Annotated in this window: 36 protein-coding genes (1 of these 36 cut by a window edge); 6 read left to right on the top strand and 30 right to left on the bottom strand. The window is 60.0% G+C overall.

Going from position 1 to position 40,620, the window contains the following annotated elements; all coding sequences use genetic code 11:
• From PMI26_RS28530 to hflK (PMI26_RS28545), 4 genes are all read right to left on the bottom strand, one after another.
• A partial coding sequence (locus PMI26_RS28530; RefSeq protein WP_007969935.1) for an HAD-IC family P-type ATPase occupies positions 1-1,085 on the bottom strand: 1,085 nt, incomplete at its 3' end.
• On the bottom strand, positions 1,082-2,140 hold the full coding sequence (gene hflK, locus PMI26_RS28535) for a protease modulator HflK (RefSeq protein WP_007969933.1): 1,059 nt from the start codon (positions 2,138-2,140) through the stop codon (positions 1,082-1,084). The genes PMI26_RS28530 and hflK (PMI26_RS28535), both read right to left, overlap by 4 nt.
• Positions 2,137-3,180 carry a protease modulator HflC gene (gene hflC, locus PMI26_RS28540; RefSeq protein ID WP_007969931.1) on the bottom strand — a complete coding sequence of 348 codons (1,044 nt, stop codon included), beginning with the start codon at positions 3,178-3,180 and terminating at the stop codon, positions 2,137-2,139. Before hflC ends, hflK (PMI26_RS28535) begins: the two co-directional genes overlap by 4 nt.
• Positions 3,177-5,135 (bottom strand): protease modulator HflK, encoded by a 1,959-nt coding sequence (hflK, locus tag PMI26_RS28545; RefSeq protein ID WP_007969930.1) that lies wholly within the window; start codon positions 5,133-5,135, stop codon positions 3,177-3,179. Before hflK (PMI26_RS28545) ends, hflC begins: the two co-directional genes overlap by 4 nt.
• Before the next feature lie 209 nt (positions 5,136-5,344).
• Between hflK (PMI26_RS28545) and lpdA the strand changes: the two genes are divergently transcribed.
• Complete coding sequence (lpdA, locus tag PMI26_RS28550; protein WP_007969929.1) at positions 5,345-6,745, top strand: dihydrolipoyl dehydrogenase; 1,401 nt, start codon at positions 5,345-5,347, stop codon at positions 6,743-6,745.
• A 123-nt stretch (positions 6,746-6,868) separates the two neighbouring features.
• On the opposite strand, the gene PMI26_RS28555 is transcribed toward lpdA, so the two are convergent.
• A complete protein-coding gene (locus PMI26_RS28555) occupies positions 6,869-7,342 on the bottom strand; it encodes an Lrp/AsnC family transcriptional regulator (protein WP_007969928.1) in 474 nt (157 codons plus the stop codon).
• 146 nt (positions 7,343-7,488) lie between these two features.
• On the opposite strand from PMI26_RS28555, the gene PMI26_RS28560 reads away from it, so the two are divergent.
• The gene (locus PMI26_RS28560; RefSeq protein ID WP_086776954.1) at positions 7,489-8,118 is read left to right on the top strand and encodes a LysE family translocator; all 630 of its coding nucleotides are present in this window, start codon (positions 7,489-7,491) and stop codon (positions 8,116-8,118) included.
• A 3-nt stretch (positions 8,119-8,121) separates the two neighbouring features.
• On the opposite strand, the gene PMI26_RS28565 is transcribed toward PMI26_RS28560, so the two are convergent.
• The 5 genes from PMI26_RS28565 to PMI26_RS28585 form a co-directional block, all read right to left on the bottom strand.
• Positions 8,122-10,239: a hypothetical protein gene (locus PMI26_RS28565; protein WP_007969926.1), complete on the bottom strand. Its 2,118-nt coding sequence runs from the start codon at positions 10,237-10,239 to the stop codon at positions 8,122-8,124.
• Entirely contained in the window at positions 10,226-11,422 is a 1,197-nt protein-coding gene (locus PMI26_RS28570) for a DUF3142 domain-containing protein (protein ID WP_007969924.1), read from the bottom strand. The genes PMI26_RS28565 and PMI26_RS28570 overlap by 14 nt, the downstream gene beginning before the upstream one ends.
• A gap of 236 nt (positions 11,423-11,658) precedes the next feature.
• On the bottom strand, positions 11,659-13,689 hold the full coding sequence (locus tag PMI26_RS28575) for a pyridoxamine 5'-phosphate oxidase family protein (RefSeq protein ID WP_007969922.1): 2,031 nt from the start codon (positions 13,687-13,689) through the stop codon (positions 11,659-11,661).
• 63 nt (positions 13,690-13,752) lie between these two features.
• Positions 13,753-14,379 (bottom strand): glutathione S-transferase family protein, encoded by a 627-nt coding sequence (locus PMI26_RS28580; protein WP_007969921.1) that lies wholly within the window; start codon positions 14,377-14,379, stop codon positions 13,753-13,755.
• Positions 14,380-14,505: 126 nt separating this feature from the next.
• Positions 14,506-15,408 (bottom strand): LysR family transcriptional regulator, encoded by a 903-nt coding sequence (locus tag PMI26_RS28585; RefSeq protein WP_007969919.1) that lies wholly within the window; start codon positions 15,406-15,408, stop codon positions 14,506-14,508.
• A gap of 575 nt (positions 15,409-15,983) precedes the next feature.
• Here PMI26_RS28585 and PMI26_RS28590 point away from each other — a divergent pair.
• From PMI26_RS28590 to PMI26_RS28605, 4 genes are read left to right on the top strand one after another with little or no spacing between them, the layout of a single operon-like run.
• Complete coding sequence (locus tag PMI26_RS28590; protein ID WP_007969918.1) at positions 15,984-17,141, top strand: AI-2E family transporter; 1,158 nt, start codon at positions 15,984-15,986, stop codon at positions 17,139-17,141.
• A 14-nt stretch (positions 17,142-17,155) separates the two neighbouring features.
• Positions 17,156-18,667: an efflux transporter outer membrane subunit gene (locus PMI26_RS28595; protein WP_007969917.1), complete on the top strand. Its 1,512-nt coding sequence runs from the start codon at positions 17,156-17,158 to the stop codon at positions 18,665-18,667.
• Positions 18,660-19,778, top strand: coding sequence for an HlyD family secretion protein (locus PMI26_RS28600; RefSeq protein ID WP_007969916.1), 1,119 nt, complete (start codon positions 18,660-18,662; stop codon positions 19,776-19,778). Before PMI26_RS28595 ends, PMI26_RS28600 begins: the two co-directional genes overlap by 8 nt.
• Positions 19,768-20,793, top strand: a complete 1,026-nt coding sequence (locus tag PMI26_RS28605; protein WP_007969915.1) for a DUF2955 domain-containing protein — start codon at positions 19,768-19,770, stop codon at positions 20,791-20,793. The genes PMI26_RS28600 and PMI26_RS28605 overlap by 11 nt, the downstream gene beginning before the upstream one ends.
• 45 nt (positions 20,794-20,838) lie before the next feature.
• Here PMI26_RS28605 and glmS read toward each other — a convergent pair whose 3' ends face one another.
• The 20 genes from glmS to rnpA all read right to left on the bottom strand — a co-directional run.
• Positions 20,839-22,671 carry a glutamine--fructose-6-phosphate transaminase (isomerizing) gene (glmS, locus tag PMI26_RS28610; RefSeq protein WP_007969914.1) on the bottom strand — a complete coding sequence of 611 codons (1,833 nt, stop codon included), beginning with the start codon at positions 22,669-22,671 and terminating at the stop codon, positions 20,839-20,841.
• Between the two features lies 1 nt (position 22,672).
• A complete protein-coding gene (locus PMI26_RS28615; RefSeq protein ID WP_007969913.1) occupies positions 22,673-23,449 on the bottom strand; it encodes a DeoR family transcriptional regulator in 777 nt (258 codons plus the stop codon).
• Between the two features lie 202 nt (positions 23,450-23,651).
• The gene (gene glmU / locus PMI26_RS28620; protein ID WP_033047297.1) at positions 23,652-25,019 is read right to left on the bottom strand and encodes a bifunctional UDP-N-acetylglucosamine diphosphorylase/glucosamine-1-phosphate N-acetyltransferase GlmU; all 1,368 of its coding nucleotides are present in this window, start codon (positions 25,017-25,019) and stop codon (positions 23,652-23,654) included.
• A 113-nt stretch (positions 25,020-25,132) separates the two neighbouring features.
• Positions 25,133-25,558, bottom strand: coding sequence for a F0F1 ATP synthase subunit epsilon (locus tag PMI26_RS28625; RefSeq protein WP_007969909.1), 426 nt, complete (start codon positions 25,556-25,558; stop codon positions 25,133-25,135).
• 45 nt (positions 25,559-25,603) lie between these two features.
• Positions 25,604-26,980 (bottom strand): F0F1 ATP synthase subunit beta, encoded by a 1,377-nt coding sequence (gene atpD / locus PMI26_RS28630; RefSeq protein ID WP_007969907.1) that lies wholly within the window; start codon positions 26,978-26,980, stop codon positions 25,604-25,606.
• Between the two features lie 27 nt (positions 26,981-27,007).
• Positions 27,008-27,868, bottom strand: coding sequence for a F0F1 ATP synthase subunit gamma (atpG, locus tag PMI26_RS28635; protein ID WP_007934344.1), 861 nt, complete (start codon positions 27,866-27,868; stop codon positions 27,008-27,010).
• A gap of 50 nt (positions 27,869-27,918) precedes the next feature.
• Positions 27,919-29,463 carry a F0F1 ATP synthase subunit alpha gene (gene atpA / locus PMI26_RS28640; protein ID WP_007969905.1) on the bottom strand — a complete coding sequence of 515 codons (1,545 nt, stop codon included), beginning with the start codon at positions 29,461-29,463 and terminating at the stop codon, positions 27,919-27,921.
• A gap of 21 nt (positions 29,464-29,484) precedes the next feature.
• Positions 29,485-30,021, bottom strand: coding sequence for a F0F1 ATP synthase subunit delta (locus PMI26_RS28645; RefSeq protein ID WP_007969904.1), 537 nt, complete (start codon positions 30,019-30,021; stop codon positions 29,485-29,487).
• A 12-nt stretch (positions 30,022-30,033) separates the two neighbouring features.
• Positions 30,034-30,504, bottom strand: coding sequence for a F0F1 ATP synthase subunit B (locus PMI26_RS28650; protein ID WP_007969903.1), 471 nt, complete (start codon positions 30,502-30,504; stop codon positions 30,034-30,036).
• Between the two features lie 58 nt (positions 30,505-30,562).
• Entirely contained in the window at positions 30,563-30,820 is a 258-nt protein-coding gene (gene atpE, locus PMI26_RS28655) for a F0F1 ATP synthase subunit C (RefSeq protein WP_003097235.1), read from the bottom strand.
• 134 nt (positions 30,821-30,954) lie between these two features.
• On the bottom strand, positions 30,955-31,824 hold the full coding sequence (gene atpB, locus PMI26_RS28660; protein ID WP_007969902.1) for a F0F1 ATP synthase subunit A: 870 nt from the start codon (positions 31,822-31,824) through the stop codon (positions 30,955-30,957).
• Between the two features lie 16 nt (positions 31,825-31,840).
• Positions 31,841-32,248, bottom strand: a complete 408-nt coding sequence (locus PMI26_RS28665) for a F0F1 ATP synthase subunit I (RefSeq protein ID WP_007969901.1) — start codon at positions 32,246-32,248, stop codon at positions 31,841-31,843.
• Positions 32,249-32,396: 148 nt separating this feature from the next.
• Positions 32,397-33,269, bottom strand: a complete 873-nt coding sequence (locus PMI26_RS28670) for a ParB/RepB/Spo0J family partition protein (RefSeq protein WP_007969899.1) — start codon at positions 33,267-33,269, stop codon at positions 32,397-32,399.
• 9 nt (positions 33,270-33,278) lie between these two features.
• Entirely contained in the window at positions 33,279-34,076 is a 798-nt protein-coding gene (locus PMI26_RS28675) for a ParA family protein (protein WP_007969897.1), read from the bottom strand.
• An 18-nt stretch (positions 34,077-34,094) separates the two neighbouring features.
• Positions 34,095-34,739, bottom strand: a complete 645-nt coding sequence (rsmG, locus tag PMI26_RS28680; RefSeq protein ID WP_007969895.1) for a 16S rRNA (guanine(527)-N(7))-methyltransferase RsmG — start codon at positions 34,737-34,739, stop codon at positions 34,095-34,097.
• Positions 34,736-36,634, bottom strand: coding sequence for a tRNA uridine-5-carboxymethylaminomethyl(34) synthesis enzyme MnmG (gene mnmG / locus PMI26_RS28685; RefSeq protein ID WP_007969893.1), 1,899 nt, complete (start codon positions 36,632-36,634; stop codon positions 34,736-34,738). Before mnmG ends, rsmG begins: the two co-directional genes overlap by 4 nt.
• A gap of 550 nt (positions 36,635-37,184) precedes the next feature.
• Positions 37,185-38,555, bottom strand: coding sequence for a tRNA uridine-5-carboxymethylaminomethyl(34) synthesis GTPase MnmE (gene mnmE, locus PMI26_RS28690; protein ID WP_007969891.1), 1,371 nt, complete (start codon positions 38,553-38,555; stop codon positions 37,185-37,187).
• A 79-nt stretch (positions 38,556-38,634) separates the two neighbouring features.
• Complete coding sequence (yidC, locus tag PMI26_RS28695; protein WP_007969890.1) at positions 38,635-40,314, bottom strand: membrane protein insertase YidC; 1,680 nt, start codon at positions 40,312-40,314, stop codon at positions 38,635-38,637.
• A 2-nt stretch (positions 40,315-40,316) separates the two neighbouring features.
• The gene (gene yidD / locus PMI26_RS30210; RefSeq protein ID WP_010207715.1) at positions 40,317-40,562 is read right to left on the bottom strand and encodes a membrane protein insertion efficiency factor YidD; all 246 of its coding nucleotides are present in this window, start codon (positions 40,560-40,562) and stop codon (positions 40,317-40,319) included.
• Positions 40,555-40,620, bottom strand: the 3' end of a protein-coding gene (gene rnpA, locus PMI26_RS28700) for a ribonuclease P protein component (protein WP_015097448.1). Its footprint extends 336 nt past the window's final position; 66 of the gene's 402 nt are visible here — the last part of the coding sequence; its start codon lies beyond the right edge, outside the window — the gene reads right to left on this strand; it ends in the stop codon at positions 40,555-40,557. The genes yidD and rnpA overlap by 8 nt, the downstream gene beginning before the upstream one ends.

The following is a 40,620-nucleotide window of genomic DNA, read 5'->3' as shown; positions in this document are numbered from 1 at the left end:
GAGCCGAGGCTCGCCGCCAGCGTCAGGACGTGGCTGCGATCCTCCAGCGGGCTGTCGATGGATTGCAGGCGCAAGGTGCCGAAGGTCAGCGTCCCGGTCTTGTCGACTACCAGCGAGGTCAGGTCCGCCAACTCTTCGAGGAACGCAGAACTGCGGATCAGAATCCCGTGGCGTGCCGCCACCGCCACACCCGCAATCGCCGTGGCCGGCGCCGACAACACCAGCGCACAAGGACAAGCCGCCACCAACACCGCGAGCATTGCCTGGGCGTTGTTGGTGATGAACCAGGTCACGGCCGCCAGCAGCAATACCAGCACCATGTAGCTGCCGGCATAGCGCTCGAGCAAGCGGGTAATGGGCGGCTTCGAACGCTCGGCGTTTTGCATCAGGGCAATCACTTTGCCGAGGGTCGACTCATGGCCGGTGCGGGTCACTTCGATTCGCAACAGACCATCGAGGTTGATCGCGCCACCGAACACCGACATGCCGACACCGGCCTCCATCGGTACCGATTCGCCGGTAATGGAGGCGGTGTCCAGACTGGCCTGGCCAGACAACACCCGGCCATCCGCCGGTACCCGGTCCCCGGCGCGCACCTCGACCCGATCACCGGCCTTGAGCGTGCCGTTGTCGACTTCGATGATGGAGCCGTCCGCCTGAATCTTTCGCGCGTGGCTGCGGGTCAGTTTACCGAGGGCGTGAATAGCCTCCTGGGAACCGATCACGCTGCGCTCCTCCAGCACGTGGCCGAAGATCATGATGATCGGCAACAGGGCCGCCGTCAGCAGATCCCCGGTGGCCCAGGCACCCAGCATGGCCAGGGCGATCAATTGATCAGTGATGCCGTGCAGGCTTGGATAACGCAGGCTGTACCAGGCCGAACGCATGACCGGTACAGCAACCAGCAACGAAGCAAACCCCAACAGCAACTGACTGACACCGGTCTGCTCCGGCGCCAGCCAACGCCAGATCAGGCCCAGCGCAAGCAGGCCCAATGCGAGCATGGCCAGGGTCAACTGGCGCGCGGCGCGGCGTTGTTCAGCCGAAGACAACAGGCTCGGTGCGGCGGCGGTTTGAACGGTCATTGTGCAGCTCCCTGAATGATCAGGCGGGAATCGTCTTGGGGATCGACCGTGGTGACTGAACCGGCCTGGCCGAGAATTTTCGGCATGCGCTCGCGATAAATGCGCAGCAACATCTGCGGGTCGATACCTTGCTGCTCCGCCTTGGCCAGGCTCAACACGGTGGCCGTATCGGCAGACGCTTTGGCCAGCCGTTCACTCGCCTGGGCATGGGCCACTTGCAGCGTACGGTCGGCTTGCTCGTTGGCGGTTTGCGTCAGCTTCTCGGCTTCGGTGCGTGCATTGGCGACCGCCTTATCGGCTTGCTGGCTGGCGGTCAGTACCGCGTTGAAAGCGTTCACTGCAGGGCTTGGCAAACTCGACTGCACATCGACCCGTGCCACTTCGATGCCCAAGCCTTGCCCTGTTGCAGTGAGTTCGGCCAGCCGTTGATTGATGCCCTGCACCAGATCACCGCGCAAGCGCTCCCGTCGTTCCGCCGCCTGGCTATCGGCACCGATCAGTTCCGGACGAGCGACCAGAATGGTGTCCAGATCCCGTGCGGCCGTGAGCGCCAGTGCGCTGCGGGTCACCAGCCGATCCAGAGCCGGCAACACATGTTCGCCCTGAAGCACAAACGCATAGGGCTCGGTGACCTTGTAGAAAACCCGCACATCGAGTTGCACCACGCCGGCGTCACCCGTTAACAGATAGCCGGAGCCTGCGAGGGCATCGCTGATGGGCGTGGCAAAACTGGCCACACGATCAGCCTGCGTCGCGGCATCACTGCGCAACAGACTTTCCACTCGACGCTCGATCACCCGATCCGCCGCCGGCAACAAAATCACCTGCTCGAAGGGTTGCGGCCAAGCCAGAAGCAGCCCGGCATTCTGAATGCGATCCAGCGCGCCGAAATGCAAAACCACGGCGCGGTTTTGTGGATCGATCTGCCGCACATTGGAAAACGCCCACGCCAATGCCGCCAACACCGTCACCGCGTACAGGGCAATAAACGCCAGGCGCCCGGCTTGAATCCAGGGGCTGCTCAACTCATTTGTTCCACGTGGAACCAAACTCATGGCTGTGATCCGGACTTGATGTCGAGGCTCGGCGGACCGTCAACCAGCACCCGGAACGGTGCGGCGTCGGTGCGCAGAATCAGCTTGGTGCCCGGGGTCACCACAGTGCCCAAGGTGTCGAGCGAGCGCAGCAGGTTGTAAAGCTGCGGTGAAGCCGCATAGGCGCGACCATAAATCTGCGCCGCTTCGACCCGCGATTGCGCTTCGATATCTGCCGCTTTCACTGTGGCATCAGCCTGCACAATTCGCGCATCACGTTCGGCGGCAGAACGAATTTGTGCGGCTTCACGCTTACCGATGGCCGTGCGTTCAGTGGCGATGGTTTCACGCTCAGCGCGCATCCGGTCGACAGTCGCGGTGAGCGTTACCGAAGGCAGCGTCAGTCTTTCGATACCGACCTGCAACACGCGCACGCCATACGTGGTGAGCAACTGCTGATCGATTTGCTTGCGCAGTTGCGCTTCGAAATCGGCGATGCGTACCTGGCTGGCATCGGTATTGACCAGGCTCGCCAGATCGAAACTGCTGGCGGTGGTCTCCAGTGCGGAGCCGACAAAGGTACGAATCTGTCGTGCAGCCTCATCAGGCTGGTTCTGCACCGCCCGCATGAAACGTTGCACATTGTCCGGATCGCCTTGCACCTGCCACGCCACATAGGCCTGGACGATAATGCGCAAACCGTCCCGGGTGCCGACATCCTGCAAACCGCTGGACGTGGTGCGCAGCCGCAGATCCACCGGGATCGCCGCCTCGAACGGTGCCGGCCAGCGCCAGCCCAGCCCCGGCTCCAGCAAAACCCGTGAAGGGTTGCCGAAGCGCGTGATCATTGTGGCCTCCCCCGAACGCACCTGCACCAGGCTCGCCGCGGCGACGGCAAACGCCACCAGCAATGCCGCCCAGCCCATGCGGCGCCACGGGAATGGACCGGCCTCTTGCGGATCGCCGTGGTGATGATGGTGATGGCCGTGATGGTGATGCCCGCCATGGCCGTGATCGTGGCCGCTGTGGTCATCGTGATCGTGCGTCTGGGACTGGCTCAATTGGCAGCTCCTGGATGAACGGTTTTACGCGACGGCGCGGGGTCAACCGGCGGCGTGAAAGTACGGAGGTCGATGGTCGGCGCATTGCTGCTGCCGCCCAGACGATGGTCCAGCACCAGCAATCTGGCGTTGGCCAACCCCTGGGACAACTGACTGAAATATTGCTCCAGCACAAAGGCCTGGCCAGCGCTGGCATAGGCTTTCTGCTCGGCGTTGAATTTCAGGTCCGCAGCCTGAGCGCCCGCATTGATTTCACGGGCGCTGGCCGTCGCCTGATCGCCGGCGATGCTGGCCTGCAACTGCGCCTGGTTAGTGGCTTCGGCGGCGGCACCACGTTCACGGGCAATCAAGGCTTGCGCCCCAATCTGCGCCGCTTGCACGCCGTGATAGGCGTTGGCGGCACCGGCCGGCGGGTGAATCGCCTCGACCACCGTGGCGAGAATTTCCACGCCGCTGTCGAGTTTTTTCAGGTCCGCCTGTACGGCGCGGCCGATTTCTTCCGCCAGCCCTACCCTGTCCTCCCCCAGTAAACCGTCGAGGGTGCGCGAGGCAAAATCGTGAACCAGGATTCGGCTGGCGGTGCTGCGAATCAACATCGGCACATCGGCACTGTTATAGGTCGCGGCCAATGCCGCCTCATCGCTCAGACCGATGCGATAAACGAAGCGCACATCCATGTTGACGATCTGAAAGCTCTGCCTGTCGGCTCGACTGCTGGCGATCACCTGGGATTTGTCGTTCACATGGCTGGCGTCCCACAGGCGATTGGCAATTGCCGGGGCCGGGCCTTCGGCAGGGTCTGCCTGGGTAGGGGGCGTGGTTTCGCCAACACTGGTGGCCAACTCGTGAACCACGCCATTCTCGACGCTCAACACCCGGCCCAATGGCCAAGGCAGGCCTAGATGCAAACCGGGGCCAAACACCTCCACCGGCTTGCCGAATCGTTCATAGATGCCGCGCCCTTGCAGCGCAATTTCGTGAATGCCCGTCAGCGACCAGCCAACCAGCGAAATCACCGCCAACACGGGAACGAGAGCTCGACGCATGTACGTGAAGGCCCAGATCTGCCGCAGATCTATACCGAAGCGGTTGTGTAATTCGTGCTGCAACGCCAGCAATGGCTGTGGTGGCCAACGCAGCATATCGGCGACAAAGCTGCGCGCCAGTAACTCCGGCTCAAGGCGTTCACGGCGCGGACTGAACAATGACAACACCGCACGCAGCAACAATTCTGCCGCCACCAGCCCCGGCAACAGTCCGGACAACACCGCCAGGCGTACGGGCCATATCGAGGATTCATCGGCAAACAACAGACAAAACGCAGCGAGTAGCAGGCTGATGATCGGCACACGGGTCAATTGCGCCAACGCGGCGGCCTCAGGCCATTGCGCGGTGTTTTCCTGCGCCAGATGACGCTCCATCACCAACAGGCCGAAGGCCAATAGCAATGAGCATGCCGCCCCGATAGTGGCCGCCAACCCCAGCGCTGCCGGGGGCAACGAAAGGTCCCAGGTCTGTTCGACGCCCAATACTGCCAACAACGCCCAACCGCCAAGCCACAGCATCGGCGCGCCCATTTGCCCGAGCAGGTTGTGCGATTGCCGACTGATCCGGTCCAGCAAACGTTCATACCAGCCCAAAGGCTCGGCAGATTCGTCGACAACGACCACCGGCGCCACGGGATTCATGGCGCGGGCACGCCATTGGGCGACCCACCAGGCCGATTGCAAGCCCGCCATCAACACCACAAACGCAGCGCTCAAATTCAGCAACAACGCTGGCCACAACGTTTTCGAGGCGAACAGCCCGGCAAAAAACGCCAGCAACGCACCCACGGTGGCGAGTACGCCCGCACCGATGGCGAACTGGCGCAAACGCCGCCCTTGAATGAACGCCTGCTGAAAACGCGGCAATCCGGCCAGCGGCGTTTCATCAACATCGAGATCGACTTGCATACCACCCCAGAGCGTCTTCGCTTACAGGACAATTCGTTACGATATAACGGAAATAGTGAAATTTCCGTATTCAAGCGCGCTATCTAAAGATGCCCAACCTGTCGCTAACCTGAAGCCTTGACCGAAAGGTTGCGGCGCAAATATATTACGCTCGTAATATTATTCAGGAACTACTTTTACCCATCCCCTTTCGATCCAGGAGTACATCCATGAGCACTTATGACGTCGTGATACTCGGCGGTGGCCCCGGCGGTTACAACGCGGCGATCCGCGCCGGACAACTGGGTCTGAAGGCGGCCTGCGTGGAAGGGCGCGCCACACTCGGCGGCACCTGCCTGAATGTCGGCTGCATGCCATCCAAGGCATTGCTGCATGCCTCCGAACTGTACGACGCGGCCATGGGCGCGGAATTCGCCAATCTGGGGATCGACGTCAAGCCCAGCCTCAACCTCGCCCAGATGATGAAGCAAAAGGATGAAAGCGTTACCGGGCTGACCAAGGGCATCGAGTTTCTTTTCCGCAAGAATAAAGTCGACTGGATCAAGGGCTGGGGCCACATCGACGGGCCGGGCAAAGTCACGGTGACCGACACCGCCGGCGGCAAGACTGAGTTGAACGCCAGAGACATCATCATCGCCACTGGTTCCGAACCCACTCCCCTGCCCGGCGTAGACATCGATAACAAGCGCATCCTCGACTCCACCGGCGCCCTGGCGCTGACCGAGGTGCCCAGGCATCTGGTGGTGATCGGCGCTGGCGTGATCGGCCTGGAGCTGGGTTCGGTCTGGCGACGCCTGGGGGCGCAGGTGACGGTGGTCGAGTTCCTTGACCGGATTTGCCCCGGCGTCGACATCGAAGCAGGCAAAACCCTGCAACGCTCCCTGAGCAAGCAAGGCTTGAGCTTCAAGCTGAGTTCGAAAGTGACCAGCGCCACCACCTCCGCCACCGGTGTACAGCTCAGCATCGAGCCTGCCGCAGGCGGCACTGCCGAGTTGCAGGAAGCGGATTATGTATTGGTGGCCATCGGGCGCCGACCTTATACACAGGGCTTGGGCCTGGAGAACGTCGGCCTCGCCACGGACAAGCGCGGCATGCTTGCCAACAAGGGGCATCGCACCGAAGCCGCCGGGGTCTGGGTGATTGGTGACGTGACCTACGGCCCCATGCTCGCGCACAAGGCCGAGGACGAAGCCATGGCCTGCGTCGAACAGATGGTCGGCAAGGCTGGCGAGGTCAACTACAACCTGATTCCCAGCGTGGTCTACACCAAGCCGGAGCTGGCCAGCGTCGGCAAGACCGAGGAGCAGCTCAAGGCCGAAGGCCGGGCGTACAAGGTGGGCAAATTTCCGTTCACTGCCAACAGCCGGGCGAAGATCAACCATGAAACCGAAGGCTTCGCCAAAGTGCTGGCCGATGAGCGCACGGACGAAATCCTCGGCGTGCATCTGGTCGGCCCGAGCGTCAGTGAAATGATCGGCGAGTATTGCGTGGCCATGGAATTCAGCGCCTCGGCCGAAGACATCGCCTTGACCTGCCACCCACACCCGACCCGCTCCGAGGCGTTGCGCCAGGCGGCGATGAATGTGGAGGGGATGGCGACGCAGATGTAGAGCTTTAAGCGTTGCAGTGACTGTTCTATCGCCTTCGAGAGCAAGCCCGCTCCCACATTGGTTTTGTGGCGCACACAAATCAAATGTGGGAGCGGGCTTGCTCGCGAAGGCAGACGACTCGGTCTAAAGCGGCAAATGCTCCAACGGCAACGCCCCCGGCGCCTTCACCGTATGAATCGCAAAGTTGCTGCGGATGTCGCTCACCCCCGGCAGCTTCAGCAAACGCCCGGTGAGAAACCGGTCATAGGCACGCAAATCCGGCACCACCACCTGCAGCAGAAAATCCGATTCCCCTGATACCAGGAACGCCGAAATCACCTCGGGCAATGCCGTCACCGCCAGGCGAAAGGCTTCGGCCTGTTCGTCGTTATGGCGCTCGACCTTGACCCCGACAAACACCGTGAGCCCCAACCCCACTTCGTCGCGATCCAGATTGGCCTGATAGCCGCGAATCACCCCCGCCTCTTCAAGCATCCGAACCCGGCGCAAGCACGGCGATGCCGACAGGCCGATCTCGTCTGCCAGCTGCACATTGCTCAGGCGGCCGTCCCGTTGCAGTGCGGCGAGAATCTTGCGGTCGTAGGCGTCGAGTTTCATGGCTTGGCAGATTCCGATGGTACATGCGAAAGAAAGTGGCAGATTATGCCAATACAGCCGCCGATAGAAGCTGACAACGCAAGCACCTGCCCTGCCCTCCGGCCCTAGACTGGCACTACCGAATCGACAACGAATGGGGGTGCAACGTGGACGGACTCTGGATGTTTTTCATGGCGCTGGCGGTGGTCTATCTGTTGCCGGGGCCTGACATGATCCTGCTGTTGCAGACGGGTGCCCGCCAGGGAAAAGGCGCCGCGCTGGCCACCGCCGTGGGGTTGGGCATCGCCCGGGGTTGTCATGTGGGATTGGCGGCGCTGGGGTTGGCGGCGCTGTTCAAGGCGGCGCCCTGGACCTTCGATGTGGTGCGCCTGGCAGGCGCCGCGTACCTGCTGTGGATCGGCATTCAGTGCCTGCGGACGACGATGCTGCCGAACCTCGGCAGCGCCGACACAACCGGCGAAAAACCGCGCTGGAGCATCGCCATCCGGCGTGGCTTGCTGACCAACCTGCTCAACCCCAAGGCATTGTTGTTCTGCTCGGTGCTGCTGCCGCAATTCATCAACCCACAAGCCGGGCCGGTGCTCGGACAGTTTGCGACCCTGGGCGTGGTGCTGGTCGGTGTCGGTCTGCTGTTCGACAGCACCTACGCCCTGATTGGCGCGGCACTCGGCCGTTGGCTGCAACGCAGCCCTTCAGCCCAGCGCCTGCAACAATGGTTGTTCGGCAGCCTGTTGATCGGTTTCGCCGTGCGGCTGACCTTTGTGCAACAGGCTTGAACCTCACGGCGCCTTGCGGCGGCGACGCTTGAACAGACACAGCGCGACTGCCGCGAACGCCAGTACGCTACCGACCTGCAACGGCGTCTTGTAGGGGCGCAAGGCTGAACGCGCCGCGTCGGTGACTTGAGTCACGTAGCGCTTGTCGGCGTTCTCGAAGTCGGGGTACGGGCATTGGTGGCCGAAGTCGGCGGCCCACTCCACGTAAGCCCCTTCTTTGACGTAACGCTGATAAATCGCACGTTGCTCCTCTAGGCTGCTGTTCCACCCCGAGGCCTCGCACAGCACCGCCGCAAACGCCTGACTGGTGTGAGGCAAGTTATCCGCTGCCCTGCTCGCCAGCGCCGTGGCTACGAAGCGATAGTGATAACGCTGATCGGGCTGGGCGGCGCTGGCCTGCTGACGCTTCAATTCATCTTCGGCCATCAATGGACCGACTTTGAGTTCAGCGTTTTCAAGGATGTAATTACCGCCGAACGTGGCGTAATCCGGCGCCATTTCGTAGCCCAGAATATCCATGCCCCACTCACGCGCCGTCCAGGCGGCATTGAACAGTGCAGCGGCCCGACGGGTCGGCCACCAGGCTGAATCTGCCGCCTGGCGTTGCTCGCCGTACAACCTGGCCTTGTGCCGCAAGCCGTCATTTTCGAAGTACGCCAGCGCTTGCTCGTAATGGCCTTCGCGCAACAAACGCCGCCCCAGCAGATTGCGCAGGCTCGCTGCCACTGGCAAGGGCACGTAGTTGTCACGTTCCTGCTGGGTGAGCGGTGGCGGGGCCGGCACTTGGGTGTCGACGTAGTGCTTGAGCTCTTCGAGGGTCAACACGCGTTCGGCAACGGTGGCGGCGTCGAACCAGTAAATGCTTTGGCTGCGATACAACTGATCGAAGGCTTGCAGGTAATCCCCGCGCTGCAGGGCGAGGATCGCACTTTCACCCTCGACCCGGCATTTGGGCTGGAGCGTTTCGTAATCGTAGTCCGGGGTTCGCCGCTCGCCCCAGGACTCATTCTGCGGAAAGGCCTGGGCCGCTTTGGCATAGGCTGCGGCGGCTGCGTTTGTATCGCCGTCGCGCACCGCCAGTTTTGCCCGCAGCCACCAGGCCAACCCGCCATCGCCGGCATGCTCGAGGAACGCCTTGGCGCTGGCGTAATCGCCCTGTTGATAATTCATCGCCGCCAGGCGGTCGGCGTTTTCGAGACTGCCGCGCGTGCTGTTTTGCAACAGCTTGATCATTTTCTGTTCGTTCGGTGGTTGCTCGCCAAACGACCAGCCCAAGCGGCTAATCAAGGACGCGGTCACCAACTGCTGCACGGGCTGACCCTTGAGCAACTCGGCTACTTGATCCTCCGGCAGCGTCATCAGGTCCGCCATCAACAGCTTCAACGAGGAATAGCCCACCGCGGAGCCGTGCAGATTCTGCGTGGCGTACAGCTCGATGGCTCGGTTCCAGTCGCCGGCAGCGCGCACGACCCGGGCTTCTTCGCCGAGGCTGGCGACACCCAGTTCCAGCGGATCGCTGAAGCCGTCGATGCTCAGTTGCCGGGTTTGCTCGAAGGCCTTTGCCGATTGTTCGAGCAAATCGGGCGCCGCATTGGCTTCGGCACTCATGGCGAACAACGCGCGCCCCAGCGAGTAAGCCGCCCAGGTGCTGCGCGAAGCCCGTTGCTCGGCGGGCAAGGCCAGCACTTTCTTGAAATACCCGGCGGCCAAGGCATTATCACCGGCGCCAAATGCCACAGCGCCCGCCAGGTACCACCTGAGCTCGAGCGGCAGTTGCGCGCCTTCGGCTTCAACCTGATGGGCATCCGTCAGGCCGCGCAGGTGTTTCACCAGCACTTGTTGTTCAGCGGAAAGGCCCGCCTGTTCGGCCTGATCCCGTAGCGCTACCGCGTCAGGTTGATCGCTGTAGTCGGCGCCAGCAGTGACGCTCTTCAAGCCGTTGATGGCGTGGCCGAGGCGGCTGATTTCAAAGCTGAAGTTGCCTTCGGGCAGTTCCGTCAGCGACTGGCCACGGTTATCCAGCAGGCGCATGGGAAAGTCCGGGCCGCAGGCCAGCGCCGAGCCCAGCGGCAGGCTGAGGCTCAGGCAAAGCAAATGACGCGGCCAGTTACGGGTGAACATTCGAACCTCCTTGATCAATGTGTGCACAGCGAGCCCAACCGATGGCACGCTGTCCGCCGGCCGGAATTCGGCCATCGCGCAGGCGGGTGAAGGTAAGCAGATCCGGTCGCTGTTGCAACGCGTAACCGGCCAAGGCATCGGCCCCGTCACAGCCGCTGACGGCGAGTGTCAGGCGTTCGGGCCAGGCGCTGTCGAGGTTGCCCTGGTTGCTGATGCCGATGTCATAGAGCCCATTGTCGGCCGAGAGTTGCAGCGCCAACTGACTGTCGAGCACATCAGCACGCGCCACGGCGCGCAAGGTGGTCAGGCTCCAGGCCCGGCGGTCGTTGGCCAATGGCAGGCGAAACCAGATCAGGCCCGCCAGATGCTCGGGTGGATCGGCACGCAGTTCGGTGCCGAGGGTGCGCAGTGACTGCGGATCGGCGAGTAATTCCCGGCGCAGGCCTTCGCGCTCCAGCGTCACTTCGCTTTCCACAACCGGTGCGCCCTCCGCCGACGGCAGCAACGCTACGCCATAAGCCGGCAGCGCCAGATAGAACGGTTTTGTCGTGACGCGGCTCCAGGCCTTCGCCCATTGCCGGGCCTGATCGGCATCAAACAAGCCGCGACGCGGATCGCTCACCGCGTGCACCTGCAACACGCTGCTGTCGACTGTGGATAACAACGCCGGCAGTTCGTGACTGTCGAGCCAGGACGGCAGCGCCGTGATGCTCAGCGGCAGCGAAGTTGGCAATGCTTCACGCAAATGCGCGAGAAATTCGCGGTACGAAGGTAGCCGGGCATTGCCGGCATCGTGGTCGATTTCCACGCCGGCGAGGTTCAACCCTTGCCCCTGCCAATCGCTGATCACCTGGCGGATCTGCGCGGTGATCTCTTGCTGATCGAGTGCCTTGAGCTGCCCATCCAGGCGCACCACCGCAATCACCGGCCGACCATCGCGCCTGAGCAATACCGGGTCGATGCGGGCACGGCTCCAGCCGGCATTGGGGAAGGCCTGCAAGGCCAGCACCCGCAACGTTGAAAAGTCGGCATGGCTGTCCCTGAGCGCGGCGTCGTGGGCCGGTGTCCATTGCCGCTGCCAGACGTAGAGTTGCTGATCCAGCGGCGGTGCGTCGTGCCTTTCGCATCCGGCGGTCAGCACCAGCGCCAGCAGCAAGGCGATCGAGCGAGTGAAAAAAACCATTGAAACGCCTGTTCCTGAAATGCAGAAAGGGCCGCAAACCTTGTGGGAGCGGGCTTGCTCGCGAAGGCGGTGTGTCAGCAACGTTGATGTTGACTGACACGACGCCTTCGCGAGCAAGCCCGCTCCCACAATGTCAGGGGCTTGACCGAATGGCCTTAGCCTCTGCGGCCCTTTTCGTTCTGCCACTACCCTACCCAGCCATCGACCAGCGGGCAATGTTCAGCGGTAATCTTCCTTCAGATATCGAGCACCAACGGCTGCGCCCCCTGCGCCGGAATCGCACAGCAAATCAGCACCTGTCCGTCATCCGGCACCTCCGCCGGTGGCAGCGGGTAATGCACCTGACCGCTGACCAGGCGCGTCTTGCAGGTGCCGCAGGAGCCGCCGCGACAGCTGAACTCCGGGCGCAGGCCACGGCTTTCCGCCAACTCCAGCAAACTGCCGCCCTCCGGCTGCCAGCGCGCTTCCTTGGCCGAACGCTGGAACACCACGGGCACCGACGTGGTGGCGGCTGGCGGCTGCTCGATGACCACCGCATCGGGGTCCGGACGCCGGCGCAAGGTGGACGGGCCGAAGGTTTCGGCGTGAATCCGCGAGTCGCGAATGTCCAGCTCGCGCAAGCCGTCGTACAGCGCCTGGGTAAAACTTCCGGGGCCACAGACGACAAAGTCCGGTTGATCATAGTCCTCGACGGTCAGCAGCTCCTTGAGCAGCGCGACGTCGATCCGTCCACTGAGGTCGAAGTCCACGCCTTGCACCGCCTCGGCTTCCGGTTGGCTCAGCACACGCACCACCCGCACCGCGTCACCGGCATCTTCGAGCAGGCGATCCAGTTCACGGCGAAACGGCTGGTCGGCCAGCGTGCGCGAGCCCTGGATAAACCACGTCGGGCGGATACGGCGGGTGCGCAATCCCTGGTAAACCACCTCGCGCAGCATCGACAACAGCGGCGTGATGCCCACCCCGGCCGCCAGCAACACCAATGGCCGACGCTCATGGGGCGCCACGGTGAAATACCCTTGCGGCGCCCGCGCCTCCAACAGGTCGCCGACCCGAATCCGCTCATGCAAATGGGTAGAGACCCGCCCGTCGCGCTTCACGCTGATGCGGAAAAAATCATCGGACGGTGCGCTCGATAAACTGTACGTGCGAATGTGCACTTCACCGTCAATGTTGAAGCGCAGGGGCAAATGCTGCCCGGCCAGGAAAAGCGGTAAGCCCGCTCCGTCGGCGGGCTCCAGGTAAATAGAGCGAATACTGTGGCTTTGTTCTTCAATGCGCGTCACCCGCAACGGCCGCCATTGATCGCCCAAGGCTTTGGCCTGCAAACGCGCCGCGGCCTGCTCCCAGGTGCCGGTGAGCAAACTGGTGGGTGATACGCCGTCGAAGCGCCAGCGCAACGCCAGGGCGGCGGGGCGACGTACAACGTGCTCGACATCGATTGTCCACAGGCGCTCGGCTCCCTGGAACGCCTCGACCTGCGGGCCCTCGAGGATGATTTCGGTGCGCCCGCTGAGCTGCAGCAAATCACCGGTATTGAAATCAATGAACAACAACCCGGCCCGGGGATTGAGCAACAGGTTGCCCAGGGTGTTGAAATGCAGGTTGCCGGCGAAGTCCGGAATGGTCAGGCGATTGCCTTCCACGTGTACGAAACCGGTCTGACCGCCACGGTGTGATACATCCACCGAGCGCTCGCCGTCGACCTCCACATAACTGGCAACGAAGAAAGTGTCCGCCTCGGCGATCATGGCCTTGGCCGCGTCATCCAGTTCGTTGAAGTGTTGCGCGACGCGCGTCGCAGGGTCGGCCAGCGGCACCGAACGAAACTGGCGCAACTGAATGTACTGCGGGCAATTGCCGAAGGACTGATTCACCGTCACCGCGAAACCGCCGGTCGTCATGGCACGCACATGTCCATTGATGCGGTTGCGCCGGCGGGTATGCAACTCGATACCCAACAGGCCGATGGCCGAGCCGTCACTCAACTGCGCGGGATCATCAAAGGCAGGCAGGCTGCTGAACTGCAACAAGCCAGGTGCTGGCGAGTGGGCGAATCCGGGCTGGCCTTCAAGGATACTGGCCCAGGGATGACCGTCGGCATCTACCGCTCCGTACAGCATGAACGGCAACTGCTGATAGAAGGTACGGTGCTGGTCCGGCATCTCGCTGCGAATCACCTTACGACCGAAAACTTCCATTCGTTCGGCAACGCCTACATGCGCCTGCAATTGTTTCTCGCCGGCATGCCAGGGTGAACGGTCCATACGGCTTCTCCCTTGCGCCAATGGCGCAGGTCGGGGCGGCCCGGCAACACCGGGCCGCGAGCATCAGGCAGTTTTTTGCAGGCCGGCGACGGTGCGCGGCATGCCGACAAAACCCGGCAAGGCTTCGATACGGGCCAGCCACGCGCGAATATTGCGGTACTCGTCCAGCGACACATTGCCCTCCGGCGCATGGGCGATGTAGCTGTAGGCGGCAACGTCGGCAATCGTCGGTTCAGTTCCGACCAGATACGCTGTATCGGCCAGTTCGTGATCGATCACCTTGAGTACGGTATGGGCGTAGGCAATCACTTCTTCAGCGTTGTAAGGCGCACCAAATACAGTGATCAACCTGGCCCGGGCCGGACCGAAGGCAATCGGGCCGGCGGCCACCGACAACCAGCGCTGGACGTTGGCCGCCCCCACCGGATCAGCCGGCAGCCAACGGCCGTTGCCGTACTTTTGCGCCAGATACACCAGAATCGCGTTGGAGTCGGCCAATACCACACCCTCATCATCAATCACCGGCACCTGACCGAATGCATTGAGCGCCAGGAACGCCGGTTGCTTGTGTTCGCCTTTGGCGAGGTCAACGAAGATCAGTTCGGTCGGCAATTTCAGCAGGGACAGCATCAACTCGACACGATGCGCGTGGCCGGAACGTGGGAAGTTGTAGAGTTTGATCGCTTGCATGGTCGACACCTCGGGTCAGTGGTGCTGCTCAGGAAGACCAGCGCCGGTGGGTCGTATCTTCCACTCACAAGCAAAACAACAGAATCACCAGCAAACGCAATCCATTATTTCACCGGGTGAAATAAATCAACGCTCGAGCGCCGGATGCTCGCGCAGGGTCTTGACCGCGAAATCCACAAAACTGCGCACCCGGGCCGGGGCTTTGCGGCCGCCCTGATAGAGCACGTGGATGGGCAATGGCGGCAGTTCGAAGTCAGCCAGAACAATCTCCAGCTCACCGGCGGCCACCTTGCTCGCCACTTGATAAGACAGCACCCGCGTGAACCCCAACCCCAGACTGGCTGCCGTGATGGCGGCCTGATTCGCCGTCACCACCAGTCGCGGTTCAGCCCGCACACTCAGGGTTTCGCCGTCTTCAATGAATGGCCAACTCCTGAGTTGGCCAATGGCCGATGTCGCAATGATCGGTGCCTGAGCCAGTTCCTGTGGATGCCTGGGCCGACCATGGCTGGCCAGAAACCGAGGCGAGGCGCAGATCACCCGCCGAACCTCACCCACGCGGATTGCATGCTGATTGCTGTCAGGCAGCTCGCCGATACGGATGGCCACATCGACGCCCTCCTCGACCACGCTCACCACCCGGTCCACCAGCAGCGCGTTGATACAGACCTCGGGATATTGCGTCAGGTAGCTCACCATCAGCGGCGTGACAAACAGCTCGCCAAACAAGACCGGTGCGGTGATGGTCAGTTGCCCACGAGGATGGATATGGCTGCCTGCTGCCGAGTCCTCGGCTTCCTGCACCTCGGCGAGAATTCTCCGACAGTCCTCCAGATATCGCTGACCGGCCTCACTCAAATACACGCTGCGCGTCGTACGCGTGAGCAATTGCGTGCCAATCCGTTGCTCCAGCGCCGCCACCGCTCGGGTGACACTGGCCGCCGACAGACCCAAACGCCGCGCCGCCGCCGAAAAACCCTGTTCCTGGGCGACGGCAGCGAAGACCTGCATTTCCTGGAAGCGGTCCATGGGCATGTCCTCATTTCAAATAAATAAATCGCAACCGAAGACCGGGATGTTAAACGCGAGCGCCCAACAACATAGTTGGGCACCCGACCATCAACTAAATCAACGGGCTACTGCACTCTAGCGCCTCCACCGTAAAAACGAAGCGTGGCACACACCTCAAAGAGTGGAGCGGGGATTTTTGATAATTAATGAGGGTTATTTTCTTGCGACGGATGCGACTGTCCGCAATGATCCGGCCCCGCCCGCTGAAGCGGCTAATGCCGGACCGGGAAAAAGCGCCTTTGGCTCCACTCCCTACTCGCTTCCGGCATGGGTTCATCAGCGGACACTATCCACAGCGGCAGAATTGCAGCCTGCGTAATCAGGCGGAATATTCGACTGCTCCTATACTACAAACCACCCTGTTACCTATTGAGTTTTAGTAGGTACCTCGTTGACTTTTCCCTACATGAAAGAAGGCGTTAGTTGTTGACGCTGGAACGACGGTCCATCGATCCCGCTTTCAAGATTCACCGGTAGGGAAGAGTGAACTTCAACTGGCTGGCTAACCTGGTGACACCGCAAGGAGTTCGAAAATGTTGCGCACTAACATTTCCGCTAGAGCACTGTCCGGGGGTTTGCTCGATGTACTGATACGCGCCGGGCTGATTACGGTGCTGGTATTGTTCTGCTTCCAGATCTTCCACCCCTTCCTCAACCTCATGCTCTGGGCACTGATTCTGGCGATCACCCTGTATCCCCTGCATGCGCTGATCAAGCGCAAGGTAGTCAACAAGGACGGTCGTGCCGCCACCCTGATCGTGGTGGTCGCCCTGGCCTTGCTGATGGTGCCGATCTACCTGCTGGGCACCTCGATCAGTGAATCGATCCAGGGCACCCTGGCGATCCTCAAGTCCGATACGTTGCATATTCCGCTACCCAGCGAAAAAATCGCGTCCCTGCCACTTGTTGGCCAGCCGCTCTACGACTACTGGATGCAGGCCGCCACCAACATGAGCAGCGTGCTCATGAAGCTGATGCCCTATATCAAGTCCATCGGCCTGACCTTGCTGGGCAAAATGGCCGACGTTGGTGTGGGTTTTCTGTTGTTCATCGGCGCCCTGATCATTGCCGGCGTGTTCATGGCCTATGGCGAAAACGGCGAAAGAAGCGCCCTGGCCATCACCTCGCGCCTTTCCGGACCGGAGCGCGGCCCACGCATCACCGAGCTCTGCACCGCAACCATCCGCGCGGTGGCCCAGGGCGTGGTCGGCATCGCGTTCATTCAGATGTTGCTGGTTGGTGTGGGTTTCGTGCTCATGGGTGTCCCCGGTGCCGGCTTGCTGGCGATGGTTGCGCTGCTGATGGGGATCATGCAATTGCCGGTGCTGCTGGTGACCCTTCCGGTGATCGCTTATGTCTTCGCCACCGATGGCACCACCTTGGGCACCATCGTGTTTGGCATCTATAGCCTTATCGCCGGGATGGCCGACAACGTCCTCAAACCGTTGATGCTTGGCCGCGGCGTCGATGTCCCCATGCCGGTGATTCTGATTGGCGCCCTGGGCGGCATGGTCAGTGGCGGTTTCATTGGTTTGTTCATCGGCCCGGTGGCGCTGGCGGTGGGCTACCAGCTGTTCTGGCAATGGGTCCAGGACCAACCGTCTGCCGAACTACTGAACGAAACACCAGAGATCGAGGCGTTGAACGAGACACCGCAAATCGGGACCATGAACGATCAGCGTCCCCTCTGAGGAGGTTGCGCTTGATGCCGCGTCCTGCTCGCATCAGCCGGCTGCTGCTCTGTGGGACCGCCTTGCTGGGGGGCTGCGTGCAACTGGGCCCGGATTTCCAATCGCCGGCCCAGCCTTGGGTCGATCACTGGAACAGCCCGGCCCTGGAGCTCGCCGGCCAACAACACGCGCAACCTGACAGCCGCCAATGGTGGCGCGTGTTTAACGACCCGGTGCTGGACCACTTGATGGCCGAAGCCGATGCCCACAACCCCGACCTGCAGGTCGCAGGCCTGCGGGTCATGGAATCGAGAGCGCAATTGGGCATCGCCCTGAGTGGACGCTACCCGCAATTACAGCAGGCCAGCGCGGACAGCCTGTACCTGAACCGTCGACAATCGGGCGGCGCCAACCCCCAGGACACGCATTTCTGGCAACACAGCGTCGGCTTCGATATTGGTTGGGAGCTGGATTTCTGGGGTCGTTTCAGCCGTGCCATCGAGTCGGCCGACGCGTCCTGGTTCGCCGCCCAGGCCAACTATGAAAATGCCCTGGTGCTGTTGCACGCGCAGCTGGCGCAAAACTACTACGCCCTGCGCACCGCCGAGGCACGCCTGGCCATCGCCCGCAGTAACGCCGCCTTGCAAAAACGCAGCTACGAGATCACCGAGCGCCTGTTCAAAAGCGGGGCCGAGGCCGAACTCGACCTGCAACAGGCCAAGACCCAGTACCTGGGCACCTTGAGTACCATCCCGGATTTCGAGAGCCAAGTGGCGAGCTTGCGAAATGCGTTGTCCACCTTGACCGGCCAGCCACCCGGCTCCATCCCTGACCTGGATCGCAACACCGGGGTGGTGCCCTTGCTCGATACGGCTGTGCTACAGGATGTACCGGCGAACCTGCTGGTGCGGCGTCCCGATGTTCGTGCGGCCGAGCTGCAAGTGGCGGCGCAGTCGGCGTTGATCGGTGTGGCCGAGACTGACCTGTACCCCTCCATCAGTCTGCTGGGCAGCATCGTCTGGTCTGCCAGCTCGCTCAACGGTGCATCCAATACCCTCGACATGGTGGCCGGTCCCAGCCTGCGCTGGAATATCTTCGACCATGGCCGGATCACCAACAACGTCCGCGTGCAGGATGCGCGCTTGCAGCAGTTGATCGTTATCTACCAGGACAGCGTACGCCAGGCTGCACGCGAGGCTGACGATGCCGCGACCGGTTTGATCAAGGCGCTGGAGCGCGACCGGATCCTCAGCGATGCATCGGTGGCCGCCGAACGTTCGGTGACCCTGGCCAATGCCCAGTACCGCGAAGGCTATTCGGATTTCCAGCGCGTACTGGATGCCCAGCGCGCCCTGTTTGCCCAGCAGGATATCTATCTGGTCAACCGTGGCACCGCCGTCAACAGCCTGATCGCCCTGTACAAGGCGCTGGGCGGTGGCTGGTACAGCGACCAGCCGATGATCGACCCGGCCACCCGCCAACAGATGCAACAACGGACCGATTGGGGCGACCTGCTCGACGAACCGAAGGAAAATGCCCATGACTGACAGCCCACAATCGGCCGCCGAGAACAACTCGGCTCCCGCCGCCGACCCGGCCAGAAAAGCCATCAACTGGGTAGTACTGCTGATCATCCTGAGCCTGGTCTGGTACCTGATGGCCGACCGTTACACGCCCTACACGCAACAGGCACGGGTGCAGGCCTTCATTGTGCCGGTGGCGGCCGAGGTATCCGGCCGGGTGACCAAGGTGCACGTGCGCAACAACCAGGACGTCAAGGCTGGCGAATTGCTGTTCGAAGTCAATCCGGAGCAGTACCAGATTGCCGTCGATCGCGCCCGCGCCGACCTTGAGTCGACCCGTCGCCAGGTGGGCGCCAACACCGCTGGCGTCGACTCCAAGCTGGCGTCCCTGCGCGCATCCCAGGCCAATGAGCTCAAGGCTCGCCAGGATAGCCAGCGGCTTGAACGCCTGTATCGCGAAGACCCGGGCACCATCTCGCTGCGCCGCCTCGAGATCTCCCGCGCCACCCTGGAAGAGTCCATCAGTCAGGTCGCCGCGGCCAAGGCCGAAGTGCAACGGGCGCGGGAACAACAGGGCGGTAACGAAGGCGAAAACGCCCAGTTGCTCAGCGCCGCCAGCAACCTCGAAAAAGCCGAGCTGGACTTGAGCAATACCAAAGTCCACGCGCGTTCGGCCGGCCTGATCACCGATTTGCGCACCGATGTCGGCCAGTTCGCCGCCGCCGGTGCGCCGGTGATGACCCTGATCGCCATCCACGACGTGTGGATCAGCGCCGACATGACCGAAAACAACCTCGGCAGTGTCCAGCCCGGGACGCCGGTGTCCATCGTCCTCGACGCCCTGCCAGGGAAAATCTACAAAGGCCATGTGCGCAGCGTCGGCTATGGCGTCGATATCGGCCAGACCACCCAGCCGGGCAGCCTGCCGAAAGTGGAGAACAGCCGCGACTGGCTCCGCCCGGCCCAGCGCTTTCCGGTCATCATCGAGTTCGAACCCGGTGAGTTGACCGGTCCACAAGGCATCCGCTCCGGCGGACAGGCCGAAGTCATGGCCTTTCCGAGCGAAGGTAACCCGTTGAATGTTCTTGGGCGCGTGTTTCTGCGCCTGATGAGCTGGATGTCCTATGCGTATTGAGCGCCCGGCCCGGGTCCAGCGCGCGCTGCGCCTGGGCTTCGGTACGGCGCTGTGCCTGGCGGCGAGCTTCGGTCTGGCCCTGCCCATCCCGTTCCTCGCACCGATGCTGGCGCTGATGATGCTGGCAGCGATGAACCGGCCGTTGCCGTTCAAGGCCAGCCTGGGTCTGATCCTGATCCTGATGTTGACCACCGGGACCGGCCTGCTGCTGATCCCCCTGCTGCGTTACTACCCGTTCAGTGGCGTGTTGCTGGTCGGACTGTGCCTGTTCATGGCGTTCGGTTACGGCCTGCGCGGTGGCAACCCGCTGGTGGCGACATTCCTGGTGGTAGGCCTGACCTTGATCAGTGCCGCCGGAACCGCTGAATTCGCCCTGGCGCTCGAGGTGATAGTAGCTCTGGTCAAGGGACTGTTCCTGGCCGTCACGACGCTGACCATCAGCCATTGGCTGTTTCCCGACCCCGCCAGCGCCCCACCGGCCAAGCCCGGCCCAAACCTTACGCCCAGCGAAAGCAGCTGGCTGGCGCTACGGGCCGCGCTGGTAGTGCTGCCGACGTTCCTGCTGGCCATGATCGACCCGGCCAGCTATCTGCCGATCATCATGAAAGCCGTCAGCCTCGGCCAACAGAGCTGCGCAACCAGCGCCCGCAGCGCCGGCCAGGAATTGCTCGGCTCGACGCTGCTCGGCGGCCTGATGGCGATCCTTTTCTGGTGCGCGCTGAGCCTGTTCGTGAATCTGTGGATGTTTTTTCTGTGGATGCTGTTGTTCGGTTTGCTGGTGGCCAGAAAACTCTACGGCCTGGCCAAAACCCGACAACCACCGAGTTTCTGGCTAAACAGTATGGCAACCCTGATCATTCTGCTCGGCCAATCGGTACAGGACAGCGCAGCGGGCAAGGACGTCTACACCGCCTTCGCCATCCGCATGGGGCTGTTCATTCTGGTGACTTTGTATGCCTGTTTGATGGTGTATTTGCTGGACACGCGGCGGCAACGGCGAATTACGCTCTCCTAGAAACAGAAAAACCCCCTTGAGAGGGGGTTTTTCGTTGTGGATAACTTATTCCACAGTAACCGACTTCGCCAGGTTGCGCGGCTGGTCAACGTCGGTGCCTTTGAGCACAGCGACGTAGTACGACAGCAGCTGCAGCGGGATGGTGTAGAGGATCGGCGACAGGATGTCGTGGATGTGCGGCATGTGCACCACGTGGGTGCCTTCACCGTTGGTCATGCCGGCCTTCTCGTCAGCGAAGACGATCAACTGGCCACCACGTGCACGGACTTCCTGGAGGTTGGACTTCAACTTCTCCAGCAGCTCGTTGTTCGGCGCCACGGTCACTACGGGCATGTCGTTATCCACAAGCGCCAACGGGCCGTGTTTCAGCTCGCCGGCCGGGTAGGCTTCGGCGTGGATGTAGGAGATTTCCTTGAGTTTGAGTGCGCCTTCCATCGCTACCGGGAACTGCGCGCCGCGACCGAGGAACAGCGTGTGGTTTTTCTCGGCGAACAGCTCGGAGATTTTTTCCACAGTGCTGTCCATGGCCAGCGCTTCGCCCAGGCGGGTTGGCAAACGACGCAGTTCTTCGACCAGCGTCGCTTCTACGTCTTTGGCCAAGGTGCCACGAACCTGGCCCAGGGACAGCGTCAGCAACAACAGGCCGACCAATTGCGTGGTGAAGGCTTTGGTCGAGGCCACGCCGATTTCGCGGCCGGCCTGGGTCAACAGGGTCAGGTCGGACTCACGCACCAGCGAGCTGATGCCGACGTTGCAGATCGCCAGGCTGGCGAGGAAGCCCAGTTCCTTGGCGTTGCGCAGAGCGGCCAGGGTGTCGGCAGTTTCGCCGGACTGGGAAATGGTCACGAACAAGCTGTCGGGCTGCACCACTACCTTGCGGTAGCGGAATTCGCTGGCGACTTCGACCTGGCAAGGAATGCCGGCCAGCTCTTCGAGCCAGTAACGCGCGACCATGCCGGCATGGTAACTGGTGCCACACGCGACGATCTGAACGTTGCGCACTTTGGCGAACAGCTCGGCCGCCTGTGGACCGAATGCCTGTACCAGCACCTGGTTCTGGCTCAGGCGACCTTCCAGGGTGCGCTGCACCACGGACGGTTGCTCGTGGATTTCCTTGAGCATGAAGTGGCGGAACTCGCCCTTTTCAGCGGCTTCGGCGCCATCACGGTACTGCACGGCTTCGCGCTCGACAGCCTTGCCGTCAACGTCCCAGATCTGCACGCTGTCGCGGCGGATTTCGGCGATATCGCCTTCTTCCAGGTACATGAAGCGGTCAGTGACCTGACGCAGGGCCAACTGGTCGGAGGCCAGGAAGTTTTCCCCAAGGCCCAGGCCGATCACCAGCGGGCTGCCGCTGCGGGCCGCGACCAGGCGATCAGGTTGCTTGGAGCTGATCACTGCCAGGCCGTAAGCACCATGCAGCTCTTTGACGGTCGCCTTGAGGGCCACGGTCAGGTCGTTCAGATCCTTGAGTTTGTGGTTCAGCAGGTGGGCGATGACTTCGGTGTCGGTGTCCGAGGTGAACACATAACCCAGGGCCTTGAGTTGTTCGCGCAGGGCTTCGTGGTTTTCGATGATGCCGTTGTGCACCACCGCCAGGTCACCGGAGAAATGCGGGTGGGCATTGCGCTCGCACGGTGCGCCGTGGGTAGCCCAGCGGGTGTGGGCGATGCCCAGGCGACCAACCAGCGGCTCGGTGGTCAATGCCTGCTCCAGCTCACTGACCTTGCCCGGGCGACGCAGGCGCTCGAGTTTTTCATCATTGGTGTAGACCGCCACGCCAGCGCTGTCATACCCACGGTATTCGAGGCGTTTCAGGCCTTCGACGAGGATGGCGGTGATATTACGTTCTGCGACTGCGCCGACAATTCCACACATGTTATTTCTCCTGACTGACAGCCGCGCATATCAAATTGATGCCGCGGGCCTGAATCTGATCGCGAGCCTCAAGCGGCAGGCGTTCATCGGTAATAAGGGTATGGACGCTGCTCCAGGGCAGCTCCAGGTTGGGAATCTTGCGGCCGATCTTGTCGGCCTCCACCATCACGACCACTTCACGGGCGACTTCGGCCATCACCCGGCTCAGTCCGAGCAGTTCGTTGAAGGTGGTTGTACCGCGAACCAGATCGATGCCATCGGCACCGATAAACAGCTGGTCGAAATCGTAGGAGCGTAGTACCTGCTCGGCAACCTGCCCCTGGAAAGACTCGGAGTGCGGGTCCCAGGTGCCACCGGTCATCAACAGCACCGGTTCATGCTCGAGTTCGCTCAAGGCATTGGCGACATGCAGCGAGTTGGTCATCACCACCAGGCCGGGTTGCTGGCCGAGTTCCGGGATCATGGAGGCGGTGGTACTGCCACTGTCGATAATGATGCGCGCATGCTCGCGAATCCGCGCAACGGCGGCGCGAGCGATGGCTTGTTTGTACTTGGAAACCGGCTGACCAAGGTCGGCCACCAGTTCCTGAGGCATGGTGATCGCCCCGCCATAACGACGCAGTAACAGACCATTGCTTTCAAGTGCCGCCAGATCCTTGCGAATCGTAACTTCCGACGTTTCGAAGCGCTTGGCCAACTCATCCACACTGACTTCGCCCTGCTCCGTGAGCAAGGCGAGGATGTTGTGACGACGTTGAGGTGTGTTGCGCTTCGACATGAGCTGGTAAGTTTCGATTCGAAAGATAACGGAAGCAATAAAAACCTATCGGCGAAACTTCGTCAAGCGCGGAGTGATGAAAAGACCTGTGGATAAACGAAAAAAGATCGCAGCCTGCGGCAGCTCCTACAGGGAAAACATAAAACCCATGTAGGAGCTGCCGAAAGCTGCGATCTTTTGATTTCAAAGGTCTGTGGATAACTCAGCCCTTCTTGACCTTCTCCGGCCGCTTCCAGCCATCGATGTTCTTCTGGCGAGCACGCCCGATGGCCAACTGGGATTTATCCACAGTCGACGTAATGGTCGAACCCGCCGCTGTGGTCGCACCATCGAGGATATCCACAGGCGCCACCAACGAGTTGTTGGAGCCAATGAACACATCTTCACCCAACACGGTCTTCCACTTGTTGGCGCCGTCGTAGTTGCAGGTGATGGTGCCGGCACCAATATTGGTGCGCGCGCCCACTTCGGCATCGCCCAGATAAGTCAGGTGACCGGCCTTGGCACCCTCGCCCAGGTGCGCGTTTTTCAACTCGACGAAGTTACCCACATGCGCGCGAGCTTCCAGCACTGTACCTGGACGCAGACGAGCAAATGGGCCGGCATCGCTGCCTTCACCCAGGATGGCACCTTCGATATGGCTGTTGGCCTTGATGACCACGCCTTTGCGCAGGGTGCTGTCCTTGATCACGCAGTTCGGGCCGATCACCACGTCGTCTTCGATGACGACCTTGCCTTCGAGGATCACGTTGATGTCGATCAGCACGTCGCGGCCAACCGTGACGTCACCGCGAATGTCGAAACGCGCCGGGTCACGTAGCGTCACACCTTGAGCCATCAAACGACGACCGGCGCGCAATTGATAATGCCGTTCCAGTTCGGAAAGCTGCTTGCGATCGTTGGCGCCCTGCACTTCCATGGCGTCGTGCGGTTGCTCGGTGGCTACCACCAGACCATCGCTCACGGCCATGGCAATGATGTCGGTCAGGTAGTACTCGCCCTGGGCGTTGTTATTGGAGAGACGGCTCATCCAGTCGCCAAGACGGGCAAAAGGCAGCGCCAGAATGCCGGTATTGCCTTCGGTGATTTTTCGCTCGGCTTCATTGGTATCTTTCTGCTCGACAATCGCCGTGACCTTGCCCTGCGCATCACGAACAATGCGGCCGTAACCGGTCGGGTCATCCAGTTCGACGGTCAGCAAGGCCAATTGCTCTGGCCCCACCTGCTTGAGCAGACGTTGCAGGGTATCGACTTCGATCAACGGCACATCGCCATAAAGCACCAGCACATTGTCGGACTGAATGAACGGCACGGCTTGAGCGACGGCGTGACCGGTACCCAGTTGTTTATCCTGCAGGACGAAGTTCAGATCATCCGCCGCCAGGCGTTCGCGCACGGCATCGGCGCCATGGCCGATCACCACGTGAATGCGCTGTGGATCAAGTTGCCGGGCGCTGTGGATAACATGTCCGAGCATGGAGTTGCCGGCAATCGGGTGCAAAACTTTCGGCAAAGCGGAACGCATGCGCGTGCCTTGGCCAGCAGCGAGAATAACGATTTCAAGAGACATGACTGGCTACCAATCCTGGGTGGTCAGCGGCTGCGACCAGGTTGTAAAAATCGGAAAAGAAAAAAGGGTAGCCGAGGCTACCCTTTTTAATCAATCGCACAACAAGCGCAGCCTTAGTGGCCGAACTTCTTGCGGATCTGCTGGACGGTGCGCAGCTGAGCTGCAGCCTCGGCCAGACGTGCGGCAGCAGAACCGTAATCGAATTCAGCGCCACGTTCATGCAAGGCCTTCTCGGCAGCCTTAACGGCTTCCTGAGCGGAGGCTTCATCCAGATCGGCAGCACGTTGCACGGTGTCGGCAAGTACCTTGACCATGTTCGGCTGAACCTCGAGGAAACCACCGGAGATGTAATACACCTCCTCTTCCCCGCCCTGCTTGACCAGGCGGATCGGACCTGGCTTCAGATTAGTGATCAGCGGCGCGTGACCCAGGGCGATACCAAGATCACCCAGTGCACCGTGCGCAATCACCATCTCGACCAGACCGGAAAAGATTTCCCCTTCCGCGCTGACGATATCGCAATGGACTGTCATAGCCATCTGATTGCCTCAACCTAAATTAGCGCCCGTTGCCGGGCGCCGGGATTACAGTTTCTTGGCTTTCTCGATCGCTTCTTCGATGCCGCCAACCATGTAGAACGCTTGTTCTGGCAGGTGGTCGTAGTCACCGTTGAGGATGCCTTTGAAGCCAGCAATGGTGTCTTTCAGGGAAACGTATTTACCCGATGCACCGGTGAAGACTTCAGCCACGAAGAACGGCTGCGACAAGAAGCGCTGGATCTTACGAGCACGGTTTACCAACTGCTTGTCGGCTTCCGACAGCTCGTCCATACCCAGGATCGCAATGATGTCCTTCAGTTCTTTGTAACGCTGCAGCACGTACTGAACACCGCGAGCGGTTTCGTAGTGGTCGTTGCCGATCACGTTCGGGTCCAGCTGACGCGAAGTCGAGTCCAGTGGGTCTACCGCCGGGTAGATACCCAGGGAAGCGATGTCACGGGACAGAACGACGGTGGCGTCCAAGTGGGCGAAGGTGGTCGCTGGCGACGGGTCGGTCAAGTCGTCCGCTGGTACGTATACCGCCTGGATCGAAGTAATCGAACCTTGCTTGGTCGAAGTGATGCGCTCTTGCAGCACGCCCATCTCTTCAGCCAGGGTCGGCTGGTAACCTACTGCCGAAGGCATACGGCCCAGCAGTGCGGATACTTCAGTACCGGCCAAGGTGTAACGATAGATGTTGTCGACGAACAGCAGAACGTCGTTACCTTCGTCACGGAACTTCTCGGCCATGGTCAGGCCGGTCAGTGCTACGCGCAGACGGTTTCCCGGCGGCTCGTTCATCTGACCGTAAACCAGTGCCACTTTGTCCAGAACGTTGGAGTCCTTCATCTCGTGGTAGAAGTCGTTACCCTCACGAGTACGCTCACCCACACCGGCGAACACGGAATAACCGCTGTGCTCGATGGCGATGTTACGGATCAGTTCCATCATGTTTACGGTCTTGCCTACACCGGCACCACCGAACAGACCGACTTTACCACCCTTGGCGAACGGGCAAACCAGGTCGATAACCTTGATGCCTGTTTCCAGCAGCTCGTTGCCACCGGCTTGTTCAGCGAAGGTTGGCGCAGGACGGTGAATGCCCCAACGCTCTTCTTCGCCGATCGGGCCAGCTTCGTCGATCGGGTTGCCCAGTACGTCCATGATCCGGCCCAGGGTCGCTTTACCGACCGGTACGGAGATGGCTGCGCCAGTGTTGTTGACGTCCAGACCGCGCTTCAAGCCTTCGGTGGAGCCCATCGCAATGGTACGAACCACGCCGTCGCCCAGCTGCTGCTGAACTTCCAGAGTGGTTTCGGCGCCTTGAACTTTCAAGGCGTCGTAGATGCTCGGTACGCTGTCGCGTGGGAATTCCACGTCGATAACGGCGCCGATGATTTGAACGATACGTCCGCTACTCATAGCTGGATCCTCTGAATATTTGAACCGTTAAACCGCGGCAGCGCCGCCGACGATTTCCGAGATCTCTTGGGTGATCGCAGCCTGACGCGCCTTGTTGTAGACCAGCTGCAAATCGCTGATCAAATCACCGGCGTTGTCGGTAGCGTTCTTCATCGCGATCATCCGCGCAGCTTGTTCAGCCGCGTTGTTCTCGACCACCGCCTGGTAGACCTGCGACTCCACGTAACGGACCATCAAGCCGTCGAGCAGCTCCTTGGCATCCGGTTCGTAGAGATAGTCCCAGTGGTGCTTGAGTTCTTGATCCGGGGTTGCCACCAGTGGAATCAACTGCTCCACGGTAGGCTGTTGCGTCATGGTGTTGATGAACTTGTTGGACACCACGGACAGGCGGTCAATACGGCCGTCCAGGTAGGCATCCAGCATCACCTTGACGCTGCCGATCAGATCATTGATCGACGGCTCTTCACCCAGGTGGCTGATAGCTGCAACGACGTTACCGCCGAAGTTGCGGAAGAAAGCCGCACCCTTGCTACCAACTACACACAGATCGATCTCGACGCCGTTTTCGCGGTTTACCGCCATGTCCTTGACCAAAGCCTTGAACAGGTTGGTGTTCAAGCCACCACACAGACCACGGTCACTGCTCACTACGACATAACCGACACGCTTTACTTCACGGTCGATCATGAACGGGTGGCGATATTCCGGGTTAGCGTTGGCCAGATGACCAATAACCTGGCGGATGCGCTCCGCATAAGGACGGCTAGCAGCCATGCGCATTTGTGCCTTGCGCATTTTGCTGACCGCCACTTTTTCCATGGCGCTGGTAATCTTTTGCGTGCTTTTGATGCTCGCAATCTTACTGCGAATCTCTTTTGCGCCTGCCATGTAACACCTATCAGGTTAGCAAGCGGGAGCCGCTAGGCTCCCGCTGCGGCTTACCAGGTTTGGGTGGCCTTGAACTTCTCGATACCGGCTTTCAGGCCGCCATCGATTTCGTCATTGAAGTCACCCTTCACGTTGATCTTCGCCATCAAGTCGGCGTGATCGCGGTTGAAGTAAGCAATCAGCGCTTGTTCGAAGCTGCCGATCTTGGCGATTTCAACGTCGGTCAGGAACCCACGCTCAGCGGCATACAGCGACAGCGACATGTCGGCGATCGACATTGGCGCGTATTGCTTCTGCTTCATCAGCTCGGTAACGCGCTGACCATGCTCAAGTTGCTTACGGGTCGCTTCGTCCAGGTCAGAAGCGAACTGGGCGAATGCCGCCAGTTCACGGTACTGAGCCAGAGCGGTACGGATACCACCGGACAGCTTCTTGATGATCTTGGTCTGAGCGGCACCACCCACACGGGATACCGAAACACCGGCGTTCACTGCAGGGCGGATGCCCGAGTTGAACATGGCCGATTCCAGGAAGATCTGACCGTCGGTGATGGAAATCACGTTGGTCGGAACGAACGCGGAAACGTCGCCAGCCTGGGTTTCGATGATCGGCAGTGCGGTCAGGGAACCGGTTTTGCCGGTCACTGCGCCGTTGGTGAACTTCTCTACGTACTCTTCCGAAACGCGGGATGCGCGCTCCAGCAGACGGGAGTGGAGATAGAACACGTCGCCTGGGTAAGCTTCACGGCCTGGTGGACGGCGCAGCAGCAGGGAAATCTGGCGGTAAGCCACTGCTTGCTTGGACAGATCGTCATAAACGATCAGCGCGTCTTCACCGCGGTCGCGGAAGTATTCGCCCATGGTGCAACCGGAGTACGGAGCCAGGAACTGCAGTGCTGCAGATTCCGAAGCGCTCGCTGCAACGATGATGGTGTTAGCCAGTGCACCGTTTTCTTCCAGCTTGCGAACAACGTTGGCGATGGTCGATTGTTTCTGACCAATTGCTACGTAGACGCAGAAAATGCCGCTGTCTTTCTGGTTGATGATCGCGTCGATCGCCAGAGCGGTTTTACCGATCTGACGGTCACCGATGATCAGCTCACGCTGGCCACGGCCGACAGGGATCATGGCATCGACAGCCTTGTAGCCAGTCTGTACAGGCTGGTCTACCGACTTACGCCAGATCACGCCTGGAGCAACTTTCTCGACCGCGTCGGTCTCGGTGTTGTTCAGCGGACCTTTGCCGTCAACTGGGTTACCCAGTGCGTCGACTACGCGACCCAGCAGTTCCTTACCAACCGGAACTTCCAGGATGCGGCCAGTGCACTTGGCGCTCATGCCTTCAGCCAGAGTCTGGTATGCGCCCAATACAACGGCACCTACAGAGTCTTGCTCCAGGTTGAGGGCCATGCCGAAGACGCCGCCCGGAAACTCGATCATCTCGCCGTACATTACGTCGGCCAGACCGTGAATCCGCACGATGCCGTCAGATACGCTGACGACAGTGCCTTCGTTACGGGCTTGGGAGGTCACATCGAGCTTGTCGATGCGGCCCTTGATAATTTCACTTATTTCGGAAGGATTGAGTTGCTGCATTGCTCTGCTGCCCCTTCAAACTCAAGATTTCAATGCTTCGGCAAGTTTCGCGATTTTGCCGCGAATCGAGCCATCGATAACCAGGTCGCCGGCGCGGATGACAACACCCCCAATAAGGGATGAATCTTCCTCGACTTGCAGGCGCACTTCCCGGTTGAGTCGTGCACTGAGAACCTTGGCGAGTTTGTCTTGCTGTTCTTGGTTCAATGCGAAGGCACTGGTCACTTCAACGTCTACCGATTTCTCTTGCTCGGCCTTGTACAGGTCGAACAGAGCGGCGATCTCCGGCAACAGCGGGAGACGGTCGTTTTCGGCAACGACGTGAATGAAGTTCTGTGCCTTTACATCAAACTTGTCGCCGCACACGTCAATGAACGTGGCGGCCTTTTCTGCGCTCGTCAGTCGCGGGGCCTTGAGCACGCGCTGCATGGTGTCGTCTTGCGACACCGCTGCTGCCAGGCCGAGCATGGCTGACCAATTGGCCAGTTGCTGGTGGGCCTGAGCGTGCTCGAAGGCCGCCTTAGCGTAAGGTCGGGCCAACGTGGTCAGTTCTGCCATGATCGCCCTCGCTTAGATTTCAGCAGCCAGTTGGTTAACCAGCTCTGCGTGCGCGTTTTGATCGATTGCTTTGCCCAGGATCTTCGAAGCACCGCCAACGGCCAGGCTACCCACTTGGGCGCGCAGCGCGTCTTTGACGCTGTTCAGTTCCTGTTCGATCTCGGCCTGAGCCTGAGCCTTCACACGGTCAGCTTCGACGCGAGCCTGTTCACGGGCTTCGTCGACAATCTGGGTACCGCGTTTCTTGGCTTGCTCGATGATTTCAGCTGCCTGAGCTTTCGCTTCGCGCAGTTGCTGACCCGCTTTTTCTTGGGCCAACTCCAGGTCGCGAGCTGCTCGGCTGGCAGCGTCCAGACCATCAGCGATCTTCTTTTGACGTTCGTGCAGAGCCGTGATGACCGGAGGCCATACGAACTTCATGCAGAACAGTACAAAAATCAGGAACGCAACGGACTGGCCAATCAGGGTCGCATTAATGTTCACGCCAACACCTCGCAGTTACGTTGTCCATCACACCAAATTACCCGGAAGATCCGAGTAATTAGCCAGCGATCTGACCAACGAACGGGTTCGCAAAGGTGAAGAACAGAGCGATACCAACACCGATCATGGTTACGGCGTCGAGCAGACCGGCAACGATGAACATTTTAACTTGCAGCATTGGAACCATTTCTGGCTGACGCGCTGCGCCTTCCAGGAACTTGCCGCCCAGCAGGCCGAAACCAATTGCGGTACCCAGTGCGCCCAGGCCGATCAACAGTGCAACAGCGATAGCGGTTAGACCAACTACAGTTTCCATCTTTCCTCCCGACTTTTACGTCGTATGGTTTAGGTTTTTTTAATTTAAAGCGGTAAAACAAATCGTTTCAGAGGCCCCGTGAAGAGCCCCTTCCCGTTTGACCGGGAAGGACATCAGACTAGTCGAGACTGGTCTTAATGGTTTTCTTCGTGCGCCATCGACAGGTAGACGATGGTCAACATCATGAAGATGAACGCCTGCAGGGTTATGATCAGGATGTGGAACACAGCCCACGCCCACTGCAGAACGACGCCCAGGCCGCTGAGCCAGAGCAGACCGCTGCCGAACATCACAGCAATCAGGATGAAGACCAGTTCGCCGGCATACATGTTGCCGAACAGACGCAGAGCCAGGGAGATCGGCTTGGCGATCAGGGTCACGAATTCCAGCAGGAAGTTCACCGGGATCAGCAGGGCCTGAACGAAGATGTTCTTGCTGCCGAACGGGTGCAGGGTCAGCTCGCCGATGAAGCCGCCGAGGCCCTTGACCTTGATGCTGTAGAAAATGATCAGTGCGAAAACCGAGAACGCCATGCCCAGGGTCGCGTTCGGGTCGGTGGTCGACACGGCACGGAACGGGATGTGGTGGTCGCCGGAGATCAGGATGGCCAGTTGAGGAATCCAGTCGACAGGTACCAGGTCGACGGCGTTCATCAGGAACACCCAGACGAAGATGGTCAGTGCCAGCGGTGCAATCACCGGGCTACGGCCATGGAAGCTGTCTTTCACGCTGCCATCGACGAATTCGACCAGTACTTCAACGAAGTTCTGCAAAGCACCTGGCTGACCGGAAGTCGCCTTCTTTGCCGCCATGCGGAAAAGAAGAACGAAGATCAGACCCAATGCGACCGACCAGCCGAGGGTATCGACGTGGAAAGCCCAGAAGCCCATTTCCTTGGCTTCTGCTGCGGTGTGGGCAAAGCCCCAGCCGCCGGTTGGGTGCTGACCGAAGGTCAGGTTCTGCAAGTGGTGCTGGATATAGCCCGAAGCGGTTGTTTCTGCCATGGTTGCCTCAAACGCCCTAAGGTCTCGAAAGTCTTGTTCTCATCAGCAGGGGAGCGAACCAGCTGACTGACTGAGTCAGCACGAAGACACCGAATACTGCAATCGGCGCCAATGGCTTCACACCTGCAAACACCAGTGCAAACAGCACTGCCGTCAAAATCAGTTTGCCTGCCTCGCCGGCATAAAAAGACCGGACGATGGACTGGGCTGCTCGGGCGCCGGAAAACCGAAATGCCCTGTGAGCGAAATAAACATTGGGCAGCAAGGCTATCAGGCCTCCGCAAAGTCCCGAGTACCCGGCAACGACTCCCCGCCATTGCCAGAGCGCCAAAGCAGCGATGAGCAAAACGACAAATTGAGCCATTAACACCGGAAAAACTGCCAGGCGATGGAAGGGCAAGCGGTTTGGCGTGCGGGTTTCCATCACTTTTGCTCTCCAATGGTCGGCTGCCAGAATTCAATAACTTGGCATAATTTGTGCCGACAAAATGCGCGCAGAGTATAGGGGCGGTTCTGCCCCTATTCAACTGTCAGGTAGTGATTTCCGACTGCGCGCTACATGAGGAAATGTTTCAGCGAATATGTGCGAGCACACCTTGGAGTTCATCCAGGGAGTTGTAGCCGATCACCAACTGCCCTTTACCCTTCTTACCGTGGCGAATCTGCACCGCAGAGCCTAGGCGCTCGGCCAGACGCTGTTCGAGGCGGGCGATATCCGGGTCCGGTTTTTGGGGTTCCACAGGCTCCGGTTTGCCACTCAACCACTGGCGAACCAGTGCCTCAGTCTGGCGCACGGTCAGTCCGCGTGCGACAACATGTCGCGCCCCTTCAACCTGTTGATTTTCCGGCAAACCGAGCAAAGCACGGGCATGACCCATTTCCAGGTCGCCGTGGGACAGCATGGTCTTGATGACTTCCGGCAAGGAAATCAGGCGCAACAGGTTAGCCACGGTCACCCGGGACTTGCCCACGGCTTCGGCCACCTGTTGCTGGGTCAGCTGGAACTCCTGCTGCAAACGCTGCAGGGCCACCGCCTCTTCAATCGGGTTCAGGTCTTCGCGCTGGATGTTCTCGATCAGGGCGATGGCGATCGCGGTTTCATCGGGTACATCGCGAACCATCGCCGGGATGGTTTCCTGCCCGGCCTGCTGGCTGGCGCGCCAGCGACGTTCGCCCGCAATGATTTCAAAACGACCGCTGCCGATCGGGCGAACCACGATGGGCTGCATGACGCCCTGGGCCCTGATCGACTGCGCCAACTCTTCCAGCGCCTGCGGGTCCATGTCACGACGCGGCTGGTATTTGCCGCGCTGGAGCAGATCCAGGGGAAGGTGTTGCAGTTCACGCTGATCGGCTTGCGCCGCTTGTTCTTCCAGCGAGCTGACAGTCGGACCACTCAACAGAGCATCCAGTCCACGTCCGAGACCTCGTTTCTTGACGGCCATGGGGATTCCTTAAGTTGCCTGAGCGGCGGCGATGCGTGAGTTTTTGCGTTGACGACGAACCATTTCGCCCGCCAATGCCAGATAGGCAACGGCACCTCGCGATGCTTTGTCGTACGCCAGCGCCGGCATGCCGTAGCTTGGCGCTTCGGCCAGGCGGATGTTGCGCGGAATGACGGTGTCGTAGAGCTGTTCGCCGAAGTGTTCCTTGAGCTGCGCCGAAACATCGTTCATCAGGCTCAGGCGCGGGTCGTACATCGTCCGCAGCAGACCTTCGACCTTGAGGTTCGGATTGAGCAGTTCAGCGATACGCTTGATGTTATCCACAAGGTCGCTCAAGCCTTCGAGCGCGAAGTACTCGCACTGCATGGGGATAATGACCCCATCGGCGGCAACCAGTGCATTCAAGGTCAGCATCGACAGCGACGGGGGGCAGTCGATCAGGATGTAATCATAGTTTTCCCGGATCGGCGCCAGCGCACTGCGCAGACGGCTTTCCTTCATCTGCATTTCCAGCAGAACCACTTCGGCCGCGGTCAGGTCGCGGTTGGCCGGCAACAGCTGGTAACCACCGTGTTCGGAGAAGTGCATGGCCTGGGCCAGGTCGCACTCGCCGATCAACAGGTCGTAGACCGAGTTTTCCAGGCCATGTTTATCCACACCGCTACCCATGGTGGCGTTGCCTTGTGGATCGAGGTCGATCAACAGCACCCGGCGCTTGGTCGCGACCAGGGATGCTGCGAGGTTGATGCAGGTGGTGGTTTTGCCCACGCCACCTTTTTGGTTCGCTATCGCGAATACCTTAGCCATTCTTGCTTGTGTTCCCAATCATGCCGTGCGGCGCAGTATCAGCAGATGGCGTTGGCCTTGGCAACCAGGTACGGCCAGGGCGTGTTCGCTATCGAGGTGGAAGTCTGCCGGCAATGCTACCAGCTCATCGGCCGGATGAACGCCCTTCATTGCCAGCCAGCGTGTTTCGCTATCGCCGAGGTGGCGAGTCCAGTTGCTGAAGTTTTCCATGCTGCTGAACGCCCGGGAAATGATCCCGTTGAAGGGTTGGGCAGGCTGGAACGCTTCGACGCGACTGTGGATAACTTGCAGGTTATCCAGTTTGAGTTCGAGTTTGACCTGGGTCAGGAAGCGGGTTTTCTTGCCGTTGCTGTCCAGGCACGTCACCTGGGACTCAGGAAACAGGATAGCCAGCGGAATGCCGGGCATGCCGCCGCCACTGCCGACGTCGAGCCAGCGTCCGTTTTCGATGAATGACATCACGCTCAGACTGTCGAGCAGGTGACGGGAGACCATTTCGTCCGGATCACGCACGGCGGTGAGGTTGTAAGCCTTGTTCCATTTGATCAACAGGGCCAGATAACCCAGCAGTTGCGCGTGCTGGGTTTCTGTCAGCGTGACGCCAAGCTGGCGGGCACCTGTGGATAACTCTTCTGCGTGTTGCGAAGTGACCAACGAACTCAAGCGCTTTGCTCCAACTGACGGCCCGCGCCGCGTTTTTTCAAATGAATCATCAACAGCGAGATGGCTGCCGGCGTTACGCCCGGGATACGCGAAGCCTGGCCCAAGGTTTCAGGGCGGGTCGCACCGAGCTTGCTCTGGATCTCTTTGGAGAGACCGGAAATATTCGTGTAGTCGATATCCACAGGCAGTTTGGTGTCTTCGCTGGCGCGCAGGCGGGCGATTTCATCCTGTTGACGATCGATGTAGCCGGCGTACTTGGTCTTGATTTCGACCTGTTCGGCGACTTGTGGATCTTCTGCGCCGCCACCGGTCACTGAGATCAGACCAGCGTAGTCGATTTCCGGACGGCTCAAGAGATTCAGCAGGTTGTATTCGTGGGTCAGCGGCGTGCCGAATTTTTCGGCAATCGCATCGCCCTGTTCGGTGCCCGGGCGAACCCAGGTGCTTTTCAGGCGCTGCTCTTCCAGTTCGATGCTTTCGCGTTTTTTGCAGAAAGCCGCCCAACGCGCGTCATCCACCAGGCCCAGTTCGCGACCTTTTTCGGTCAGGCGCAGGTCGGCGTTGTCTTCGCGCAGGATCAAACGGTATTCGGCGCGGGAAGTGAACATCCGGTACGGCTCTTGGGTGCCGAGGGTAATCAGGTCGTCGACCAACACGCCGATATAGGCCTCGTCGCGACGCGGGCACCAGACCTCTTTGCCTTGCGCGCGCAGTGCGGCGTTGGTCCCGGCCAGCAAACCCTGGGCGCCGGCTTCTTCGTAACCGGTGGTGCCATTGATTTGCCCGGCGAAGAACAGACCGCCGATCACTTTGGTTTCCAGGCTGTACTTCAGGTCGCGCGGATCGAAGTAGTCGTACTCGATGGCGTAGCCCGGGCGCACGATGTGTGCGTTTTCCATGCCGCGGATCGATTGCACGATCTGCAATTGCACATCGAACGGCAAGGATGTGGATATCCCGTTCGGGTACAGCTCGTTTGTGGTCAAACCTTCCGGTTCGATGAAGACCTGGTGGCTTTCCTTGTCGGCAAAGCGGTGAATCTTGTCTTCGATCGACGGGCAGTAACGCGGACCGATGCCTTCGATCTCGCCTGCATCGGAATACATCGGCGAACGGTCGAGGTTCGCCGCGATGATTTCGTGGGTACGGGCGTTGGTGTGGGTAATCCAGCAACTGATCTGCCGTGGATGCTGCTCTTTGGACCCCATGAACGACATCACCGGGATCGGCGTATCGCCGGCCTGCTCGGTCATCACCGAGAAATCCACAGAACGGGCGTCGATACGCGGCGGCGTACCGGTCTTCAGGCGACCGACCCGCAAAGGCAATTCACGTAGACGGTGAGCCAGGGCTATCGACGGTGGATCACCGGCACGGCCGCCGGAGAAATTCTGCAATCCAATGTGGATAAGTCCGCCGAGGAAGGTGCCGGTGGTCAATACCACCGAGTCGGCGAGGAAACGCAGGCCCATCTGGGTCACTACGCCGCGCACTTGTTCCTGCTCGACGATCAGGTCATCAGCGGCCTGTTGAAATATCCACAGGTTCGGCTGGTTTTCCAGGATTTCGCGGACAGCGGCCTTGTACAGAATCCGGTCGGCCTGTGCACGGGTGGCACGTACGGCCGGGCCTTTGCGGCTGTTCAACACGCGAAACTGGATGCCGCCTTTATCGGTAGCCATGGCCATCGCGCCGCCGAGGGCGTCGATTTCCTTGACCAGGTGGCTTTTGCCGATCCCGCCAATGGCCGGGTTGCAACTCATGGCACCGAGGGTTTCCACGTTATGCGTCAGCAACAGGGTTTTCACCCCCATACGTGCTGAGGCCAGTGCTGCCTCGGTACCGGCATGACCGCCGCCGATGACGATCACTTCAAAACGGGAAGGGAAATCCACCACGCACCTCGTGCCTGCTTAAGTAGGTAATTCAGGAATAGTTTGAGCTCAGGTTTTTGGACCTGGTCGACAAGTATAGGGACTTCGCCCTTCCTAAAGAACCCTTTGCACAAAATTTAACCAGCTGTGGAAAAGTCGGAGTTATAGAAATTAAAAAGAGAGAAATTTATTAAATCTTTGTTTTTATGTTTATTTCTATGCACCTACCTTTCTGTGGATAGATCTCTACATCCCTTTATTTTCAATATGTACAGCGATTCAAAACCCTGTGTTCATGTGCCAATGAGGCCCTTGGATAACCGGTGTAAGCCTGTGGATGAAAGGGGTGCTTATCCACAGAGGTGGTTATGTTCAGTTTTCAGGCCCTGTTATCAACTGACCTTAGCGGCGGTTATTCACAGGGCTTAATCCACAAAAAAGCGTCGTTTGCCCGAAATTCAGGCACGAGAATTCCGCTCAAGCAGACAAAGTCCGCTCGGCACTGGAGGGTTTATTCAGAAAAAGAGAGAGCAGACAGGCACGAACGGCCTGTCTGTGAACAACAGGGGGGCTACTTGCCGATACAGAAGCTGGAGAAAATGCGCCCCAACAAATCGTCAGAGCTGAAAGCACCGGTGATTTCCCCAAGCGACTGCTGAGCCTGGCGCAGATCCTCGGCCAACAACTCGCCAGCACCGGCCAGTGTCAACTGGGCCCGACCATGCTCGAGGGCAGCACTGGCATGACGTAGCGCCTCCAGGTGACGCCGACGCGCACTGAAGCTGCTTTCGGACGTTTGCTCGTAGCCCATGCAGGCCTTGAGGTGATCACGCAGCAGCTCCAGACCGGCACCTCCGGACTTGGCGCTCAGGCTGATAGTGACGTGGCCGTCGTCGCTGATCTCCAAGGCAATGGCCTCGCCCGTAAGGTCGGCCTTGTTGCGGATCAGGGTCACTTTCGCTGGATCGGGACGGGTTTCGAGAAATTCCGGCCACAGTGCGAACGGATCGAGGGCTTCCGGCGCGGTGGCATCGACCACCAGTAATACCCGATCTGCTTCACCGATGGCTTTCAGGGCACGTTCGACGCCAATTTTTTCCACATGGTCATCGGTATCGCGCAGACCGGCGGTATCCACCACATGCAGCGGCATGCCATCAATGTGGATATGTTCACGCAGTACGTCACGGGTAGTACCGGCAATTTCAGTCACGATCGCCGCTTCGCGCCCGGCCAGTGCATTGAGCAGGCTGGATTTACCGGCATTCGGACGACCGGCAATGACCACGGTCATGCCGTCTCGCAGCAAGGCACCTTGCCCGGCTTCGCGCATGACAGTGGATAACTCGTCGCGCACTTTGTCGAGCATGCTCAGGACATGGCCATCGGCGAGGAAGTCGATTTCCTCTTCGGGGAAATCGATGGCCGCCTCGACATAGATGCGCAGGCCAATCAGTTGCTCGGTGAGGTTATGCACACGTGACGAGAAAGCACCCTGCAGGGAGCGCAATGCGTTTCGCGCAGCCTGGGCAGAGCTGGCTTCAATCAGATCGGCAATGGCCTCGGCCTGGGCCAGGTCAAGCTTGTCGTTGAGGAACGCGCGCTCGCTGAACTCCCCCGGCCGGGCGAGCCGGCAACCCAGTTCCAGGCAGCGCTTGAGCAACATATCCAGAACGATCGGGCCACCATGCCCCTGGAGTTCCAGCACATCCTCGCCGGTAAACGAGTTTGGCCCCGGAAAATAAAGCGCGATGCCCTGGTCCAATACCTCATCGTGTTCACTGAAAAACGGGCCGTAGTGGGCAAATCGCGGCTTGAGCTCGCGACCACTGAAAGCCTTGGCCGCAACGCTGGCCAACGGCCCGGAAATACGCACGATGCCTACACCGCCACGACCTTGAGCGGTGGCGACGGCGGCGATGGTTTCACGAGGAACGCTCATAAACCGGTATCCAGACAAAAGTGACAGATAGCAAAACGCCCCACTAGGGGGCGTCTTGAGTGGTTATCCACAGTGTAAATCAGGCAGCTGCCTTGGTAGCCGCTTCGATCTTACGAGTGATGTACCACTGTTGGGCGATCGACAGGCAGTTGTTCACTACCCAGTACAGCACCAGACCCGCCGGGAACCACAGGAAGAAGAAGGTGAAGATGATCGGCATCAGCTTCATCACCTTGGCCTGCATCGGATCCGGAGGAGTCGGGTTCAGCTGCTGCTGGATGAACATGGTTGCACCCATGATGATCGGCAGAATGAAGAACGGATCCTTGATCGACAGGTCAGTAATCCACAGCATGAACGGCGCCTGGCGCATTTCAACGCTTTCCAGCAGAACCCAGTACAGCGAGAGGAAAACCGGCATCTGCACGAGGATTGGCAAGCAACCACCCAGCGGATTGATCTTCTCTTTCTTGTACAGCTCCATCATGGCTTGCGACATTTTCTGCCGGTCATCACCATGTTGCTCTTTCAGCGCGGCCAGTTTCGGTGCCACTGCACGCATGCGCGCCATGGATTTGTAGCTGGCAGCCGACAGCGGGAAGAAGATCCCTTTGATCAGCATGGTCAGGAAGATGATCGACCAGCCCCAGTTACCCACAATCGCGTGGATGTGTTGCAGCAACCAGAAGATCGGTTGGGCGATGAACCACAGAATGCCGTAGTCGACAGTCAGTTCCAGGCCTGGGGACAACTCTTTCAGCACGGCCTGGCTTTTCGGGCCGGCGTACAGAACAGCGCTGGTCTCGGCCTTGGCACCCGGGGCAACACTCATCGATGGGCCAGTGTAGCCGATGATGTAGTTGCCTTTGCTGTCTTTACGGGTCTGGACGACGTTGTTTTCGCCCTTGGCCGGGATCCATGCGGTCACGAAGTAGTGCTGCAACCAGGCAACCCAACCGCCAGTGACGGTTTCTTTCAGCGGCGCTTTGTCCATGTCCTTCATGGACACTTTCTTGTACGGCTCCGAACTTGTCCACAGGGCGGCGCCCAGGTAAGTCGCGGTGCCGGTAGCCGTGGTCGACGAAGGATCGGCGCTGGCGTCACGCTTCAACTGGGCAAACATCGCACCGGTCCAGGGCTGGGCGCTCTGGTTGTCGATCAGGTAGGAAACGGTTACGTCATACAGGCCGCGTTTCAGGGTGAAACGCTTGATGTAGTTGACGCCGTCCTTGCTGAACTTCAGGTCCACGACCAACTGGTCCTGACCGTCAGCCAGTTGATAAACCTTCTTCTCCGAGGAATAAACCGGACGACCGGCCGGATTTGCATCCGGACCGTTGGTGCCGATCAGACCGCTTTGTGCCAGATAAGTACGTTCGCCGCCGTTATCGAACAGCTGGAACGGAATTTCCGGGTGATCCTGACGACGCGGATACAGCGGCAGGGTCAGCAGGGCAACATCACCACCTTGTGGGTCGACAGCCAAGTCCAGTACATCCGTTTTGATCTGGATGAGGTCCTTGCTCACAGCCACCGGTGTTTCGGCAGGTGCGCTGGTGTCGCTTGCAGCACGTGGAATGTCGTCACTGGCGGAAGCGTTGGAGCCAGATGCCGTATCCGGCAGGCCCGATGCAGTCGTATTGGTGGCAACATTCTGAGTCGGCAGGGCAGCCTGGCCATAGTCCTGGTTCCATTTAAGAACCATAACGTAGGACACGATTGCCAGGGCGACGATCAGGATCGTGCGTTTGATATCCATGATTACTCGGCCATCGAAGAAGAACGGGAGGTAGGGATAGGTGGAACCGGGTCATAACCACCGGGATTCCACGGATGACAGCGACCTAAACGACGAAAGGTCAGCCAGCCACCGCGAAGAAGGCCATGATTTTCGATGGCTTCTAACGCGTAGCAGGAACAACTGGGGTAGAAACGACAGTGACTGGCCATCAGGGGACTAATGGCATAGCGATAAAACTGGATCGGAACGAGTGCCAGTTTACGCATCTGGACTGTCTACCCCTACAGTTTCGGTTTTGACTGCTGGTACCGGCGAACTGCGAGC

The sequence above is a fragment of the Pseudomonas sp. GM33 genome (assembly GCF_000282295.1).
Classification (GTDB): Bacteria; Pseudomonadota; Gammaproteobacteria; order Pseudomonadales; family Pseudomonadaceae; genus Aquipseudomonas; species Aquipseudomonas laurylsulfatiphila.
Note: the sequence above shows the minus strand (reverse complement) of the source record. Positions and strands in the feature narration are given on the sequence as shown.

Coding starts and splice junctions, on each gene's coding strand:
- hflK (WP_007969933.1), bottom strand. CDS start 2,140: ATGAGTTTGGTTCCACGTGGAACAAATGAGTTGAGCAGCCCCTGGATT.
- hflK (WP_007969930.1), bottom strand. CDS start 5,135: ATGCAAGTCGATCTCGATGTTGATGAAACGCCGCTGGCCGGATTGCCG.
- lpdA (WP_007969929.1), top strand. CDS start 5,345: ATGAGCACTTATGACGTCGTGATACTCGGCGGTGGCCCCGGCGGTTAC.
- PMI26_RS28555 (WP_007969928.1), bottom strand. CDS start 7,342: ATGAAACTCGACGCCTACGACCGCAAGATTCTCGCCGCACTGCAACGG.
- PMI26_RS28565 (WP_007969926.1), bottom strand. CDS start 10,239: ATGTTCACCCGTAACTGGCCGCGTCATTTGCTTTGCCTGAGCCTCAGC.
- PMI26_RS28570 (WP_007969924.1), bottom strand. CDS start 11,422: ATGGTTTTTTTCACTCGCTCGATCGCCTTGCTGCTGGCGCTGGTGCTG.
- PMI26_RS28575 (WP_007969922.1), bottom strand. CDS start 13,689: ATGGACCGTTCACCCTGGCATGCCGGCGAGAAACAATTGCAGGCGCAT.
- PMI26_RS28580 (WP_007969921.1), bottom strand. CDS start 14,379: ATGCAAGCGATCAAACTCTACAACTTCCCACGTTCCGGCCACGCGCAT.
- PMI26_RS28585 (WP_007969919.1), bottom strand. CDS start 15,408: ATGGACCGCTTCCAGGAAATGCAGGTCTTCGCTGCCGTCGCCCAGGAA.
- PMI26_RS28590 (WP_007969918.1), top strand. CDS start 15,984: ATGTTGCGCACTAACATTTCCGCTAGAGCACTGTCCGGGGGTTTGCTC.
- PMI26_RS28595 (WP_007969917.1), top strand. CDS start 17,156: ATGCCGCGTCCTGCTCGCATCAGCCGGCTGCTGCTCTGTGGGACCGCC.
- PMI26_RS28600 (WP_007969916.1), top strand. CDS start 18,660: ATGACTGACAGCCCACAATCGGCCGCCGAGAACAACTCGGCTCCCGCC.
- PMI26_RS28605 (WP_007969915.1), top strand. CDS start 19,768: ATGCGTATTGAGCGCCCGGCCCGGGTCCAGCGCGCGCTGCGCCTGGGC.
- glmS (WP_007969914.1), bottom strand. CDS start 22,671: ATGTGTGGAATTGTCGGCGCAGTCGCAGAACGTAATATCACCGCCATC.
- PMI26_RS28615 (WP_007969913.1), bottom strand. CDS start 23,449: ATGTCGAAGCGCAACACACCTCAACGTCGTCACAACATCCTCGCCTTG.
- glmU (WP_033047297.1), bottom strand. CDS start 25,019: ATGTCTCTTGAAATCGTTATTCTCGCTGCTGGCCAAGGCACGCGCATG.
- PMI26_RS28625 (WP_007969909.1), bottom strand. CDS start 25,558: ATGGCTATGACAGTCCATTGCGATATCGTCAGCGCGGAAGGGGAAATC.
- atpD (WP_007969907.1), bottom strand. CDS start 26,980: ATGAGTAGCGGACGTATCGTTCAAATCATCGGCGCCGTTATCGACGTG.
- atpG (WP_007934344.1), bottom strand. CDS start 27,868: ATGGCAGGCGCAAAAGAGATTCGCAGTAAGATTGCGAGCATCAAAAGC.
- atpA (WP_007969905.1), bottom strand. CDS start 29,463: ATGCAGCAACTCAATCCTTCCGAAATAAGTGAAATTATCAAGGGCCGC.
- PMI26_RS28645 (WP_007969904.1), bottom strand. CDS start 30,021: ATGGCAGAACTGACCACGTTGGCCCGACCTTACGCTAAGGCGGCCTTC.
- atpE (WP_003097235.1), bottom strand. CDS start 30,820: ATGGAAACTGTAGTTGGTCTAACCGCTATCGCTGTTGCACTGTTGATC.
- atpB (WP_007969902.1), bottom strand. CDS start 31,824: ATGGCAGAAACAACCGCTTCGGGCTATATCCAGCACCACTTGCAGAAC.
- PMI26_RS28665 (WP_007969901.1), bottom strand. CDS start 32,248: ATGGAAACCCGCACGCCAAACCGCTTGCCCTTCCATCGCCTGGCAGTT.
- PMI26_RS28670 (WP_007969899.1), bottom strand. CDS start 33,269: ATGGCCGTCAAGAAACGAGGTCTCGGACGTGGACTGGATGCTCTGTTG.
- PMI26_RS28675 (WP_007969897.1), bottom strand. CDS start 34,076: ATGGCTAAGGTATTCGCGATAGCGAACCAAAAAGGTGGCGTGGGCAAA.
- mnmE (WP_007969891.1), bottom strand. CDS start 38,555: ATGAGCGTTCCTCGTGAAACCATCGCCGCCGTCGCCACCGCTCAAGGT.
- yidC (WP_007969890.1), bottom strand. CDS start 40,314: ATGGATATCAAACGCACGATCCTGATCGTCGCCCTGGCAATCGTGTCC.
- yidD (WP_010207715.1), bottom strand. CDS start 40,562: ATGCGTAAACTGGCACTCGTTCCGATCCAGTTTTATCGCTATGCCATT.